Source organism: Herbidospora yilanensis, assembly GCF_001570565.1.
GTDB classification, from domain to species: Bacteria; Actinomycetota; Actinomycetes; order Streptosporangiales; family Streptosporangiaceae; genus Herbidospora; species Herbidospora yilanensis.
Genome location: NZ_BBXE01000020.1, coordinates 230,161 through 271,033, shown reverse-complemented (window position 1 = coordinate 271,033; position 40,873 = coordinate 230,161). Strand labels below are relative to the sequence as shown.

Here is a 40,873-nt window from a genome sequence, read left to right as displayed (position 1 = left end):
CTGGAGAAGAGCATGCCCACCCAGCTGTTGCGGCGGTGGCCGTAGTGGCCGCCGTGGTGACCACCGTGACCCCAGGCGGGGCCGTGGGCGGGCGGCGGCGGGGGCGGCGGGGCCGAGTAGTGCTGCTGGGCCCACTGGCTCTCCATGCGGCTCAGGGTCTCGAGCTCGCCATAGTCGAGGAAGATGCCACGGCAGTTGTCGCACTGCTCGATGTGGACGCCGTTGCGGTCCAGAGTCCGCATGTTGCCTCTGCACTTAGGGCACTGCATGAGGTTCATCTCCTTATGTGACGTGCACCGTTCACTCTAGGACAGCGGCGGGGCGGCCAGGATCCTCTCGCAGGAGGAGATCAGAGCCGCCGCCGCGTCGTCAAGCGGGACACCGTCTTCGCGGGCATTGGCCACCGCGACGGCCGCCAACTGGACGGTCAACGCGCGGGCCGGCATGTCGAGTTCCCGCCACACGTCGTCGCCGGAGATCGCGGTGCCACCGGCGCGCAGGTAGGAACGTGACAGGCGGTCCCAGCCCGCCGGGTCCATCAGCCCGTTGGCGAACCACGCCGCCGGCCGGGCCAGATCCCACGCCGGGTCGCCCCAGCCGAGGTCGTCGGGGTCGATGAGCGTCCAGGCGCCGTCGTGGCGCAGCAGTTGCCCGAGGTGCCAGTCGCCGTGTGTCAGGGCCCGCCGCCGCTGGTTGAGGTTCAGGGTGGCGTACGCCCTGCGGGGGACGTCGTGCGGTTCGAGCCGGGCCACGGCGCGGGTCACCCGTTCGGGGCCGCCCATCATGGGCACCCCGTCGGGCACCGGCTGACGGTGCAGCTCGGCGAGCAGTTCACCGGCCTCCTCCCACGGCGCGTCGTCGAGGTCGTCGGGCGTGAGCGGGGTGCCGGCGGGCCACACGGTGACGATCCGGCCGCCGACCCGGTCGACCGACAACACGCGCAGCATCAGCCCGGCCGGCAGCTCGACCGCCAGCCGCGCCTTCAACGCGGCCTCGTCGGTGCCGGCGTCGTGGGCCTTCACCACCACGTCGCCCACCCGGACCACGAGCACGCGGGTGTCCTTCAGGACGGTGTGATCGCCGCCGCCCGCGTGGCGGACGAGTTCGTCGAGGAGGGACACGCGGACAATCTAAGACATGAGAATCGGCTTCGGTGTGCCCGTGTCGGGCACGTGGGCGACCCCCCAGATCATGGCCCGGGTGGCGACGCGGGCGGAGGAGCTCGGCTACCACGAGATCTGGACCTTCCAGCGGCTGCTCCACCCGGCCGGCACCGACATCGGCGCCGCCTACCGCAGCGTGCAGGACCCGATCGTGTCGCTCGCGTACGTCGCGGCGCTGACCTCGCGGATCCGGCTCGGCGTGGCCGTGCTGAACCTGCCCTTCTTCTCGCCCGCGCTGCTGGGCAAGCAGCTCGCCACGCTCCAGTCGGTGAGCGCCGGGCGGCTCGACGCCGGGCTCGGCCTCGGCTGGATGGAGGAGGAGTTCATCGCCTCCAAGGTGCCGCTGGAACGCCGCGGCAAGCGCGCCGACGAATACCTCACGCTGCTGCGCCGGTTCTGGACCGACGACGTGATCGAGCACCACGGCGAGTTCTACGACGTCGTGCCCTCGCGCCAGGACCCGAAGCCGGAGACGCCGCCGCCCATCCTGCTCGGCGGCGGGGCGCCCGCCGCGCTGCGCCGGGCCGGGCGGCTGGCCGACGGCTGGATCAGCTCCAGCCGCATGCTCGCCGACGACCTCCCGTCCATGATCGACCAGGTCAGGGAGGCCGCCGCGGAAGCGGGCCGCGAGGTGACCCGCTTCGTCTGCCGCGGCGTCACCCGGCCGGGCAAGGACAGGAGCCAGCCCCTCTCCGGCCCATACGCGAAGATCCGGGAGGACGTCGAGGCGCTCGCGGAGAAGGGCGTCACCGAGGTCTTCCACGACCTCAACTTCAACCCCGCCTTCGGCGCCCCCGACGCCGACCCGGCCGTCTCCCTGGCCCTGGCCGAGGAGGCGATGGAGAACCTGGCGCCTAGATGAGTCCGTACGCCTGGGCGATGAGCTCGTAGGAGCGGATGCGGGTCGCGGTGCCGTGCACCATCGTGGTGATCATCAGCTCGTCGGCGTCGGTGCGCTTGCGCAGCTCGTCGAGGTGGGCGCGCACCTGCTCGGGGGTGCCCAGGGCGACGGTCGACAGGCGGTCGCGGACGAACTCGGCCTCCATCGGGCTGAACGTGTACTCGGCCGCCTCCTCGGGCGTCGGGAACGGGCCCGGCGTGCCCGACCGCAGCCGGAGGAACGACAACGCGCCCGGGAGGGCCTGCCGGTGGGCCTCCTCCTCGGTCTCGGCCGCCAGTGCCGAGACGCCGATCATCGCGTAGGGCTCGGCCAGCACCTCCGACGGGCGGAACGAGGTGCGGTAGAGCTCCAGCGCCGGTTCGGTGTTGGCCGCGCTGAAGTGGTGCGCGAACGCGAACGGCAGACCCAGCAGCCCGGCCAGCTTGGCCGAGAAGCCGCTCGACCCGAGCAGCCAGATCGGCGGGCGCTGCGGCCCGCGCGGGATCGCCTGGATGCGCGGGAAGGTGCCGTCGAGGAAGGCGGTCAGCTCGTTCACGTGCTGCGGGAACTCGTCGGGGTCGACCTCGGCGCGGCGGCGCAGGGCGTGCGCGGTGGCCATGTCGGTGCCGGGCGCGCGGCCGAGCCCGAGGTCGATGCGGCCCGGGTGCAGCGCCTCCAGGGTGCCGAACTGCTCGGCCACCACCAGCGGGGCGTGGTTCGGCAGCATCACGCCGCCCGACCCGACCCTGATCCGCTCGGTGGCCGCGGCCAGATGGGCGATCAGCACGGCGGGGGAGGAGCTGGCCACCCCCGGCATGCCATGGTGCTCGGCCACCCAGATGCGGTGGAAGCCCCAGGCTTCGGCCTTCCTGGCCAGGTCGGTGGCGCCGCGCAGCGCCTCGGTGGGGGTGATCCCCGCGCCTACCGTCGCGAGTTCGAGGACCGACAGAGGGACCTCGGCCGTCCCCCGGGCGACACCGTGGATGACACCGTGGTTGTTGTCCATGACCTCAGATAACCGGAGTCTTACTCCGGTTATTTCCTTCTGCGATGCTTAGCCCCATGAGTGAGCGCAAGCCGATCGAATGCTGGCTGTCCGACATGGACGGCGTCCTGGTCCACGAAGGTCAACCCGTGCCGGGAGCCGACGAGTTCATCAAGCGGCTGAGCGCCTCGGGGAAACGCTTCCTCGTGCTCACCAACAACTCCATCTACACCCCGCGCGACCTGTCGGTCCGGCTCCGGACGGCGGGCCTGGAGGTGCCGCCCGAGGCGATCTGGACCTCCGCGATGGCCACCGCCGACTTCCTGTCGGCCCAGCGCCCCGAGGGCAGCGCCTACGTGATCGGCGAGTCGGGCCTGACCACCGCCCTCCACGAGGCCGGATACATCCTGACCGACCTCAACCCCGACTACGTCGTGCTCGGCGAGACCCGCACCTACAGCTTCTCCCACATAACCCGCGCGATCCGGCTGATCGAGAACGGCGCCCGCTTCATCGCCACCAACCCCGACGCCGTCGGCCCCTCCCACGAGGGCAACCTCCCGGCCTGCGGCGCGGTCGCCGCGATGATCACCAAGGCGACCGGCGTCGACCCCTACTTCGTCGGCAAGCCCAACCCGATGATGATGCGCAGCGCCCTCAACCGCATCGACGCCCACAGCGAGTCGACCGCGATGATCGGCGACCGCATGGACACCGACGTGGTCTGCGGCATGGAGGCGGGCCTGCACACCATCCTGGTGCTGACCGGCGTCTCCAAGGCCGACCAGATCGACCGCTGGCCCTACCGCCCCTCGCAGGTCGTCAACTCCGTGGCGGACCTCATCGACCTGGTCTGACCTCCATCCGGTGAGGACGTCGCGTCCGGGTCGTCGCGACGCCACGGACGATCACCTCGGTCGGGATGTCCGTGCCCCGCCGGAGCGGGCACACGGTGGTGCCGCCGCTCGGCCCTGCGCCGGTGGCGGCGACCACCGCGGGGCGAAATCGGCCCCCCGGTATCGGGACCGGTGAATCGGGGACCTCCTGATGAGCGGTCGGCCGTGCCCCGCGCCTGTCCCCTTCCTCCGTGCCGGCATCAAATGCCGGGTCGTCGTGAATTCCATTTACGGGAGGCGGCGGAGGATTCCTGGTCCTTCGACAGAAGATCAGGCCCCACCTTGACTCGGTGATCGTTACAACGCATATTGATCAATGTAAATCATTCGAGTCAAGGGAAGGGACTTTTAGTTGAGGCGTGCTTCGCAAGCACTGACTCGCCCATTTCTCACGCTTCTTTTGGTGCTGACCGCAATTCCCCTGTTCCCCGGCCCCGCGTACGCCGACATCTGGGCCGGCTGCGACAACGCGTCGGGAAGCATCACGGGAGCGCAGACCAACCTCAACAGCTGTTTCTACTTCGACACCGACGATCTCGACTTCGACGACATCGAATTCGAGTCGCCGTCCTGGATCAAGGACACCCTGGCGGACGGTCGCCGCGCCGAGGTCTGGATGGCGGAACAGGGCCTGACGGACGAGATGATCGGCGAATCCGCGTGCGGCGCCGGCTGCAGCGTCAGCCTCAACGGCATCGTGCTGTCATGGGCGGACACCCTGAGTGACCACCCGATCTACCAGCAATATCTGCTCTGCACGAGCAATGCGCACACGAATTACACCTGCTCGGCCTATCGTCGCCTCTACCCCAGCTGGTGATCTCGGCCGGCACGCACGTGCACAGCAGTCGGACGAGGACAGGGGAGTGATTTCAGCATGAATGTTGAGCCAGTGCGCCCTTCTTTGGTAAGCAACCGGAATTTCCTCGCCGTCGTGGCGGCGGCTGGAGTTCTGGTCACCGTCGTCGGCGCCACGGCGGTGGTCTCCGCCACCCGCGGCGACGAGACGGGCGCGGGCGCGCGGAGCGCCTCGGCGGCTCCGGTGAGCGAGGTGTGGCGGGACGCCGTCTTCACGATGCCGGCCAAGGCACCCGACGGAGCGGCCTACCGACCGGTCACGGCTCTGTCCGCGAACGAGATCCTGGTCACCGCGGAGACCTCCTTCGAGAAGGCGTCCCGGCTGGAGATCTACGATTCGGCGGCGAAGGGCCGCCGGGTCGTCGCGGAGATGCCGGAACCGGCCGGGGTCAAGGGCTACTACGCGCAGCAGGTCGAAGTGGGGCCCGAGCACTTCGTGTGGTGGGGAAACACCCCCAACGACGACGACAAGTGGGCGGACGTCTGGGCGGTCCCCCGGACCGGGGGTGATGCGGTCCAGCTGACCGCGCTCACCGGCGAGGCCAGTGAGGTGGAGCGTCTCGGGGTCGTCTCGGACGAGGTCGTCTGGTCGGTCCGTTCCGGGGGCATCTACCGCGTCCCCCTCATCGGAGGGACTCCTGAGAAGGTCACGGAGGGCGCGGGTCTCCACCTGCTGGGCTGGCCCTGGGCCGGCGACGCCTCCGGGGACGCGGCGTCCGGGCAGCAGAAGATCGTCAATGTCGAAACGGGGAGGACGACCACGGTGAGGGCGCCCGCCTCGCTCCGGGAATTCCGCTGCGACGCGGCCTGGTGCTCCGGGTTCACACGCGAGGGGTTGCTCGTCCAGAAGCCGGACGGCTCGGGGCGGCACGTCGCCCCGGGGCTGAGATCCCTTGGCCAGGGAGCCCTGGCGGGCGGCTTCCTGCTCGCGCGGGGAAGCAAGCCGGCCGACGCGTCCGCCACGGTCGTCTACGATCCCGAGACCAGGACGGCGGCCAAGATCGGTGATCTGGCCGTCTTCGGGGTGGGGCTGTCGTCGTCCCCGACGTCCGTCGTCTACTGGGATCCCAGCCAGCGCGTCGTCAGAACCTGCGGGAGCCGCGAGGGCGTCGTCGTGCCCGGCCCGTCCGGCGCGTCGGCTTCTCCGGCCCGGCTCTCGACCCGATGTGTCACGCGGCAGCAGGCCGATGGTGCGCAGATCTCCGTGCTGAACCTGGCCGCTGTGCGCTGACGGATCTCCGCCGGCCCGGACGCCGGCCGCGTGGGTGTCAGGCGTCGGCCCGGGACGCGGTGGACGACGGGGATCGGGCCCGCGCGCCACGGCAGGCCGTTCCCGGTCGGGTAGCTGCCACGTTCTGGCAGGTATGGGTGCCAGGGTGGAGGCATGCACACCATCTACCTGGAGCTCGGCAAGAAGCGGGTCTTCGCCAACTCGGTCGACTGGCCGGGCTGGAGCCGGTCGGCCCGGAGCGAGGAGGACGCGATCGAGGCGCTCCTCTCCTATGAGGAGCGCTACCGCGTGGTGGCCGACCGGGCCGGGCTGGTGTTCGAGCCCGGTGAGATCCGGGTGGCCGAGAAGATCACCGGCGACGCGACGACCGACTTCGGCGCCCCGGCCCGGCCGGCCGTGCTCGACTCCGAGCCCTGGGGCGCGGCCGAGGCGGCGAAGAACGCGGCGCTGATGCGGGCCGCCTGGGAGGTCTTCGACGACGTCGTCGGGATCACGCCCGAGGAACTGCGCAAGGGGCCGCGCGGCGGCGGGCGCGACCGCGACAAGATGGTGGCCCACGTCGTCAACGCCGAACGGGCCTACGCGGCCAAGCTCGACGTGCGGATCAAGCCGGCGGAGGTCGCCGAGATGCGGCCGAGGCTGCTGGAGGTGGTGTCGCGGCCGCTCGACGGCGACGACTACCGCTGGCCGGTCCGCTACGCCTCCCGGCGGATCATCTGGCACGTGCTCGACCACGTGTGGGAGATGGAGGACCGGACCGAGCGTTAGAAGGCGTCGCGGCGCAGCCTCTTCACGTCGGACCGGCGCTTCTTGTTCTCCAGGCGGCGCTCCACCTGGCCCTTCGAGGGCTTGGTCGGGCGCCGCTTCTTCGCGGGCGGCGCGATCGCGTCGCGCAGCGTCGCCTCCAGGCGGGCGCGGGCGGCCTCGCGGTTGCGCAACTGGGAGCGGAACTCCTGGGCGGCGATCGTCAGCACGCCGTCGACCAGCCGGTGGGCCAGCCTTTCGAGGGCCCGTTCCCGCTGGACGTCGGTCAGCGCCTGGGTGTTCGCGATGTCGAAGCTGAGCTCCACCCGGCTGTCGGTCGTGTTCACGCCCTGGCCGCCGGGCCCGGAGGAACGCGAGAACCGCCAGCGGAGCTCGGCCTCCGGAATCTCGGTCATGCCTCCCACATTAGCTGTGCGATCAACGCATTTTTCCGGCACTGTGGGCGGGTGACCATCGTCGGCGTGCACGGCATCGGCAAGTACAAGTACTACGAACAGGGCGGCGGTTCCCCGGTCAGGGCGGCCGACCTGATGCTCGCCAAATGGAACCGGTACCTGCACGACGGCGGGCTGACCGGCGCCTCGGTGGCGGAGGTCGCCTACTACGCCCACCACCTGCGCAAGGGCGCCCCGCAACCGCCGAAGAAGATGGCCCCGCCGGAGAAGATGGTCTTCACCGACTGGATGCGCCAGGTCGACGACCACCGCGTCGCCGCCGCCGCGGGCGAGACGCTGACCGCGCTGGCCCACCGGCTGGCGGGCTGGCTGCTCGACCGGCTCGGCGCCGGGGCGCTGAAGTTCGCCGAGGACTTCTGCCCCGAGGTGGCGACCTACCTGGGCGGCGGCGCGCCCCGCACCCTCGCGCGCGACGCGGTGGCCGAGGTGATCCGGCGGCGCGAACCCCGGGTGGTGATCGCCCACTCACTGGGCAGCGTGGTGGCCTACGAGGCGTTCTGGGCGCATTCCGATCTCCGGGCCGACCTGCTGGTCACGCTGGGGTCGCCGCTGGGCATGCGGAACGTGGTGTTCGAGCGGCTCACGCCGCTGCCCGTGGCGGGGATGGGGGCCCGGCCGCCGGGGGTGCGGCGGTGGATCAACGTCGCCGACAAGGACGACATCGCCGCCATTCCCGCCGAGTTGCGCCCGGTTTTCAAGGGTGTGGAACGTGACGTGCAGTGCAACATCGACTGGCTCGATTTTCATACCGTCCGCAATTACCTGAGTTGTGGTGTCTTGAACTCCCATTTGCGGGACTTTCTCCGGTAAAAAGCTCGATAGGGTCGTCGCGTGCCGTACACCGAAGGGACCCGGGCCTTTCAGGTCGACCTGCGCGGGGTGGTCGATCTGCTCAGCCGGCATCTCTACTCCAGCCCGCGCGTCTACGTCCGTGAGCTGCTGCAGAACGCCTGTGACGCGATCGTCGCGCGGCGGGCGGGCGATCCGATGGCGCCCGGGCGCATCCGGGTAGAGGTGGGGCCCGAGGAGATCCGGGTGCACGACACCGGGATCGGGCTCACCGAAGACGAGGTGCATTCGCTGCTGGCGACCATCGGGCGGTCGTCCAAGCGCGACGAGCTCGGGTTCGCGCGGCACGAGTTCCTGGGCCAGTTCGGCATCGGCCTGCTGTCGGGGTTCCTGGTCGCCGACGAGATCCACGTCGAGTCGCGGTCGGCCTCCGGCGGATCCACCGTGCTCTGGACCGGGCGGTCGGACGGCAGCTACGACGTCGCCACCGCGGCCGATCGCACGGGCGATCGGACGGGCGAGCCCGGCACCACGGTCACCTTACGTCCCCGCCGCGACGCGGCCGTCTGGACTTCCAGCCGGACCGTAACCGAATTGGCCCGGCTCTTCGGCTCGCTGCTGCCGGTCGAGGTCACCGTCGACGGCGTCCCGGTCTCCGGGGCGGGCGCCCCCTGGCAGGGCCGCCACGCCAGTCCCGCGCTCCGGCGGGAGGCGCTGGTGGCGTACGGGAGAGAGCTGTTCGGCTTCTCGGCCTTCGACGTGATCGACCTGGAGGTGCCCGAGGCGGGGCTGACCGGGGTGGCGTTCGTGGTGCCCCATCCGGCCAACCCGGGGGCCCGCGACGCGCACCGCGTCTACCTCAAGGGCATGCTGCTGTCGGAGAAGCTGACCGGGCTGCTGCCCGAGTGGGCGTTCTTCGTGCGGTGCGTCGTCGACGCCGCCGAACTGCGGCCGACCGCCTCCCGTGAGGCGCTCTACGACGACGACCTGCTCGACCACACCCGCGACGCGCTCGGCGCCCAGTTACGCGAGTGGCTGGTGAAGCTGGCCGCCACCGATCCGGCCCGGCTGCGCGGCTTCCTGCGGCTGCACCACCTCGGGGTGAAGGCGCTCGCCCTGCACGACGACGACATGTTGCGGCTGGTCGACCGGTGGCTCGAATACGAGACCGCCGACGGGCCGATGACCCTCACCCAGTTCCGGGCCCGGCATCCGCGCGGGCGCTACACGACGAGCGTCGACGAGTTCCGCCAGCTCGCCGGGGTCTGCGCGGCCCAGGGCGTGGGGCTGCTGAACGCCGGTTACGTGTACGACGGCGACATCCTCGCCCGGCTGACCCGCATCGAGCCCGGCCACGGGTTGTCGCGCCTGGAACCGGCCGAGCTCACGACCCGCATGGCCCCCGTCGACCCGGCCGCCGAACTCGCGGTCCGCGGGTTCCTCGCCACCGCCGCGACCGCGCTGGCCCCGCTGGGCTGCGAGGTCGTGCTGCGCGACTTCGACCCGGCCGCGCTGCCGGCCCTCTATCTGACCAGCCGGGCCGCCCGCCACGAGGCGCAGGCCCGCGAGGCCGGCGAGATGGCGGGGGAGATGTGGGCCGACGTGCTGGGCGCGCTCGACGCGGGCGGCGGCGAGAAGCCGCAACTGGTGCTGAACCACCGCAACCCCCTGGTCCGCCGGGTCACCCGCCTGTCCGACCCGGGCCTGGCCGCCACCGCCGTCGAGGCGCTCTACGGCATGGCGCTGCTGCACGGCCACCACCCGATGCGCGCGGCCGACACCGCCACCCTCAACCGGTCGTTCCTCGGGCTGCTCGACTGGGCCGTCAATGGATGACATCGCCGAGCTCATCGAGCGGGCGCGGGCGCTGCCCTACGGGGAGACGCGCACGAACGTGCTGGAGACGGCCCTGCGGCAGGCCGAGGCGACCGGCGACCGGGACCTCACCTGGGCGGTCCGGATGGAGCTCACCGAGGCCTATCAGTACGGCGCCGAGCACGCCAAGGCCTTCGCGGCCTTCGCCCGCTGCCTGGCCGACCACGACGCCGAACCCGGCGGCTTCGACGAGTGGTCGACCCACAACCTGCTCTGGCAGTTCAAGTGGATCGTCGGCGACCTGCGCCGGTTCCCCGAGGTGCCGCTGGCCCGCACCCACCAGATGCTCGACGACATGGAGCGCCGCTACCGCGAGAACGGCGACGGCCTGCACGCCGTCTGGGCCGCCCGCTGCGCGCACGCCGCCCACCTGGGCGACTACGCGGCCGGCGACGAGCTCTACCACCGCTGGACGACCACCCCGCGCGACGTCCTGAGCGACTGCGAGGGCTGCGACCCGACGTCCAAGGCCTTCTACCTGATCCTGCGGGGCCGCGACGAGGAGGCCGTCGAGCTGGCCGAGCCGGTGCTGCGCGGTGAGCTGACCTGCCACGTCCAGCCCCAGAGCATCCTGACCACGCTGCTGCCCGCCTACGTGCGGACCGGCCGGCACACCGAGGCGGCGCACGCCCACCGGGTCGCCTACCGGGCGATGCGCGGCGACGCCAACGAGGTCGAGGAGATCGCCACCCACCTGTGGTTCTGCGCGGTCACCGGCAACCTGGCCCGCGGCCTGGAGATCCTCGCCCGCGAACGCCCGCTGCTCGACCGGGCGCCCAGCCCCGGCGCCGCCATGTGGTTCGCGGCGGCCGGCGCGCTGCTGCTGCGGCTGCTCCGCGAACGGGGCCACGCCCAGCCCGGCGACACGGCCGAGGAGGCCGCCCTCGCCGCCAAGGCCCGCGACATCGCGGCGCGGTTCGACGCCCGCAACGGCACCGGCGAGCAGGGCCGCCGCGTCGAGGAATGGCTGACGGCCGAGCCGCTCGCCGGGCACGTGCCGCTCGACCCCCGGGCCCGGCACTCCCCGCCGCCGCTCCCGCCCGCCCCGCTGCCGCCCGCGCACACCCCGGAAGAGCTGCTCGACCTGGCCGAGGAGGCCTGGCAGCGCGGCCGGATCGACGAGGCGAAGGCGGCCTGGGCGCGGTACGACGCTCTTGGGCCCGATGACCTGCTGGAAGCGCGCCGGGCCGACGGCCGGGGCCTGGTCGCCATGGTCGGCGGCGACACCGAGACGGCCCTGGCCGAATGGCGGCGGGCCGCCGATCTCCACACCGACGAGGAACGCCGCCAGAGCACCCTCGGGCGCATCGGCCTGCTGCTCTGCCAGCTCGGACAGGCCGACGAGGGCCTGCCGATGGTCGAGTCGTCGGCCGCGGCCCTGGGCACCCCGAGCGCGACCATCCGGCTCGCCCACGCCTACCTGGTCGTAGGCAGGGAGGCGGAGGCCGAGGAGATCCTGACCGCCGCCCCGCCCACCGGGACCGGCCTGCTGCTGCTGGCCAACGTGCGCGGCGACGCCGAGACCGCGCTGCGCGCCCGCGACGCCCTGCGCGCGGAGGACGACCGCGAGGGCCTGGCCCGCGCCTGCGCCCTGTACGCCCACCTGCTGCTGACGGCCGGCGTCGACGAGGCGGGCGCCCGCGAGGTGCTGGCCGCCTACGACGAGGCCGTCGCCAACGCCCCCGCCCGGGAGCGGGCCGGCCTCCACCACGACCGGGGCGGCCTGCACCTCCAGCTCGGCATGGCCGCCGAGGCGGTCGACGACCTGGTCGAGGCGGTCGCCCAGTACGTCGCCGAGGGCGAGACGGAGCCGGTCAGGTACGCCCGGTTGTCGCTGGCCGAGGCCTACGCCCGGCTGGGCCGCACGGCCGAGGCGGAGATCGCCGCCGAGGAGGCGCTCGGCGGGTTCCGCGCCGCAGGTGACGACGAGGTGTGCGCCCGCATCGAGGAATTCATCGCCGACCTGCAAGAAGACGACTGACGGTCGCCCGGCGTTCATTGACAGCGGGTACCCGCATATCTGTTCATTCTTGGTTATCACGCTGGTCAGAGCCGTAAAACAATTCCGACAGACGGACGGTCTGCACTGTCAGGCGTGCAGCGCAGATCGTTCATCTCCGGCGTGCTCCTGGCCGCCGCGGCGCCCGCCCTCCCGGCTCTGCCCTCCCGTGCCCTGAAGACCGATCCCTTCGCCGTCGGCGTCGCCTCGGGGGACCCGTCCCCTGATGGCTTCGTGTTGTGGACCCGTCTCGTGATCGACCCCTACGGCGCGGACGGCCGGGGTTCGATGCCCTCACGGGACATCGACGTGAAGTGGCAGGTGTCCACAGACGAGAAGTTCGCGACCGTCGTGCGCGACGGGACCGCCACCGCGTCGGCCCGCTCGGCGCACAGCGTGCACGTCGAGTTGCAGGGTCTCCAGCCGGGCCGGGAGTACTTCTACCGGTTCCGCGCCGAGAACTCCGTCTCGCCCGTCGGCCGCACCCGCACCAGCCCGGCCGTGGTGTCGCCGCTCACCTTCGCCATCGCGGCCTGCGCCCACTGGGAGCACGGCTACTACACGGCCTACCGGCGGCTGGCCGAGCAGGAACCCGACCTGGTCGTCCACCTGGGCGACTACATGTACGAGTACCAGCCCAACGGCTACACCGCGCCCTTCGGCAACATCCGCACCCACTCCGGCGGGGTGAAGTGCACGACGCTGGCCGACTACCGGATGCGGCACGCCCAGTACAAGAGCGACCCCGACCTCCAGGCCGCGCACGCCGTCGCGCCGTGGCTGGTCGCCTTCGACGACCACGAGATCGAGAACAACTGGGCCGCCGGCGTCTCGGCCAGCGACGCGCCCGCCTTCGAGCAGCGCCGGGCCTTCGCCTTCCAGGCCTACTACGAGAACATGCCGCTCCGGCGGTCCGGCGTGCCCAGGGGCGCCTCGATCACGATCAACCGGCGGGTCTCGTGGGGGCCGCTGGCCCGGTTCCACCTGCTCGACACCCGCCAGTTCCGCGACGACCAGGCGTGCGAGGACGGCGTGCGGGCCGGCTGCGACGACCGCCTCGACAGCGGGCGCACCCTGCTCGGCAAGGCGCAGCACAGGTGGCTCGTCGACGGCCTGCGCGACTCCCCGGCCCAGTGGAACCTGGTCGGCCAGCAGATCGTGATGACCCAGAAGGACCTGAAGGTCGGCCCCGGCCGCGAGTCGAACCTCGACTCCTGGGACGGGTACGCCGCCGAGCGCGACCAGCTCCTGCGCGGCATGGCCGGGGTGAGCAACCCGGTCGTGCTCACCGGCGACGCGCACATCCACCACGCGGCGGAGTTGCGTACCGACTTCGACGACCCCGGGACCAACGTCGGCGTTGAGCTGGTCGCCACCTCGATCGCCAGCGACGGCGACGGCTACCGCGACACCGAGCGCATGTCCGCGCTCCGCGCCGAGAACCCGCACATCAAGTACCTCGACCAGCGCCGGGGCTACATCCTGGCCCGCCTGTCGGAGCGGGAGCTGGTCGCCGACTTCCGCACCCTCGACTACATCAGCCGCCGGGGCGCCCCCGCGAAGACCTCGGCCCGGTTCACCGTCCCGGCGGGCGAACGGAGGTTCGCGTGATCCTCGGCGTCGTGGCCCTGACGATCCCGCTGCTCACCGGCCTGGCCCCGCAGTGTGACCCCTTCCTGGCGGTCGCCCAGCCCTACGCGACCGTCGACGGCCAGGTCAGGGCGGGCGCGGTCCGCATCCTCGACGGCCCGCTGATCACCCAGGACGACCCGGAGCCGGGCGACATGTTCGGCTCGGCCCTGGCCACGGGCGACTTCGACGGCGACGGCTGCGCCGACCTGGCGATCGGCGCCTCCGAGGAGGACGCCGGTCCCGGCGGCCGCGACGGGCACGGCGTCGTCGAGATCCTGTACGGCCTGACCTCCCGGAGGACCATCGAGCTGCCCGGGAAGGGGGCCGACCGCTTCGGCGCGGCCCTCGCGGCGGGCGACCTCGACGGCGACGGCGACGACGAACTGGCCATCGGCGCGCCCGGCGGCGGCGCGGTCTACGTGCACGGCCAGGGCTCGAAGCCGCGCCGGATCAAGAACACCGGCGGCGCCGTCACCGACCAGTTCGGCGAGGCGCTGGCCACCGGCGACTTCGACGGCGACGGCACCGACGAACTGGCCATCGGCGCCCCCGGGGCCAACCTGATCCGCCAGGGCGAGGGCACCGTGACCGTGGTCGGCAGGAACGGCCGCCGCCTGCTCTACTCCCAGGAGACCTACGGCATCGACGGCCTCTCGGAGAGCTGGGACGCCTTCGGCGCCGCCCTGGCCACCGGCGACTTCAACGCCGACGGCCACGACGACCTGGCGATCGGCGTGCCCGGGGAGGGCCTGAACAGGCTCCAGCGGGCCGGCGACTACGGCGAGGGCGCGGTCGACGTCGTCTACGGCTCGCCGGGCGGGCTGCGCCCGGCCACCGCCGAGGCCTGGACCCAGAACAGCCTGGCCGGAGAGGCGGTCATGTACGACCGCTTCGGCACCTCCCTCGCGGCGGGCGACCTGAACGGCGACGGCGACGACGAACTCGTGGTCGGCGTGCCGGGAGAGAACGCCGTCCAGGTGCTGGCCGGCACCCGGAGCGGCGGCCTCACCAAGAACCACAACCTGCTGATCCCCGGCCCGAAGGGCGCCGAGTTCGGCGCGGCCGTCCTGGTGCACGGCGGGGACCTGATCGTCGGCGCGCCGACGAAGGGCGAGGTGTACCGCTACCGGGGCGGCGTGAAGAAGGGCTCCTACCCGGGGGTGGGGAGGAAGGGCGAGAAGATCGCCGAAGGGGACGGCTTCTTCGGCTTCGGCCTCGGTTAGAAGCGGATCCTGATGCCCAGCACGGAGATCAGCGCCGAGACCGCCATCATGCCGGCGCAGGCGTACATGGAGAGCTGGAACGCCGTGTCGAACAGCGCGGGGTTCAGGTAGGCCTCGCCGGTCAGCCCGACCAGCGGGGGGACCGCCGCCACGGCCAGCAGGCTGCCGGTCCGGGCCAGGGCGTTGTTGACCCCGCTGGCGATGCCGGCGTGCCGCTGTGAGGCGCTGGCCAGCACGGTCGCCGTCAGCGGGGCGACCGTCAGCGACAGGCCCAGGCCGAACAGGGTGACCGGCGGCAGCACCTCGGTCAGGTAGTGGGCGCCGAAGCCGATCCGGCTCATCCACATGAACGCGATCCCCGACAGCAGGATCCCGATCGTCATGGGCCAGCGCGGGCCGATGCGGCGGGCCAGCTCGCCGGCGTGCGGGGAGATCACCAGCATCAGCAGCGTCACCGGCACCAGGGCCGAGCCCGCCGCGAACGCCGTGAACCCCGACACGGTCCGCAACTGGAGCACCAGCAGGAAGAACACCACGCCCATCGCGGCGTACATGAACAGCGTCACGGCGTTGACGGCGGTGAACGCGGTGTTCCTGAACAGCCCCACGGGCACCAGCGCCTGCGCTCCCCGGTGGTGCTCGACGACCACGAACGCGGCCAGGATCAGCACGCCGAGGACCATCGGCACGACCTCGATCCCGATCAGCCCGTAGGTCAGCGCGGCCAGCCCGACCGCCGCCAGCCCCGCGCCGAGCGCGTCGAACCGGCCGGCGGCCTCCTCGTCGCGGGTCTCCGGCACGTGGCGCATCGCCACCAGCAGCACGAGCACGGCCAGCGGCAGGTTGATGAGGAAGACCCACCGCCAGCCGATCGTCTGGACGATCCAGCCGCCCAGCAGCGGCCCGATGGCGGCGGCCGTGCCGCCCAGGCCCGACCAGGCGCCGATCGCCTTCGGCCGGTCCTCGGCCGCGAACGTGGCCTGGATGATCGCCAGCGAGCCCGGGGTCAGCAGCGCGCCGCCGACGCCCTGGAGCGCGCGGGCCGCGATCAGGGTCTCCATGCTGGGCGCCAGCCCGCAGAGGGCGGAGGCGATCGCGAACCAGACCACGCCGATCATGAACACCTTGCGGCGGCCGTAGCGGTCGCCCAGGGAGCCGCCGAGCAGGATCAGCCCGGCGAGGGTCAGCGTGTAGGCGTTGATCGTCCACTGCAGGCCCTCGATGTCGGCGTCGAGCGCCCGGCCGAGGTCGGGCAACGCCACGTTGACGACCGTGCCGTCGAGCAGCGCCATGCCCGACCCGAGCACCGTCGTCACCAGAATCCAGCGGCCCTTGGCCGTGCTGAGCTGCACCGCTTCCGTCGTCACCCGACCAACATAGTCACCGTGCGACCCTGCTCCGGTCGGCGAATTAATGGTTCTCGGTCTTTCTCACGCCTTTCCCGGATTGATGTGAGGGAGAAGCGCTTACCGCCAAAGTGACTGATATTTATTGGCAGATGTCATGCTTGAAGCCCCTGCCCCCGGCCAGATAGTCACGGTGTGTCAGTGCGGCCTGTCATGGTGCCGCAGCAGCACCCGAAGGGGGTTTCATGACACGCAGACGTGTCATCGCGTTAGCAGTCACCGCCCTTGCCCTCCCGTTCGCGACGCTCCTCCCGGCCACCCCGTCGGCCGCCGCCCCGGCGCCGGCCTCGGCTCCGCTGAACGACTTCCGGCACTGGGACGGCAAACTCGCCGACACCTTCCAGGGCGAGAAGATCGACCTGCCCACGCGGTACGAGCCGTCCAAGGCGCGCAAGACGACCGCCGCGGCGGCCGCCACCCCGCCGGTCGGCACCGTCCGGAACTGGCTGGCCATCGACGACACGCAGGCCGGGGGTGCGCCGTTCCCGAAGGCGTTCACCCTGCGCGGCGTCGGCGACAAGATCGAGGTGTGGGTCGCGAACGATCTGTCGTTCCCGGCCGGGGACTGCCGGGCGCAGATCCCGAACTCCACGACGATCACCGACGCGCAGGTCGCCTACTTCGTCAACGAGTTCGACACGAACATGTACCCGAAGGAGACCGCGGCCTTCTCCACGCCGCCCGACCGCGACGGCACCAACGCCCGCATCCCCGGTGACTACACCGGCGACGGCGACAAGACCGTCGCGCTGATCGACAACATCCGCGACGACAACTTCTACGACTTCCCGGCCAACCCGACCTACATCGCGGGCTTCTTCTCGGCCGGCATCAACGAGCGCGTCGACCGCAACGTCATGACCGTCGACGCCTTCGACTGGGCCCACCGGACCGGCGACCAGCCGGCCGACGAGCCCACGGGCGACCTGTGCACCAGCCGCCCGGCCCGCCCGAACGCGTACGAGGGCACGTTCGCGCACGAGTGGCAGCACCTGCTCATGTACTACACCGACCCGTTCGAGGGGAACTGGATCAACGAGGGCCTCTCGGACTTCGCCCAGACCCTGACCGGCTACGTCGACGCCAAGGCGACCATCAACGACTTCGGCGCCGACAGCCACATCTACTGCTTCCAGGGCTTCGGCAACGTCCAGGCCCGGTACAACCCCAACCCCCGCCAGTGCGGCGGCCCGCAGAACTCGCTGACCCTCTGGGGTGAGGGAGAGCCGAGCGAGGTGCTCGCCGACTACGGCAACGCCTACGAGATCATGCTCTTCCTGTACGACCGCTACGGCGCCGACTTCATGTCCACGCTGCACCGCGACGGCGAACGCCAGGGCCTGGCCAGCCTGGAGGCCGCGCTGAAGGCCGAGGGCGCCGACCTCTACCGGGTCATCCACGACTACCAGTCGATGGTGCTGCTCGACCGGATCGTGGAGAGCCGCACCGGCATCGTGCTGGGCGTGCCCAAGTCGCGGGTGACCTCGGCCTCGCTCAGCTCCACCGTCAACCTGGCCAACCCCGACACCTACGACACCCCCGGCGCGGCCCCCAACGGCGCCGACTACGTGACGCTCCAGAAGGCCGACGGCAAGCCCTTCAAGGGCAGCGAACTGCGCACGCTGAAGTTCACCGGCGCCACCGGCCTGCCCGCCCTGCCGCTGGCCTGGACGATCGTGAACGACGAGCCCGACCGCCCCGGCAACCCGGTGTTGTTCTCGGGCAACGAGAACAACCTCAACGTCAGCGCCGTGGCCGAGGTGACCGTCCCGGCCGCCGACCCGACCCTGCGCCTGCTCGCCAAGTACGGCGCCGAGGAGGGCTACGACTACGGCTACGTCGTCGTCTCCACCGACGGCGGCGCGACCTACACCCCCGTCTCCGGCGACCAGACCGTCGAGGGCCCCCTCGGCCCGTCGCTGAACGGCACCACCACCGGCTTCGAGCCGCACACGTTCGACCTGTCCGCCTACGCGGGCCAGAACATCCTGCTCGGCTTCCAGTACGTCTCCGACGGCGGCGTCAACGAGGGCGGCCTGTACCTCGACGACGTCACGGTCGGCGGCGCCGCCGTCAGCGACGGCTCCAGCCTGGAGCCGTTCGACTCCTTCACCGAGATCAAGCCGACGGCCGTGCACAACTGGAACGTCCGCCTGGTCGGCCTCGACGAGAAGCACAAGGTCGCCGCCCAGGTCGAGTTCAACGGCAAGGGCACCATCAACCTGAACCGCCTCGAACTCCTGCTCGCCCGGCCCTTCACCAAGATCGTGGCGATCGTGGCCTACGACGAGCCGACCGAGCTCGGCCAGCAGTACGCGCCCTACACCCTGACGGTGAACGGCGTGACCCAGCCCGGCGGCTGATCCCCACCCGCCCCGTGACCCGCACGCCTGGGGCTAGGCGTGCGGGTCACGGTTTTCCGGAAGTGACCGGAGTTGTCGCGGTTGCCCAGTGATTTGTCTGTGCGTTCTGATAGGAACAGGGCCCATGCTGACAATCCTCCCGGAGAACATCCACCCTGACCCGTGGGATCTCTACGACGAGCGCTACGCCGGTCTGCCCGTCTTCGTCTACCCGCCGGACGACGACGACGAGAAGCTCCCGGCCGCCGGCACGGTGGCGTGGCGGATCGCCGAACCCGACGCCTACGACGCCGAAGAGGGGGCCTTCGCCGGGACCCTCCAGGTGTTCCTCGACCAGGTCGCGACCGAGGAGGTGCGGGCGCTGGTCATCGGGTGCTGGGAGCAGGCGTACGACACCGACTCGTCGATGATCGTCGCCATGCTGGCCGAGAACGCCAAGCGCTTCCCGGCCCTGCGGGCGATCTTCCTGGGCGCGATCCAGTCGGAGGAGGCGGAGATCTCCTGGATCCAGCAGTCCGACGTCACCGCGCTGCTCACCGCCTTCCCGGACCTGGAGCGCCTGGAGGTGCGCGGCGGCAGCGGCCTGGCCCTCTCCCCGGTCCGCCACGAGAACCTGCGGGTACTGCGCTTCGAGACGGGCGGCCTGCCCGCCGAGGTGGTCCGCGCGGTCGCCGCGTCCGACCTGCCCGCGCTGGAGCACCTCGACCTGTGGCTCGGCATCGACGACTACGGCGGCGACGCCACGGTCGCCGACCTGGCCCCGATCCTGGCCGGCGACCGGCTGCCCGCGCTGAAGCACTTGGGGCTGCAGGACAGCGACCACCAGGACGAGATCGCCGCCGCCGTGGCCGCCGCCCCGATCGTGGCCCGCCTCGACGTGTTGTCGCTGGCCATGGGGACGCTGGGCGACCAGGGCGCCGAGGCGCTGCTCAGCGGCCAGCCGCTCGGCCATCTGAAGATGCTCGACCTGCGCCACAACTACGTGTCCGATCCGATGGCCGAGCGCCTGCGCGTGTTCGTCGGGGACGCCGAGCTCGACCTGGAGGAGCGCAAGGAGCGCGACGACTGGATCTACGTGTCGGTGGCCGAGTGAGCCACGTGGACCTGGGCGTGGGGGTCGTCGACGAACTGGACTCCTTCTTGGCCGACGCCGACCTGTCGACGGGCACGCTGAGGGTCGGCGTCAGGCCGCACGACCGGCTCTCGCGCCACGACGACCGGTTCTTCGTGGCGGTGTCCGAGTGACCGCGCAGATCTCCCTCCACGTGCCGCCGCGTCCCGAGGAGGAGGACGACTACCAGGAGCGCTACGCGAATCTGCCGATCATCGGCTGGCACGGCGACGTCACCGGCGAACCCGCTCCCGGCGACGGCGGGGCCTGGCACCTGGCGGTCATGGAAGAGGACCTCCTCGAACTGATGGACGCCTTCTTCGAGCGCGTCGACACCGAGACGGTGCCCGCCATCGTCATCGGACACTGGGACGAGATGCACTCGGAGAGCTCGGCCCCCATCGTGGCGAAGCTGGTCGCCAACACGCACCGGCTGCCCGCCCTCAGGGCGCTGTTCCTGGGCTCGGTCGGATCCGACTGGTGTGAGATCTCCTGGATCCAGCAGAGCGACATCACCGCGCTGCTGACCGCCTTCCCCGACCTGGAACGCCTGGAGATCCGGGGCGGCGACGGCCTGGCCCTCACCCCGGTCCGGCACGAGAGGCTGCGCATGCTCCGCGTGGAGAGCGGCGGCCTGAGCGGGGCGTTCGTGCGCGCGGTCGCCGCCTGCGACCTGCCCGCGCTGGAGCATCTGGAGCTCTGGCTCGGCGTCGACGAATACGGCGGCGACTACACCGTCGACGACCTCGCGCCGATCCTGACCGGCGACCGGCTGCCCGCGCTGAAGCACCTGGGCCTGCAGGACAGCGACCGCCAGAACGAGATCGCCGCCGCCGTCGCGTCCGCGTCCGTCGTGGCCCGCCTGGAGAGCCTCGCCCTGTCGCTCGGGGCGCTGACCGACGAGGGCGCCGAGGCGCTGCTCGGCGGCCAGCCGCTGACCCACCTCGACCAGCTCGACCTGCACCACCACTTCCTCAGCGAGGCCATGATGGAGCGCGTCGAGAAGGCGCTGTTCGAGGTGGGCGTCGACCTCGACGACCGTCAGTCCGACGACGACGGCTGGTTCTACGTGGCGGTGGACGAGTGACGATCTCCCTCGACCTGCCCAGGCACACCGACGACACCGACGTCTACTACCGCCGCTACGTCGGCCTGCCGACCGTCGACTTCTCCGGCAAGGCCGGCCACCCGCCCGGCGAGGTGGCCTGGGAACTGGGCTCCGCCGATCTGGACGACTTCTTCGACGCCGTCGACACCGGCCAGGTGCGCGCCCTCGTCGTCGGCGGCTGGGACGCCGACGCCGACACGGTCGTCGAGCGGCTGGTCGCCGGGGCCCACCGGCTTCCGGCGCTGCGTGCGCTCTTCTTCGGGGCGATCCCGCAGGAGGCGCAGGAGATCTCCTGGATCAACCAGGCCGACGTCACCCCGCTGCTGACCGCGTTCCCGGACCTGGAACGCCTGGAGACGCGCGGCGGCATGGGCCTGCGTCTGGCCCCGGTCCGCCACGACCGGCTGCGCATGCTCCGGATCGAGAGCGGCGGGCTCGGCGGCGAGGTCGTGCGCGGCGTGGCCGCGTGTGTGTTCCCCGCGCTGGAGCATCTGGAGCTCTGGCTCGGCGTCGACGAGTACGGCGGCGACTACACCGTCGAAGACCTGGCCCCGATCCTGACCGGCGACCGGCTGCCCGCGCTGAAGCACCTGGGCCTGCAGGACAGCGACCGCCAGGACGACGTCGCCGCCGCCGTCGCGACCGCCCCGATCGTGGCCCGGCTCGACGGCCTCGCCCTGTCGATGGGCACCCTCACCGACGACGGCGCCGAGGCGCTGCTCGCGGGCCAGCCGCTCACCCACCTGCGGCGGCTCGACCTGCACCACCACTACCTGAGCGACGCCATGATGGCCCGCCTGCGCGCCGCCCTCGGTTCCGTCGACCTCGACCTGGAGGGTCAGGGAGACCCGGAGGAGTACGACGGCTGGCTCTTCACCTCGGTGAACGAATGATCGTCGTCGGCACGCCCGGAGACCGCCGCGCCGACCTGTTCGGCGCGGCGGCCCGCGCCCACGGCCTGGGCGAGATCACCGTGGTCCCCTGGACCGAGGTGCTGACCGGCGCCCCGCTCCGGTTCTCCGGTCTCGTCCGGGTCGACTCGCCCGGCGAGTCCGCCGAGGCCGACGCCCTGCTGCGGGGAGCGGGCGACCCGACCCGCGTCGGGGGAGGGGCGACCTGGTACACCCGGTTCACGGCAGGGCTCAGGCGGGTGGCCGGGGCGGGCGGCGAACTGCTCGCGGACGTGGACGAGATCGCCACCATGTTCGACAAGCGCCGCTGCCACGCCCTGCTCGCCTCGACCGGCCTCCCGGTACCCGGCGGCGTCACCGTGAACTCCTACGGTGAGCTGCGGGAACAGATGCGCGAGCGGGCGTGGCCGAGGGTGTTCGTGAAGCCCGCCCACGGCAGTTCGGCGTCGGGGGTGATCGCCTTCGAGACGTCCGGCACGCGCCTGCGCGCCGTCACCTCGGCGACCGAGGATCTGCGGAACTCGCTGGCGGTCCGGACGTACACCGACGAGCCGACCGTCGCCCGCATCGTCGACACCCTGGCCCCCGACGGGCTCCACGTCGAACGGTGGTTCCCGAAGGCGTCGGTCGCGGGTGGCCGTTTCGACCTGCGGGTGGTGACGGTGGCCGGGCGGCCGACCCACGCGGTGGCGCGGGTGAGCCGGGTGCCGATGACCAACCTGCACCTCGGCGGGAGACGCGGTGACCTGGGGGAGATCCGGGCCCGGCTGAGCGCCGGCCGGTGGGACGAGGCGATGGAGGTCTGCGCCCGCACCGCCGCCTGCTTCCCCGGCAGCCTGACGACCGGCGTCGACCTGATGATCGGGGCCGACTGGCGGTCGATGGCGGTCGCCGAGGTCAACGCCTTCGGCGACCTGCTGCCCGGCCTGGGCGCGCTCGACGGGAGCGGCCTGACGACCTACGAGTGCCAGGCGCGGGCGATCGCGGCCGGGTGGCGATCGTGCGCGACATGAACACGGTCGTGGGCAGCCACGACATCCTGCTCGTCACCCTCGACACGCTCCGGTACGACGTCGCCGAACGGCTCATGGCCGAGGGGCGCACGCCCGGCTTCGCCCGGTTCCTGACCTGGGAGAGGCGGCACAGCCCCGGCAGTTTCACGTTCGCCTCGCACGCCGCGATGTTCGCCGGGTTCCTCCCGACGCCCGTCACCCCGGGGCCGCACGCCCGGCCGTTCGCGGCGTCCTTCCCCGGCAGCGCGACCACCTCGCCGGAGACCTGGGTCTTCGACGCGCCCGATCTGCCCACGGGCCTGGCGAAGGCCGGTTACCGGACCGTCTGCGTCGGCGGGGTGGGGTTCTTCAACCGGCTGAGCCCGCTGGGCTCGGTGTTGCCGGGCCTGTTCCAGGAGAGCCACTGGGCGCCCGAGTTCGGGGTGACCGCCCCCGACTCCTTCGAACGGCAACTCGACCGGGCCGAGGAGGTGCTCGACGGCGTGCGGGAACCGGTCTTCCTGTTCCTGAACGTCTCGGCGCTGCACCAGCCCAACCGGTGCTACCTGCCCGGCGCGGCCGACGACTCGATCGAGTCGCACGCGGCGGCGCTGGAGTACGTCGACCGGCACGTCGCCCGGCTGTTCGCCCTGATGACCCGCCGGCGGCCCTGTTTCGTGATCGTCTGCTCCGACCACGGCACCGCCTACGGCGAAGACGGCCACGTGGGCCACCGGCTCGCCCACGAGGTCGTCTGGACCGTCCCCTACGCCGAATTCGTCCTCGACCGGAGCTCCGATGATCAGTCCGTATGAGAGTTACGTCTACGCGTACCCCCACAAGACCGCCTACCGCCCGCTCGACCCGCGCCCGGCGCTGACCGACGTGTGGCGCGGCGAGAAGGCCGGGTCGTTCTACGCCCACATCCCGTTCTGCGAGATGCGCTGCGGCTTCTGCAACCTGTTCACCCGGACGGGCGCACCCGAAGACCTGGTCGCGGCCTACCTCGACGCGCTGGAACGCGAGACGCTGGCGCTGGCGGACGCGGTCGACCCGGCCTTCACCACGGCGGCGATCGGCGGCGGCACCCCGACCTACCTGAGCCCCGCCGAGCTCACCCGGCTGTTCGACGTCACCGGCAAGATCACCCCCTACGGCGAGATCCCGCTGTCGGTGGAGACCTCCCCGGCGACCGCGACCCCCGACCGGCTGGCGGTCCTGAAGGAGCGCGGCACGACGCGGATCTCCATCGGGGTGCAGAGCTTCGTCGACGAGGAGGCCCGCGCGGCGGTGCGCCCGCAGAAGCGCGCCGAGGTCGACCGGGCCCTCGACACGATCCGGGCGACGGGCTTCCCGATCCTCAACATCGACCTCATCTACGGCATCGACGGCCAGACCGCCGCGACGTGGCGGCACTCCCTGGAGACCGCGCTGCGCTGGGCCCCGGAGGAGCTCTACCTCTATCCGCTCTACGTCCGCCCCCTCACCGGCCTCGGCAAGATCGGCCGCGACTGGGACGACCAGCGTATGGAGCTCTACCGCGAGGGCCGCGACCTGCTGCTGGCCCGGGGCTACGAGCAGGTGTCGATGCGCATGTTCCGGCTGCCCGGCACGGGGACCTCGACCGGCTACTGCTGCCAGACCGACGGTATGGCGAGCGTGGGGTGCGGGGCGCGGTCGTACACGAGCACCCTGCACTACTCCCACGAGTACGCGGTCGGCGCCCGCCACGTCCGGTCGATCATCGACGACTACGTGCGCCGCGACGACTTCACCGAGGCCCTGATCGGCTTCACCCTGACCGGGGACGAACGGCGGCGACGCCACACGATCCAGAGCCTGCTGCAGAAGGACGGCCTGGACCTGCGGCTCTACCGCGACCGGTTCGGCGGCGACCCCGACGTCACGGCCGTGCCCGGTGAATGGCTGGTCCGCGACGGCGACGTCCTGCGGCTGACCGACGAGGGCCTCGCCCACTCCGACGTCGTCGGGCCCGCCCTCTTCTCCGCCGGGGTCCGCGCCCTCATGGCGGGCAACGACGCCCGATGAGCCATCTGACGATCCTCTACCGGGGCCCGCTGGCGAGTTGCGACTACGACTGCGCCTACTGCCCGTTCGCCAAACGCCGCGACACCTCCGGGCAGCTCCGCGCCGACCGGGCCGCGCTGCGCCGCTTCACGGAGTGGACCGCCGCGCAGGACCACGACGTGAGCGTCCTGTTCACGCCGTGGGGCGAGGGGCTGGTCAGGTCGTGGTACCGGGACACGATGGTCGAGCTCAGCCATCAGGCCAACGTCCGCCGCGTCGCCATCCAGACCAACCTCAGCTCCCGCACCGCCTGGCTCGACCGGGCCGACCCGGAGACGCTGGCGCTGTGGGTCACCTACCACCCGACCCAGGTCGCCTATGACCGGTTCCTGGCCAAGGTCACGGGGCTGCCGGTCCGGCACAGCGTCGGCGTGGTCGGCGACCCGGCCCACCTGGAGCACGCCCGCCGCCTGCGGCGCGACCTCCCGCCCGAGACGTACCTGTGGATCAACGCGGAGGAGGGCCGGACCTACACCGACGAGGAGGCGGCGCAGTGGCAGGAGATCGACCCGCTGTTCCGCTACAGCCGGTTCCCCCACCTCAGCGCCGGCCAGGCGTGCCGGACCGGCGACACGGTGATCTCGGTGGACGGCGACGGCACGGTCCGCAGGTGCCACTTCATCCCCACGGTCCTGGGAAATCTCTATGACGGCACGTTCCGGAACCGGCTGGGACCGACGGCCTGCCCGAAATCGGAGTGTGACTGCCACATCGGCTACGTGCACCTCGAACCGACCGGCCTGTACGACGTCTTCGCCGGGGGCATCCTGGAACGTATCCCTCACAGGATTCTCCCAGAACCGTCCAGGAAGCCCTGAGCCGGTGCGCGCAGGCTCGGCCGGGTGATCGAAGTGACCCGACTGAGCAAACGCCACGGCGACGTCATCGCCGTCGACGACCTGACGTTCGACGTGAAACCCGGCGCGGTGACCGGGTTCCTGGGGCCCAACGGAGCCGGCAAGACGTCCACGATGCGGATGATCCTCGGGCTGGACGCCCCCGACGCGGGCCGGGCCCTGATCCTCGGGGCCCGGCTCGCCGATCTGCCCGAGCCGATGCGGGCGGTCGGGGCGTTGCTGGACGCCGGAGCCGTGCACCCCGCCCGTTCCGGCCGTGACCACCTGCGCTGTCTGGCGGTGAGCAACCGGCTGCCCGCGCGGCGGGTCGACGAGGTGCTCGACCTGGTAGGGCTGACCGCGGCGGCGCACCGGCACGCGGGCGGGTTCTCGCTCGGCATGAAGCAGCGGCTCGGGCTGGCCGCCGCGCTGCTCGGCGACCCCGGCGTGCTGATCCTGGACGAACCGGTCAACGGGCTCGACCCCGAGGGCATCGTCTGGATCCGCACCCTGATCCGCGGGCTGGCGGCCGAGGGGCGGACCGTCCTGGTCTCCAGCCACCTCATGGGCGAGACGGCGCTGACCGCCGACCGGCTGATCGTGGTGGCGCGGGGGCGGCTCGTCGCCGACACCACCGTCGAGGCGTTCGCCCGGCCCGACGGGGTGCTGGTGCGCACCCCGGAGGCCCGCCGGTTCGCCCGGGTCCTCGTCACCCACGGTGCGTCCGGGGTCGAACCCGCCGGAGACGAACTGGTCGTGCGCGGGCTGGGCGCGCGGCGGATCGGTGAGCTCGCCGCCGCCGAGGGAGTGGTCCTGTACGAACTCACCCCCCGCCACGCGTCCCTGGAAGAGGCGTTCATGGAGCTGACCCGATGATCGCCGCGATCCGCTCCGAATGGGCCAAGACGTGGACGACCCGGTCGACCTGGTTCACCCTCGCCGCGATCGTCGGGCTGGGCGCGCTGTTCGCGGTGCTGTTCGGCTACGCCGCCGCCACCGAGCACGCCAGGCTGACCGCCGCCGAACAGGCCGCCTACCGGCCCGCGCCGGACTTCCGGCCGCTGATCTTCGTCCAGATCGCCGTCGGCTACCTCGGCCTGCGGGCCTTCACCGTCGAGCACCTCACCGGGACGATGGCGCTGACCCTGACCACGGTGCCGCGCCGGGGCCGGGTGCTGGCGGCCAAGGCCGTGGTCTGCGCCGGGCTGACGCTCGCGGCCGGGACGCTGACCGGGCTCATCGTGGTCTTCGTCAACCGGGCCGTGCTGACCTCGCGGGGCGTGCCCGTCAACCCGCTGGCCGAGCCGGGCATGCTCCGGGTGCTGGCCGGGCCGGGGCTGCTGCTGGCCCTGCTCGGGCTGATCGGCCTGGCCGTCGGCTGCCTGGTGCGCAGCACCGCCGGGGCGCTGGTCGTCACGATCGTGATGGGGGTGTTCGTCCCGGCGACGGCCTCGCTCTACCCCGAGTGGCTGGCCCGGCTGATCCTGGGCTACTGGCCGATCACGGCCGGGCTGCGGCTGCTCAGCCTCGACGGCGACCCCGACCTGCCGGGACCGGTGGCCGGCCTCGCCGTGACCTGCGCCTGGGCCGCGATCCTGCTGGCCGCCGCCTACGCGGTGTTCCGGCGGCGGGACGCATGATGTGGGGGAGGAAAGGGGCGTGATGGAGCGGCTGCTGGTCGTCGACGACGAGCCGACGGTACGGGAACTGCTGTCGGCGACCCTGCGCTTCGCCGGGTTCGAGGTGACCTCGGCGGCCACCGGTTCGGAGGCCGTCGAGGCGGTGCGCGTCACCCGCCCCGACCTGATCCTGCTCGACGTGATGTTGCCCGACCTCGACGGCTTCCAGGTCGTGCGCCGGCTGCGCGACCTGGCCCGGCCGCCCGTGCCGGTGTTGTTCCTGACCGCCCGCGACTCCCCGGCCGACAAGGTAACCGGTCTCACCCTCGGCGGCGACGACTACGTGACCAAGCCGTTCGACCTGCCCGAACTGCTGGCCCGCATCCGGGCGATCCTGCGCCGCACCGGCGTCCCGCACGCCCACGCCGTGGTCGTCGGCGACCTGGAGGTCGACGTCGAGGGCTGCCACGTGCGCCGGGCCGGGGTGACGGTACGCCTGTCGCCCACCGAGTTCCGCCTGCTCAGCTATCTGGCCGGGCACGCCGGCCGGGTGGTGTCGAAGACCTCGATCATCGAGGACGTCTGGCAGTACGACTTCGCCGGCGACACCAGCATCGTCGACACCTACATCAGCTACCTGCGCCGCAAACTGGAGGCCCGCGGCCCCCGCCTCATCCACACCGTCCACGGAGTCGGCTACGTCCTGCGCGAGCCCCGATGACCTCCCTGCGCGGCCGGCTCCTCCTGATCACCTGCGCCCTGCTGGCGGCCGGACTGCTGCTGAGCGGCTCGATCGTGGTCGGCCTGCTCCGGTCGGGCCTGGTCGACCGGGTCGACGGCCAGCTCCGCGTGTTCGGCGGCATCATCGCCGTCATCCCGCCCGGCCTCGCCTCCCGCACCCCCGCCGACCGGGCGGCGGGCGACGCCCTGAGCACCAACCTCGACCTGATCAACCGCCTGTACATCGCGGAACTGGGCCCGGACGGCCAGGCCCTCTCGGAGGTGCGCCTCCCCGCCGGCCCGGGCGGCCCGGTGGTGACCGCCCGCGGGGACGGGCGGCCGTTCGAGGCGCGGGACTCGGCGGGCGGCGCCGACTGGCGGGTGCTGGTGGTGCCGCGCCAAGGGGCCGGGACCTCCGTCGTCGTGGCGGCCTCGCTCGACGCCGTGCGGGCCACGGTCGCCCGGCTGCGGGTCGTCTACCTCGTCACCGGGATCGCCCTGCTCGCCCTCCTCACGCTGGCCGGGTGGTTCGCCATCAGGGCCGGGCTGCGGCCCCTGCGGGCCATCGAGGAGACCGCCGCCGCGATCGCCTCGGGAGACCTCGGCCGCAGGGTGCCCGACGCGGCCCCCGACACCGAGGTCGGCCGGTTGTCGGCCGCGCTCAACGGCATGCTCGGCCAGATCGAGCGGGCCTTCGCGGCGCGCACCGAGTCGGAGGCGCGGCTGCGCCGCTTCGTCGCCGACGTCGGGCACGAGCTGCGCACCCCGCTCGTCGGGATCAAGGGGTTCTCCGAGCTCTACCGCATGGGCGGGCTGCCCGAGGTCGCCCCCGCGATGGCCCGGATCGAGAGCGAGGCCGGGCGGCTGGCCCGGCTCGTCGACGACCTGCTGCTGCTGGCCCGCCTCGACGAGGGCGGCGACGCCCTGCCGCTCGACCTGGCCCCGATGGACCTGCGCACCCTGGCCGCCGACGCCCGCCTCGACCTGCGCGCCCTGGCCCCCGGGCGGCCGGTCGAGCTGACCGGCCCCGACGGCGGGCCGCCCGCCTCGGCGCCCGTGGTCGCCGACGAGGCCCGGCTGCGCCAGGTCGTCACGAACCTGGTCGGGAACGTGGCCGAGCACACCCCCGACGGCACACCCGTGCGCATCGGGGTCGGCACGAAGGACGGCGAGGCGGTGCTCGTGATCGAGGACCACGGGCCGGGGCTCACCCCGGAGGAGGCGGCCCGCGTGTTCGACCGCTTCTCCCGCGCCGACGCCTCCCGCAGCAGGTCGGGGCCGGGTGGCGCGGGGCTCGGGCTGGCCATCGCCCGCTCGCTCGCGGAGGCCCACGGAGGCCGCCTCGACCTCCGCACGGCGCCCGGCGAGGGAGCCGTCTTCACCCTGGCGCTGCCCGGGGTGTTCGGAGGTCAGGTCTCCTTCTCGGGCCGGTAGTCCTCCTCCTTCACCCCGAACGTCCACGCCACGCCCTGACGGGCGCGCTGCACCCACGGCGGCACACGCAGGAAGTAGGTGCGGAAGGTTCCGTCGGGTTCGGCGGTCGAGTTGACCACCTCGACCGTCACCACGTCTTCGTCGTCGGGCAGGCTGATGCGCCACAGGACGCCCGTCTCGTCTCGGTGGAGGGGGGTCGCGCCCGACTCCGACAGGTAGCGGTCGAAGCCGAAGTGTTCGAGCATGACCCGGCGCAGCTCGGCGTTCTCCTCGTTGCGGATGCGCTCGGGGTTCAGGTCGGCCATGGACGCCACGAAGCCCTCGGGCACCGGCATGCCGTGCCAGGCCTCCAGCGCGAACCCGTCGGGGAAGACCAGCGCGGGGCCGTCGGGGCGGTGGAGGCGGCCCGCCTCGTCGAGGTGGAGCTCGGCGGGGCGCTCGCAGACGATGGCCACGTCGGCGTAGGGGAACCACCAGCCGGCGTGGCGGGCGACCCGGGTCAGCCCGGCCAGGCCGGGGGCGTCGGCGAAGGCCGACAACCAGGCGGCGTCGTGCTGGCCGAGCACCGCGTCGAGCGCGGCCTGGCGCAGCAGGTCGCCGGCCTGCTCGCCGCCGAGCACCGACAGGCCCCGGCGGATCTCCTGGACGACCGTGTTCACCCTCGGCCACAGCAGCCCGCCGGTCGACTCCCACACCCGCGCCCACCCGGCCCCGCCGGTCTCGCGCAGCACGTCGGCGCGGGCCCGCTCCCAGGGGTGGGTGCGCACCTCTTCGCGCACGGACCGGCCGAGCGGCCGGGCCAGCAGCGGAGCCGCCGACAGGATGAGCGAACCCAGGCCGGCCCGGTTCAGCGCATCGACGGCGGCCTCGCCGCCGTGGTGGATGGCGGCCGCCGCCGAGGCGACGACCGGCGACCCGGCCCACAGGATCGCCCGGGGCGCGGCCAGCCCGGCGGCGGCGTAGGCCTCGCGGACGCCCGCCTCGGCCTCGGCCCGGTCACCCGCACCGGTGGTGAAGGCGACGTCGGCCCAGGTCATCGTGGTCTCGATGGTCATCAGTCGGCCACCACCCGGAACGAGCCGGGCACGTATTCCCGCTGCCGGACGATCCGGAACCAGCCCTTGGGCAGCGGGATCGTGGCGTGCTCCTCGTGGACCAGCCGGCCGCCCTCGGGCAGGTGGAGGAAGCCCGGGTAGAGCGTTCCGGGGCCGTGGAGCGCGTGGGCGTGGCCGGTGGCCTCGCCCAGGGCCAGCACGATGCGGCCCTTGTGGTCACGCGGCTCGGCGACGAGACCGGGAGGCACCGACGCCTCGGGGACCGGCATGATCAGGATGTCACCCTGTCGGTACATGACCAACCTTCCGTGTTCGGGGGTTGATCGGAAACTATCGGCGGCCACCGACATTTCCCGGGCCACGTCCGCGCTGACCGTGGACGGTGGCCACACGCTCGTCTAGCTCAAATCCGACAAAAGGTGCGTGTAGCCATAAAACGGATGGGTACGCCGGGCGAAATACCGAGAGCGGGGGGACGCTCATGGCGCAGACCGTCGGTGACTACGTGGTACGACGCCTCCAGGAATGGGGCGTACAGCAGATTTTCGCCTATCCGGGAGACGGGATCAACGGCATCCTCGCGGCCCTGGGCAGGGCGGACGACGTGCCCCGGTTCGTACAGAGCCGGCACGAGGAGATGGCCGCGTTCGCGGCCGTCGGATACGCCAAGTTCAGCGGCCGGTTCGGGGTCTGCATGGCCACCTCGGGACCCGGGGCGATCCACCTGCTGAACGGGCTCTACGACGCCAAGCTCGACCACGTGCCGGTGGTGGCGATCGTGGGCCAGACCGCCCGCAGCGCGATGGGCGGCAGCTACCAGCAGGAGGTGGACCTCCAGGCGCTGTTCAAGGACGTCGCCTCGGAGTACCTGGTCGAGGTCAACGTGGCCGAGCAACTCCCGAACGCGCTCGACCGCGCGATCAGGACCGCCCAGGCCTCCCGCGCGCCGACGGCGGTGATCATCCCGTCGGACCTCCAGGAGGAGGAGTACGCCGCGCCGGAGCACGCCTTCAAGATGGTGCCCTCCAGCCCGCCGGGCACCGTGTGGGCGCGGACGGTCGCCACCGAGTCCGACATCGCGCTGGCCGCCGACGTGATCAACGCGGGGGAGCGGCCGGCCATCCTGGTCGGGCAGGGCGCGCGGGGCGCGGCCGAGGAGGTGCGGCGGCTCGCCGACCTGACCGGCGCGGGGGTGGCCAAGGCGCTGCTGGGCAAGGACGTGCTGCCCGACGACCTCCCCTACGTGACGGGGTCGATCGGGCTGCTCGGCACCCGGGCCAGCTACGAGATGATGCGCGACTGCGACACCCTGCTGATCGTGGGCTCCAACTTCCCCTACACCCAGTTCCTGCCGGAGTTCGGGCAGGCCAGGGCGGTGCAGATCGACATCGACGGCCGGTTCATCGGGATGCGCTACCCCACCGAGGTCAACCTCGTCGGCGACGCCGCCGCCACGCTCACCGCGCTGATCCCGATGATCCGGCCCAAGGTCGGCAGCGAGTGGCGGGAGACCATCGAGCGGAACGTGGCCGCCTGGTGGGACGTCGTGGAGCGCGAGGCCGAGGTGACGGCCAAGCCGGTCAACCCGATGCTGATCGTCTCGGAGTTGTCCCGGCGCGTCCCCGGCGACGCGATCGTGACGGCCGACTCCGGCTCGTCCACCAACTGGTACGCCCGCAACCTGCGCATGCGCCAGGGCATGCGGGGCTCGTTGTCGGGCACCCTGGCCACGATGGGCCCCGGCGTGCCCTACGCCATCGGCGCCAAGTTCGCCCATCCCGACCGGCCCGTGGTCGCCCTGGCGGGCGACGGGGCCATGCAGATGAACGGGCTGGCCGAACTGATCACCATCGCCCGCTACCACCACCTGTGGCGCGACCCGCGCCTGGTCGTCTGCGTCTTCCACAACAACGACCTCAACCAGGTGACGTGGGAGCTGCGGGCCATGGGCGGCGCGCCGAAGTTCGAGGCCTCGCAGAGCCTCCCCGACGTCGACTACGCCGGGTTCGCCCGCTCCCTCGGCCTGGAGGGCATCACGGTCGCCGAACCGGAGGGCCTGGGCCTGGCGTGGGACCGGGCGTTCGCGGCGGGCGTGCCCGCGGTGCTCGACGTGCACTGCGACCCGGAGGTGCCGCCGATTCCGCCGCACGCGACCTTCGACCAGGTCAAGTCGGTGACCGAGGCCGTGCTGCAGGGCGACCCGAGCGCGTTCCACCTGATCGCGCAAGGGGTGAAGACCAAGGCGCAGGAGTTCCTGCACGGCCGGAAGAACGACTGATGCCGCCGGTCGACCACGTGGCGGCGTGCGCCTATCGCGTGCCCACGCCGGAACCGGAGACCGACGGCACCCTCGGCTGGGACTCCACCACCGTCGTCGTGGTGCACGTCCGGGCCGACGGCGTGACCGGGCTCGGCTGGACGTACGCCGACGCGGCCTGCGTGCCGCTGGTCGAGGGCGTGCTGGCCGGGGCGGTGACGGGACGGCCGGTGCTCGACGTGCCGGCCTGCTGGGCGGCCATGCGGCACGCCGTGCGCAACCTGGGCCGGCCGGGACTGGTGTCGTGCGCGATCTCGGCGGTCGACATCGCCCTGTGGGACGCGGCGGCGCGGTCGTGCGGGCTGCCGCTGTGCCGCCTGCTCGGCCGGGTGCGCGAATCGGTCCCCGTGTACGCCAGCGGCGGCTTCACCTCGATGGGCGAGGCCGACCTGCGCGCCTGGCTGGAGCACTGGGCCGGCCGGACCCCCAGGGTGAAGATCAAGATCGGCCCCGACCTGGACCGGGTGGCGCTCACCCGCGCCACGGTGGGCGACGCCGCCGAGGTCTACGTGGACGCCAACGGCGCCTACTCCGTCGGCCAGGCCCGCCGGGTCGCCCGGCGGCTCGCCGAGTGGGACGTGACCTGGTTCGAGGAGCCGGTCTCCAGCGACGACCTCGCGGGCCTGGCGGAGGTGCGCGCGGTCAGCCGGCCCGACGTCGCGGCCGGGGAGTACGGCTACGACCTGCCCTACTTCGCCCGCATGACCGGCGTCGTCGACTGCCTGCAGATCGACGTGACCCGCTGCGGCGGCTACACCGAGTTCGCCCGCGCCGCCGCCGTGGCCGCCGCCGTCAACCGGGACGTGTCGGCCCACTGCGCCAACAGCCTGTCGGCGCAGATCGGCGCCGCGACCCAGAACCTCCGGCACCTCGAATGGTTCGCCGACCACGACCGCGTCGAGAACCTGCTCTTCGACGGGGGCCTGCGTCCCGTGGACGGCGTCGTGACCCCGTCGGCGTCGGTCTCCGGCCACGGCCTCTCGATCAGGGAGGACGCCGCCCGGCGCTACGCGGTCGCACTCTGACGGGAGGACAGTCATGACCATCACCGAAGCTCCGGCCGCTCTGGTGGAGGCCCTGCGCGAGCGGGTCGACGGCGAGATCAGGTTCGACCCCGGCAGCCGCGCCGCCTACTCCACCGACGCCTCCAACTTCCGCCAGGTGCCCATCGGCGTGGTGGTGCCCCGCACCCCCGACGCCGGGGCCGAGGCGGTGGCCGTCGCCCGCGACTTCGGCGCCCCGGTCCTGTCGCGGGGCGGCGGCACGAGCCTCGCCGGGCAGTGCGCCAACACCGCCGTGGTCGTCGACTGGTCGAAGTACTGCACCGCGCTGGAGTCGGTCGACGCCGAGGGCCGCACCTGCGTCGTGCAGCCCGGCATCGTCCTGGACGTGCTGAACCGGAAGCTCAGGGAGCACGGCCTGCGGTACGGCCCGGAACCCGCCACCCACATGAACTGCACCCTCGGCGGCATGATCGGCAACAACTCCTGCGGCGCGACCGCGCAGCGCACCGGCAAGGTCGTCGACAACATCGCCCGCCTGGAGGTGCTCCTCTACGACGGCACCCGCTTCTGGTGCGGCGAGACCACCGACGAGGAGTACGCCGCGATCGAACACCGGGGCGACCCCCGGGCCGCGATCTACCGGCAGTTGCGGGCCCTGCGCGACGCCTACGCCGACGAGATCCGGCGGCGCTACCCCCACATCCCGCGCCGGGTCTCCGGCTACAACCTCGACTCCCTGCTGCCCGAGCACGGCTTCGACGTCGCCGGGCTGCTCGTCGGCAGTGAGTCGACCCTGGTCACCGTGCTGCGCGCGGAACTGGAGCTGGTGCCGGTGCTGCCCGAGCGCGCCCTGGTCGTGCTCGGCTACCCCGACATCGCCGCGGCCGCCGACGCGGTGCCCGCGATCCTGCCCTACGAGCCGATCGCGCTGGAGGGCGTCGACCACAAGCTGATCCGCGACGAGCAGCTCAAGCACCTCAACCCCGCCGCGCTGGGCGAACTCCCGCGGGGCCGGGCCTTCCTCATGGTGCAGTTCGGCGGCGAGACGGCCGAGGAGGCGCGGTCCCGCGCGCAGGGCCTGCTCGACGACGGGCACCGCGCCGACGTGCGGTTCCTCGGCGACCCCGTCCGCGAGGACGAGCTCTGGCACGTCAGGGAGGCGGGCCTGGCCGCGACCGCGCACGTCGCCGACCGGCCCGACACCTTCGAGGGCTGGGAGGACTCCGCCGTGGCCCCCGAACGGCTCGGCGAGTACCTGCGCCGGCTCCGCGACCTCTACCGGGAGTTCGGCTACGAGAGCGACACCGGTCCGGCCCTCTACGGCCACTTCGGGCAGGGCTGCGTGCACACCCGCATCCCCTTCGACCTCTACACCGCCGACGGCGTCGCGGCCTACCGCCGGTTCATGGAGAGGGCCGCCGACCTCGTCGCCGAGTTCGGCGGATCGTTCTCCGGCGAGCACGGCGACGGCCAGAGCCGGGGCGAACTGCTGCCCAAGATGTTCGGCCCGGAGATCGTCACCGCTTTCATGCGGCTCAAGACGATCTTCGACCCCGACGACCGGATGAACCCCGGCAAGGTCGTCGCGCCCTACCCGCTCGACGACCATCTGCGGCTCGGCTCGCACTGGGCGCCCGCCGAGCCGCAGGACCTCAGGTTCCGGTATCCGCACGACGGCGGCTCGTTCAGCCAGGCGGTCAACCGCTGCGTCGGCGTCGGCCGTTGCCGTCAGCACACCACCGAGGGCGGCCAGGTGATGTGCCCGTCCTACCAGGTCACCGGGGAGGAGGAGCACTCCACCCGGGGCCGCGCCCGGCTGCTGTTCGAGATGCTCGACGGGCACGGCGACGAGACGATCACCCGGGGCTGGCGGTCCGGCGAGGTGAAGAACGCCCTCGATCTGTGCCTGGCCTGCAAGGGGTGCAAGACCGACTGCCCGGCGAACGTGGACATGGCGACGTACAAGGCGGAGTTCCTGTCGCACCACTACGAGGGCCGGCAGTGGCGGCGGCCCCGGTCCGACCTGGCGCTGGGCTGGCTCCCCGTCGCCGCCGCGGTCGTCGCCGGGCTCCGGCTCGGGCCGGTGGTGAACCGCATGGGGGGACTGGCCAGGGTGGTCGCGGGGGTCGCCGACCGGGAGCTCCCGGCGTTCGCCGGGCAGACCTTCCAGCGCTGGTTCCGGCGACGGGGCCCGCGCGGCGACGGCGGCCGGGGGAGCGTCCTGTTGTGGCCGGACACCTTCACCAACGGATTCCACCCCGAGGTCGGGCGGGCCGCCGTCGAGGTGATCGAGGACGCGGGCTGGCGGGTCGTCCTGCCGCCCGGCCCGGTGTGCTGCGGGCTGACCTGGATCTCCACCGGCCAGCTCGCCACCGCGAAACGCGTCCTGAGGCGGACCGTGCGGCTGCTGGCCGACCACCTGCGCGACGGCGGCCTGGTCGTCGGGCTGGAACCGAGCTGCACGGCCGTGTTCCGCGGCGACGCCGAGGAGCTGTTCCCGACCGACCAGGACGTGCGGCGGCTGCGGAACCAGACGGTCACGCTCGCCGAACTGCTCACCCGGCACAGCCCCGGCTACCGGCCGCCGCGCCTCGACGTCGACGCGCTGGCCCAGGTCCACTGCCACCAGCACGCCGTCATGGGCTTCGACGCCGACGAGGAACTGCTCCAAGCCGCCGGTGTACGGGCGGAGCACCTCGACTCGGGCTGCTGCGGGCTGGCCGGGAACTTCGGCTTCGAGCGCGGTCACCTGGAGGTCAGCGAGGCCTGCGCCGAACGGGTGCTGCTGCCCCGGCTGCGGGCGGCCCGGCGGGAGACCGCCGTGCTCGCCGACGGGTTCAGCTGCCGCACCCAGATCCACCAGCTCGACAGCGGCGGCCGGGAGGGCGTGCACCTCGCCCAGTTGCTCGCCGTCGGGCTGCACGAGGAGGGACGATGAAAGCGGAACAGGTCGTGGTCGTCACCGGCGCGAGCGGCGGCGTCGGCCGCGCGGTGGCCCAGGCGTTCGGCGCGCGGCACGCGAAGGTGGCCCTGCTCGCCCGGGGAGTCAAGGGCCTGGGGGCCGCCGCCGCCGACGTGCGGCGGGGCGGCGGCACCCCGCTGGAGATCCCCGTCGACGTGTCCGACTTCGCGCAGGTGGACGCCGCCGCCGGCCGGGCCGAGGCCGAGCTGGGCCCCATCGACGTGTGGGTGAACGTGGCGTTCACGTCGGTCTTCGCCCCCTTCGCCGACATCCGGCCGGAGGAGTACCGCCGCGTCACCGAGGTCACCTACCTCGGCTACGTGCACGGCACCATGGCCGCGCTGAACCGGATGCGGCCCCGCGACCGGGGGACCGTCGTCCAGGTCGGCTCGGCGCTGGCCTACCGGGGCATCCCGCTGCAGAGCGCCTACTGCGGCGCCAAGCACGCCATCCAGGGCTTCAACGAGGCGCTGCGCTGCGAGCTGCTGCACGGGCACAGCGGCGTCCACGTGACCATGGTCCAGTTGCCCGCGGTCAACACGCCCCAGTTCTCGTGGGTGTTGTCGCGGCTGCCCCGCCAGGCCCAGCCGGTGCCGCCGATCTACCAGCCCGAGGTCGCCGCGCGGGCCGTGCTGTACGCCGCCGACCACCCAGAACGCCGCGAGTACTGGGTCGGCGCCAGCACCGTCGCGACCCTGATGGCCAACGCGATCGCCCCCGGGCTGCTCGACCGCTACCTGGCCAGGACGGGCTTCGACTCCCAGCAGACCGAGCAGCCGAGGTCGCCCCGCCAGCCGGCGAACCTGTGGGCCCCGGCCGACGGCCCGCACGGCCATGACTACGGCGCGCACGGCGCGTTCGACGAACGGTCGGCGGAGGTCAGCCCGCAGGCGTGGGCCAGCCGGCACCACGCCCTGGTCGCCGGCCTCGGCGCGGCCGTCGGCGCGGCCGCCCTCGTCATGCGGATGCGCTCGCGTCACCACGTGTGAACAGCTCCTCCAGCGGCAGGAGGGCCGCGCGCGGCTCGGTGAGCCTGATCGGGTCGCCGGCGTCGCCGATCTGCTCCCACGCGACGAACCGGCTGCCCTGGTGGAGGCGGCGGATCACCACTCTGACCAGGGCCGGGCTGTTGCCGCCCGGCCCGCGTTCGTAGCCGAAGAGCTGGCCGGTGTGCCGGGGCGCCACGACCAGGCCGCTCAGCCGCAACGCCTGAGTCGTCTCGCCGAGGAGCGGGCCGTCCTGGGTGAGCTGGACGTCGGCCACCTGCCCGACGGGCCCGCCGTCGCGGTCGACGACCCGGCGGCCGACCAGCGAGCTCAGCCGGTCTCGGACGGGGACCTCGGACCGCCGGACCGGCCGGGGAGCGCCGGCGCCGGCCTGCCCGCCGCCGCTGCCGGGCAGGGGATCGACCAGATGGTCGCGCACCCAGCGTTCCAGGGACGCCTCCGGCACGTCGCCGCCCACCGTCACCGCGCCGCCGATCTCGGCGACCAGGCTCATCGGCACCCGCGGCGGGGCCGGGCCCTCCTCCGGGCGGAACAGGCGGGTCGTTCCCGTCATCAGGCGGCCGATGACGCCGCCGACACGGGGGCCGAGCGCGAGGGGCCCGGCGAGGATGGCGGTCACGTACGGGACCTCTCCCGTCTCGATCTCCAGGTCGTCGACCTTGCAGAGCAGCCGTCCGTCGGCCCTGACCACCTGGCGGTCGAGCAGGTGGAGGTGGGCGTGCAGGACGCGGCCGGTCACTGGCCCGCCTTGGTCGCGAGCATCAACGGTATGGCCGCCACCGCGACCAGCAGGAGCAGGATCATGTAGAGGGTCCCCAGGGTGTTGGACAGGCGGCCGTTGACCCGGTCGCCCATGTAGTCGGGGTCGTTGGCGATCATCAGCACCGGCAGGTAGGTCAGCGGCAGCGCCGCCGCCGAGAGGACCAGCGAATACTCCGTGACCTTGATCGGGTCGATCGTCGTCAGGATCAGCGCCACCGCGACGATCGTCGACACCAGCAGCGTCGCGTGGAACCGGGCCGCCTCCCGGGGCCGCACGTACTTGCCCCACTGCCAGCCGAAGTACTGGCTGATCGAGTAGCCCGACGACAAGGCCGTCTCCAGGGTCGCGCCGAACGTCGCGGCGAAGACGCCGAAGATCACCAGGGCCAGGCCGATCTGGCCGAAGGCGAGCCCGGCGGGCAGCACCATCTGGCCGAGCGTGCCGACCTCGATCATCTGCGGGAGGAAGACGGTGGCCGCGCACGCGGCGATGGCGATCGACAGCAGGCCGCCCAGCGGGAACCCGACGAAGACGTTGGCGCGCATGACGCCCAGGTCGCGCCGGGTCCAGCGCTCCTCCACGCCGCCGGAGGAGAAGAAGAACACCTCGTACGGCGTCATGGCCGCCCCCAGCAGGGCGACGGCGTAGTACCAGTAGGTGGCCGCGCCGTCGTCGGACGGGTTGTGGGTGAGCTGGCGCCCCAGTTCCCCGTAGTCGGGGTCCAGGGCGAAGAAGGCGACCAGGAAGACCACCAGGGCGAGCCCGGCCAGGCCGAAGACCCGCTCCATCGTCTCGAACCTCACCCGCCACATCACCAGCCACGCCACCAGGCCCACGGCGGGCACCCACAGCAGGTAGTCGATCCCGGTGGCGAGTTCCAGGGCGAGGGCGGCCCCGCCGATCTCGGCGGCCAGGGTGAGCAGGTTGATGCCGAACGACGCGGCCAGGTTGAGCAGGCCCGCGCGGGGGCCGAGGCGTTCGCGGACGAGGTCGAAGACCGGCCGGCCGGACACCGCCGCCACCCGCCCGGCCATCTCGGCGAACAGGCAGATGCCGACCACGCCGACCACGACCACCCAGGCCAGCGACAGGCCGAACCGGGAGCCGACCAGCGCGTTGGCGACCAGGTCGCCGATGTCGACGAACCCGCCGATCGCGGTCAGGATGCCGAGGGTGACGGCGAGGAACCGCTTCACGACGGTTGTTCCCCGGCGAAGGCGCGCAACCGGTCACCCAGCGCGGCCAGGTCGGCCGCCGCCTTCCCGGGGTCGCGGATCTCCCGCAGCCGCACCTCGTTCAGGAGCGCCCGCACCCGCTCGGCCGCCTCCGAGGTCAGCCCGGTGATCTCGGCCCGGACCGCGACCGCCGCCTGTGACGGCGGCTGGACCGCGCCGAACTGGGAGTCGACGCCGCCGAGCTCGGTGGCGGTCTCGGTGAGCAGGGTCTGGAGGTACGGCCGGGTCAGCCGCGCCTCGTTCTCGACCGCGAGCCGCACCAGCGCCACGGAGGAGGCGGCGGCCTCGGCCGTCGCGCCGGCCTTGCTGCCGTAGTCGGCGTCGTCCCACGCCGGGGAGGCGCACCCCGCCACGAGCGGCGCCGCCATGAGCAGCGCGACCATGAGCAGGACCCGCCTCACGGACGGGTCCGCAGCAGGAAGTAGGCCAGCAGGCCGAGCAGCACCGCGAACTGGCCCCAGGCGGCCAGCAACACCAGCCCCTCGTCGTTCATGAGACGCCCACTGCCCCAGGGGGAACGGGCCGAACGTTCAGCGCCTGGTGCGCTTGAGCAGCGCGATCACCGCGTGCTCGGCCGCGCCGTGGGTGGCCGGGCCGTCGCCCTCGCCCAGGTCGGCGAGCGCGCGGTCGATGGTCTTCCCGTGTTCGTACGCCGTGATCACCCGGGGGTCGACGTAGGAGGCGCGGGCCACGGCCGGGGTGTTGCCGAGGTATCCGGCCACCTCCTTCATGACCCGCGTGACGGCCCGGCGGCGGCCGGTCCGGCTGCGCACCCGTTTGGAGACGGCCAGGCCGACGGCGGCGTACACGGTGGCGTGCCAGGTGCGGAAGTCCTTGGCGCTGACGTCGGTCTCGAACCGGTCGCGCAGGTAGTCGTTGATGTCGTCGCTCCTGACGTCGACCCACCGGCCGTCGCTCTCGTAACCGAGGAGTTCGCCCTCGTCGCGGCCCTTCCGCAGGGCGGTGACGACCTCGCGGACGTCGGGGTCGGTGATCTCGACCTCGCGCGGCACCCCGCCCTTGGCCGGATAGGCGCAGGGTGGCCAGGCCGAAGGACTCGTAGGCCTCCCCGCCGACCCGGAACAGGCCGATGTCGAGCATCCGGGCGGCGGCCAGCACCCGCTCGCGGGTCAGGCCCCTGCCGTCGAGGTCGGCCTGGACCTTCTTCCGGAAGGCGGGCAGGCGTTCGGC

Annotated in this window: 38 protein-coding genes and 1 pseudogene (1 of these 39 cut by a window edge); 27 read left to right on the top strand and 12 right to left on the bottom strand. The window is 72.4% G+C overall.

The genetic code is table 11. From position 1 onward, the window contains the following. Both AW273_RS38620 and AW273_RS15165 read right to left on the bottom strand, forming a co-directional pair. Positions 1-242: TFIIB-type zinc ribbon-containing protein (locus tag AW273_RS38620; RefSeq protein ID WP_232327427.1), on the bottom strand; the 242-nt coding region annotated here is incomplete at its 3' end. A gap of 63 nt (positions 243-305) precedes the next feature. After that, positions 306-1,121 carry a phosphotransferase family protein gene (locus tag AW273_RS15165; RefSeq protein WP_062348948.1) on the bottom strand — a complete coding sequence of 272 codons (816 nt, stop codon included), beginning with the start codon at positions 1,119-1,121 and terminating at the stop codon, positions 306-308. A 16-nt stretch (positions 1,122-1,137) separates the two neighbouring features. Between AW273_RS15165 and AW273_RS15160 the strand changes: the two genes are divergently transcribed. Further along, on the top strand, positions 1,138-2,025 hold the full coding sequence (locus AW273_RS15160; protein WP_062348947.1) for a TIGR03619 family F420-dependent LLM class oxidoreductase: 888 nt from the start codon (positions 1,138-1,140) through the stop codon (positions 2,023-2,025). On the opposite strand, the gene AW273_RS15155 is transcribed toward AW273_RS15160, so the two are convergent. Continuing rightward, complete coding sequence (locus tag AW273_RS15155) at positions 2,018-3,049, bottom strand: LLM class flavin-dependent oxidoreductase (protein WP_062348946.1); 1,032 nt, start codon at positions 3,047-3,049, stop codon at positions 2,018-2,020. The genes AW273_RS15160 and AW273_RS15155 overlap by 8 nt on opposite strands. Positions 3,050-3,105: 56 nt before the next feature. Between AW273_RS15155 and AW273_RS15150 the strand changes: the two genes are divergently transcribed. From AW273_RS15150 to AW273_RS15135, 4 genes are all read left to right on the top strand, one after another. After that, positions 3,106-3,885 (top strand): HAD-IIA family hydrolase, encoded by a 780-nt coding sequence (locus tag AW273_RS15150; protein WP_062348945.1) that lies wholly within the window; start codon positions 3,106-3,108, stop codon positions 3,883-3,885. A 442-nt stretch (positions 3,886-4,327) separates the two neighbouring features. Next, positions 4,328-4,744, top strand: a complete 417-nt coding sequence (locus AW273_RS15145) for a hypothetical protein (protein WP_062348944.1) — start codon at positions 4,328-4,330, stop codon at positions 4,742-4,744. Between the two features lie 114 nt (positions 4,745-4,858). Next, the gene (locus tag AW273_RS15140) at positions 4,859-6,013 is read left to right on the top strand and encodes a hypothetical protein (RefSeq protein ID WP_157555819.1); all 1,155 of its coding nucleotides are present in this window, start codon (positions 4,859-4,861) and stop codon (positions 6,011-6,013) included. Positions 6,014-6,166: 153 nt separating this feature from the next. After that, positions 6,167-6,781 carry a hypothetical protein gene (locus AW273_RS15135; protein ID WP_062348942.1) on the top strand — a complete coding sequence of 205 codons (615 nt, stop codon included), beginning with the start codon at positions 6,167-6,169 and terminating at the stop codon, positions 6,779-6,781. Here AW273_RS15135 and arfB read toward each other — a convergent pair. Beyond that, on the bottom strand, positions 6,778-7,173 hold the full coding sequence (gene arfB, locus AW273_RS15130) for an alternative ribosome rescue aminoacyl-tRNA hydrolase ArfB (protein WP_062348941.1): 396 nt from the start codon (positions 7,171-7,173) through the stop codon (positions 6,778-6,780). The two genes, AW273_RS15135 and arfB, sit on opposite strands and share 4 nt — an antisense overlap. Before the next feature lie 51 nt (positions 7,174-7,224). Here arfB and AW273_RS15125 point away from each other — a divergent pair, with 51 nt between their 5' ends. The 5 genes from AW273_RS15125 (at position 7,225) to AW273_RS15105 (ending at position 14,751) form a co-directional block, all read left to right on the top strand. Further along, complete coding sequence (locus tag AW273_RS15125) at positions 7,225-8,043, top strand: alpha/beta fold hydrolase (RefSeq protein WP_062348940.1); 819 nt, start codon at positions 7,225-7,227, stop codon at positions 8,041-8,043. A gap of 21 nt (positions 8,044-8,064) precedes the next feature. Beyond that, positions 8,065-9,858: an HSP90 family protein gene (locus tag AW273_RS15120; protein WP_062348939.1), complete on the top strand. Its 1,794-nt coding sequence runs from the start codon at positions 8,065-8,067 to the stop codon at positions 9,856-9,858. After that, positions 9,851-11,878 carry an ATP-binding protein gene (locus AW273_RS15115; RefSeq protein WP_062348938.1) on the top strand — a complete coding sequence of 676 codons (2,028 nt, stop codon included), beginning with the start codon at positions 9,851-9,853 and terminating at the stop codon, positions 11,876-11,878. The genes AW273_RS15120 and AW273_RS15115 overlap by 8 nt, the downstream gene beginning before the upstream one ends. A gap of 114 nt (positions 11,879-11,992) precedes the next feature. Then, on the top strand, positions 11,993-13,507 hold the full coding sequence (locus AW273_RS15110) for an alkaline phosphatase D family protein (RefSeq protein ID WP_232327425.1): 1,515 nt from the start codon (positions 11,993-11,995) through the stop codon (positions 13,505-13,507). Then, positions 13,504-14,751 carry an FG-GAP-like repeat-containing protein gene (locus tag AW273_RS15105; RefSeq protein WP_062348936.1) on the top strand — a complete coding sequence of 416 codons (1,248 nt, stop codon included), beginning with the start codon at positions 13,504-13,506 and terminating at the stop codon, positions 14,749-14,751. Before AW273_RS15110 ends, AW273_RS15105 begins: the two co-directional genes overlap by 4 nt. Here AW273_RS15105 and AW273_RS15100 read toward each other — a convergent pair. Beyond that, on the bottom strand, positions 14,748-16,118 hold the full coding sequence (locus AW273_RS15100; RefSeq protein WP_062348935.1) for an MFS transporter: 1,371 nt from the start codon (positions 16,116-16,118) through the stop codon (positions 14,748-14,750). The two genes, AW273_RS15105 and AW273_RS15100, sit on opposite strands and share 4 nt — an antisense overlap. 224 nt (positions 16,119-16,342) lie before the next feature. Here AW273_RS15100 and AW273_RS15095 point away from each other — a divergent pair, with 224 nt between their 5' ends. From AW273_RS15095 to AW273_RS15040, 13 genes are all read left to right on the top strand, one after another. Further along, complete coding sequence (locus AW273_RS15095) at positions 16,343-18,520, top strand: M6 family metallopeptidase (protein WP_062348934.1); 2,178 nt, start codon at positions 16,343-16,345, stop codon at positions 18,518-18,520. Positions 18,521-18,644: 124 nt separating this feature from the next. Then, on the top strand, positions 18,645-19,613 hold the full coding sequence (locus tag AW273_RS15090) for an STM4015 family protein (RefSeq protein ID WP_198168149.1): 969 nt from the start codon (positions 18,645-18,647) through the stop codon (positions 19,611-19,613). Then, complete coding sequence (locus tag AW273_RS37205) at positions 19,610-19,765, top strand: hypothetical protein (protein ID WP_157555818.1); 156 nt, start codon at positions 19,610-19,612, stop codon at positions 19,763-19,765. Before AW273_RS15090 ends, AW273_RS37205 begins: the two co-directional genes overlap by 4 nt. Beyond that, positions 19,762-20,718 carry an STM4015 family protein gene (locus tag AW273_RS15085; protein ID WP_062348933.1) on the top strand — a complete coding sequence of 319 codons (957 nt, stop codon included), beginning with the start codon at positions 19,762-19,764 and terminating at the stop codon, positions 20,716-20,718. Before AW273_RS37205 ends, AW273_RS15085 begins: the two co-directional genes overlap by 4 nt. Then, positions 20,715-21,632, top strand: coding sequence for an STM4015 family protein (locus AW273_RS15080; protein WP_062348932.1), 918 nt, complete (start codon positions 20,715-20,717; stop codon positions 21,630-21,632). Before AW273_RS15085 ends, AW273_RS15080 begins: the two co-directional genes overlap by 4 nt. Next, positions 21,629-22,663 carry an STM4014 family protein gene (locus AW273_RS15075; protein WP_062348931.1) on the top strand — a complete coding sequence of 345 codons (1,035 nt, stop codon included), beginning with the start codon at positions 21,629-21,631 and terminating at the stop codon, positions 22,661-22,663. The genes AW273_RS15080 and AW273_RS15075 overlap by 4 nt, the downstream gene beginning before the upstream one ends. After that, a complete protein-coding gene (locus AW273_RS15070) occupies positions 22,660-23,457 on the top strand; it encodes an STM4013/SEN3800 family hydrolase (protein ID WP_062348968.1) in 798 nt (265 codons plus the stop codon). Before AW273_RS15075 ends, AW273_RS15070 begins: the two co-directional genes overlap by 4 nt. Then, positions 23,441-24,691, top strand: coding sequence for an STM4012 family radical SAM protein (locus AW273_RS15065; protein ID WP_062348930.1), 1,251 nt, complete (start codon positions 23,441-23,443; stop codon positions 24,689-24,691). The genes AW273_RS15070 and AW273_RS15065 overlap by 17 nt, the downstream gene beginning before the upstream one ends. Further along, entirely contained in the window at positions 24,688-25,548 is an 861-nt protein-coding gene (locus AW273_RS15060) for an STM4011 family radical SAM protein (protein WP_062348929.1), read from the top strand. Before AW273_RS15065 ends, AW273_RS15060 begins: the two co-directional genes overlap by 4 nt. Positions 25,549-25,572: 24 nt before the next feature. After that, positions 25,573-26,442, top strand: coding sequence for an ATP-binding cassette domain-containing protein (locus AW273_RS15055; RefSeq protein ID WP_062348928.1), 870 nt, complete (start codon positions 25,573-25,575; stop codon positions 26,440-26,442). Continuing rightward, positions 26,439-27,206: an ABC transporter permease gene (locus AW273_RS15050; protein WP_062348927.1), complete on the top strand. Its 768-nt coding sequence runs from the start codon at positions 26,439-26,441 to the stop codon at positions 27,204-27,206. The genes AW273_RS15055 and AW273_RS15050 overlap by 4 nt, the downstream gene beginning before the upstream one ends. Positions 27,207-27,228: 22 nt before the next feature. Beyond that, positions 27,229-27,906 (top strand): response regulator transcription factor, encoded by a 678-nt coding sequence (locus tag AW273_RS15045; protein WP_062348926.1) that lies wholly within the window; start codon positions 27,229-27,231, stop codon positions 27,904-27,906. Next, positions 27,903-29,339, top strand: coding sequence for a sensor histidine kinase (locus AW273_RS15040; protein ID WP_062348925.1), 1,437 nt, complete (start codon positions 27,903-27,905; stop codon positions 29,337-29,339). Before AW273_RS15045 ends, AW273_RS15040 begins: the two co-directional genes overlap by 4 nt. On the opposite strand, the gene AW273_RS15035 is transcribed toward AW273_RS15040, so the two are convergent. Further along, positions 29,315-30,394, bottom strand: a complete 1,080-nt coding sequence (locus AW273_RS15035) for a DUF6745 domain-containing protein (protein WP_232327424.1) — start codon at positions 30,392-30,394, stop codon at positions 29,315-29,317. The two genes, AW273_RS15040 and AW273_RS15035, sit on opposite strands and share 25 nt — an antisense overlap. Further along, a complete protein-coding gene (locus AW273_RS15030; protein ID WP_030453098.1) occupies positions 30,394-30,690 on the bottom strand; it encodes a DUF8820 family protein in 297 nt (98 codons plus the stop codon). Before AW273_RS15030 ends, AW273_RS15035 begins: the two co-directional genes overlap by 1 nt. Positions 30,691-30,875: 185 nt before the next feature. Between AW273_RS15030 and AW273_RS15025 the strand changes: the two genes are divergently transcribed. The 4 genes from AW273_RS15025 to AW273_RS15010 are packed head-to-tail and all read left to right on the top strand — an operon-like array spanning position 30,876 to position 37,666. Beyond that, on the top strand, positions 30,876-32,672 hold the full coding sequence (locus AW273_RS15025) for a thiamine pyrophosphate-requiring protein (protein ID WP_062348924.1): 1,797 nt from the start codon (positions 30,876-30,878) through the stop codon (positions 32,670-32,672). Continuing rightward, the gene (locus AW273_RS15020) at positions 32,672-33,736 is read left to right on the top strand and encodes an enolase C-terminal domain-like protein (protein ID WP_062348923.1); all 1,065 of its coding nucleotides are present in this window, start codon (positions 32,672-32,674) and stop codon (positions 33,734-33,736) included. Before AW273_RS15025 ends, AW273_RS15020 begins: the two co-directional genes overlap by 1 nt. 13 nt (positions 33,737-33,749) lie before the next feature. Further along, a complete protein-coding gene (locus AW273_RS15015; RefSeq protein WP_062348922.1) occupies positions 33,750-36,653 on the top strand; it encodes an FAD-binding and (Fe-S)-binding domain-containing protein in 2,904 nt (967 codons plus the stop codon). Continuing rightward, complete coding sequence (locus tag AW273_RS15010) at positions 36,650-37,666, top strand: SDR family oxidoreductase (RefSeq protein WP_062348921.1); 1,017 nt, start codon at positions 36,650-36,652, stop codon at positions 37,664-37,666. The genes AW273_RS15015 and AW273_RS15010 overlap by 4 nt, the downstream gene beginning before the upstream one ends. Here the strand turns inward: AW273_RS15010 and AW273_RS15005 are convergent. The 5 genes and pseudogenes from AW273_RS15005 to AW273_RS39330 all read right to left on the bottom strand — a co-directional run. Continuing rightward, positions 37,635-38,423: a hypothetical protein gene (locus AW273_RS15005; RefSeq protein ID WP_062348920.1), complete on the bottom strand. Its 789-nt coding sequence runs from the start codon at positions 38,421-38,423 to the stop codon at positions 37,635-37,637. The genes AW273_RS15010 and AW273_RS15005 overlap by 32 nt on opposite strands. After that, positions 38,420-39,643 (bottom strand): Nramp family divalent metal transporter, encoded by a 1,224-nt coding sequence (locus tag AW273_RS15000; protein ID WP_062348919.1) that lies wholly within the window; start codon positions 39,641-39,643, stop codon positions 38,420-38,422. Before AW273_RS15000 ends, AW273_RS15005 begins: the two co-directional genes overlap by 4 nt. Further along, complete coding sequence (locus AW273_RS14995) at positions 39,640-40,083, bottom strand: hypothetical protein (RefSeq protein ID WP_062348918.1); 444 nt, start codon at positions 40,081-40,083, stop codon at positions 39,640-39,642. The genes AW273_RS15000 and AW273_RS14995 overlap by 4 nt, the downstream gene beginning before the upstream one ends. 129 nt (positions 40,084-40,212) lie before the next feature. Then, positions 40,213-40,695 (bottom strand): site-specific integrase, encoded by a 483-nt coding sequence (locus tag AW273_RS38615; protein WP_232327422.1) that lies wholly within the window; start codon positions 40,693-40,695, stop codon positions 40,213-40,215. A gap of 76 nt (positions 40,696-40,771) precedes the next feature. Next, positions 40,772-40,873, bottom strand: a pseudogene (locus tag AW273_RS39330) (DNA topoisomerase IB-related protein); its annotated part runs 198 nt beyond the window's last position; the annotation flags it as partial.

Excerpts from the sequence above, each read along its gene's own strand:
- AW273_RS15075 (WP_062348931.1), top strand. The coding sequence starts at position 21,629 with ATGATCGTCGTCGGCACGCCCGGAGACCGCCGCGCCGACCTGTTCGGC.
- AW273_RS15095 (WP_062348934.1), top strand. The coding sequence starts at position 16,343 with ATGACACGCAGACGTGTCATCGCGTTAGCAGTCACCGCCCTTGCCCTC.
- AW273_RS15115 (WP_062348938.1), top strand. The coding sequence starts at position 9,851 with ATGGATGACATCGCCGAGCTCATCGAGCGGGCGCGGGCGCTGCCCTAC.
- AW273_RS15065 (WP_062348930.1), top strand. The coding sequence starts at position 23,441 with ATGATCAGTCCGTATGAGAGTTACGTCTACGCGTACCCCCACAAGACC.
- AW273_RS15060 (WP_062348929.1), top strand. The coding sequence starts at position 24,688 with ATGAGCCATCTGACGATCCTCTACCGGGGCCCGCTGGCGAGTTGCGAC.
- AW273_RS15035 (WP_232327424.1), bottom strand. The coding sequence starts at position 30,394 with ATGACCATCGAGACCACGATGACCTGGGCCGACGTCGCCTTCACCACC.
- AW273_RS15150 (WP_062348945.1), top strand. The coding sequence starts at position 3,106 with ATGAGTGAGCGCAAGCCGATCGAATGCTGGCTGTCCGACATGGACGGC.
- AW273_RS15070 (WP_062348968.1), top strand. The coding sequence starts at position 22,660 with ATGAACACGGTCGTGGGCAGCCACGACATCCTGCTCGTCACCCTCGAC.
- AW273_RS15010 (WP_062348921.1), top strand. The coding sequence starts at position 36,650 with ATGAAAGCGGAACAGGTCGTGGTCGTCACCGGCGCGAGCGGCGGCGTC.
- AW273_RS15045 (WP_062348926.1), top strand. The coding sequence starts at position 27,229 with ATGGAGCGGCTGCTGGTCGTCGACGACGAGCCGACGGTACGGGAACTG.
- AW273_RS15040 (WP_062348925.1), top strand. The coding sequence starts at position 27,903 with ATGACCTCCCTGCGCGGCCGGCTCCTCCTGATCACCTGCGCCCTGCTG.
- AW273_RS15015 (WP_062348922.1), top strand. The coding sequence starts at position 33,750 with ATGACCATCACCGAAGCTCCGGCCGCTCTGGTGGAGGCCCTGCGCGAG.
- arfB (WP_062348941.1), bottom strand. The coding sequence starts at position 7,173 with ATGACCGAGATTCCGGAGGCCGAGCTCCGCTGGCGGTTCTCGCGTTCC.
- AW273_RS15135 (WP_062348942.1), top strand. The coding sequence starts at position 6,167 with ATGCACACCATCTACCTGGAGCTCGGCAAGAAGCGGGTCTTCGCCAAC.
- AW273_RS15025 (WP_062348924.1), top strand. The coding sequence starts at position 30,876 with ATGGCGCAGACCGTCGGTGACTACGTGGTACGACGCCTCCAGGAATGG.
- AW273_RS15050 (WP_062348927.1), top strand. The coding sequence starts at position 26,439 with ATGATCGCCGCGATCCGCTCCGAATGGGCCAAGACGTGGACGACCCGG.
- AW273_RS15020 (WP_062348923.1), top strand. The coding sequence starts at position 32,672 with ATGCCGCCGGTCGACCACGTGGCGGCGTGCGCCTATCGCGTGCCCACG.
- AW273_RS15090 (WP_198168149.1), top strand. The coding sequence starts at position 18,645 with ATGCTGACAATCCTCCCGGAGAACATCCACCCTGACCCGTGGGATCTC.
- AW273_RS15155 (WP_062348946.1), bottom strand. The coding sequence starts at position 3,049 with ATGGACAACAACCACGGTGTCATCCACGGTGTCGCCCGGGGGACGGCC.
- AW273_RS15160 (WP_062348947.1), top strand. The coding sequence starts at position 1,138 with ATGAGAATCGGCTTCGGTGTGCCCGTGTCGGGCACGTGGGCGACCCCC.
- AW273_RS15030 (WP_030453098.1), bottom strand. The coding sequence starts at position 30,690 with ATGTACCGACAGGGTGACATCCTGATCATGCCGGTCCCCGAGGCGTCG.